This window comes from Photobacterium sp. J15 (assembly GCF_963870815.1).
Lineage (GTDB): Bacteria > Pseudomonadota > Gammaproteobacteria > Enterobacterales > Vibrionaceae > Photobacterium > Photobacterium marinum.
Window position 1 is genome coordinate 1 of record NZ_CAWMUI010000002.1, and the last position, 57,671, is coordinate 57,671.

The window sequence follows — 57,671 nt, forward strand, 5'->3', positions numbered from 1 at the left end:
TCATACAGATAATGAAAGCATGATCAAATGGGGCTCGGAAGGGTGATCATCAATAATCCGTAACTATGATCATCAACGCTGAGAAACGATGATCATGGTGTAAAAACAGGTTATCCACAGGCTTATTCAGTGCTGGCCAGTCGTTTACTGTTTTAATGGACTATTTTTGCGGTCTTTTCTACCGGAAAGATGATCATAGTCGCGGTATTTCAATTTCTGATCCGGCCTGTTCTCTTCCTTCTGCTCGTTATTTAAACAAAGTTGAAATGACACCCGCCGTAAATTTCAGATAGAAGTACATGTGTCCGGGAGCGGACGCATGATCAAGATGGCGTTGCTGTATTTCAATTTGATTTCAATTACAGTTGAAATCAGGCCTGAAGCTACGGATTCTGGCTTTATGTGGCTGACAAAGCCAATTGGAATCTGCAATCTCCGTAAGTTAGTCTGTTTTTTACATGCTTCCGGAAACGATCTGGTTTGCATGTTTTGTCGGATCTGTTTCTTGATCATTTTTCCGTATAACTCAGACAGATCATTTTATCTCTCTCTTACTATTTTACGGTGTGAATCCCCTTGATCATCGTTTCTGTTTTGCCGTTTTTCATCGGAACAATGATCAAGTGTTATTGGTTAAATGTTCTTCACTGCCTGAGCATGGCGTTTTTTTTTATGATTTCAGGCTGATCGTTGAGTTCGGTTTATTATTTCAGATTGAAATTGAATAAAGACCAGAAATGATAATGAAATTGCTTGAAGTTGAAATGACACCTACCGTAATTCAGTCAATATTTATACGCTTCCGGGGATTAGGCCAATTTACATTGTAAAGCAGTGACGCTGTAACACTTTTATTGGGTGTTTATATTAGGGTAATTACAGCGCTAATTTTGAATCATTGATGGTCCATCTTGGTTTGTTTTTTGGTCTTTTTTCTTATTTTCACCTGAGATGAATATCACACTGGTTTGTTCAGCTTTTTATTGTATGAGACTTTGTTTGCTGTACAATGTGGCAAAACACTAATGATGGCGAACAATTACAATGAATAGGGAACAGACGATTGAAAATTTGCTCAACATTGCTGAGCAAACGAAACAGGTTCAGGCTGACCGAATCGAAATCGTATTGGAAGAGCGTCGTGAAGAGCTTTTCCCGCCGATGTCGAAAGCCCTGATGGAAACACGATCGGGACTAACCCGTCGTAAACTGGATGATGCAATTTCTCGTATGGAAGCCGATGGTCATCAGTTTACGAAAAACAATGCCAACCACTACTCTATTACGCTAGAAGAAGCGCATGAGTTAATGGAAGCGGCAAAAAAGCCTGCTTTTTATGAGCGTGAAGGTGCCGGTCGTAAGCCGTGGGTAGTGAATGTCCAGAACCAGAAAGGTGGCACCGGTAAGTCGATGACGGCCGTTCATCTGGCTGCATGCCTTGCACTTGATTTGGATAAACGCTATCGCATTTGTCTGATAGACCTTGATCCACAGGGTTCGCTTCGTCTATTCCTTAACCCTCAGATTAGTGTCGGTGATCAGGACACTATCTATTCTGCTGTGGATGTAATGTTGGGTAACGTGCCTGAAGGCCAGGAAATGGATAAAGAGTTCATGATGAACAATGTTGTTCTTCCTACTCAGTATCCGAACCTTAAGACGATTGCAGCCTTCCCGGAAGATGCCATGTTCAATGCCGATGCATGGCAAGATTTGGCAGTTAATCAGGATCTTGATATTGTCCGTCTGCTTAAGGACAGGGTGATTGATCCGATTGCGGATGAGTTCGACATCATTATGATAGATACCGGTCCGCACATTGATCCACTGGTATGGAATGCGATGTACGCTTCAAATGCGCTGATCATTCCGTGTGCTGCCAAGCGTCTTGACTGGGCATCCACGGTTAACTTTTTCCAGCACTTGCCAACTGTCTATGAGATGTTTCCGGAACAGTGGCATGGCCTTGAGTTTATTCGTTTGATGCCAACCATGTTTGAAGATGACAATAAGAAGCAGGTCTCTGTTTTGACTGAGATGAACTATCTGCTTCGTGATCAGGTAATGATGGCTACGGTACCGCGAAGCCGTGCGTTTGAGACTTGTGCCGATACCTACAGTACCGTTTTTGATCTCACTGCGGCTGAATTTGAAGGTGGTAAGAAAACCTTGTCGACTGCTCAGGACGCTATTCAGCGCGTCAGCCTTGAGCTTGAGCGCGTGATGCACAGCCACTGGGCGAATTTGAATCAGGAGTAACATAACAGATGGCAATCAAAACCAAAGATCTCAATGCTCGTCTGTTCGGCAAAGCGGATAAACGCCGGGCAACTAATGCAACTGAGGCGCAAACTGCGGCTCGTGATAAAGCATCTGTGATTGAGCTGGCTGTTGCCGGTGAAGAAACTGTTGCTTTTGAACTGGTTAAGATCGCCGCTGGCGAAGTAGCAACGAAAACGCAGGTTTTTGCCGAAAATGCCCGTGAGCAGGCGTTTCTGAATGAGCATGCGCTGGCCGATATTCTTAGTACGCTGAAAGACCGGGGCCAGCAATATCCGGCAGTGGGTCGCTGGCTTGATGACGGTGGAATTGAAGTGCTTGACGGTAGCCGCCGTCGAATGTCCTGTATCCTGGCAAACAAAGATTTCCTAGTTTATGTTGCCAAGGGGATCAATGGTGAGCACGCTAAATTCCTGTCTGATGTCGCTAATGCACATAAGCCGTTATCTTTGTTCGAGCGCGGTAAAGAAATGCAGATGTTGTTGCAAACCGGCAAAGTGGCTGATCAGAAAGAGTTGGCGAAATACTGTCAATGTAGTGAAGCGCTGGTTAGCGGTGCATTGAAAGCGGCTAGCCTGCCGATGGAGCTGTTGATGGCTTATCCGAGTGTCGGTGAGCTGGGGCGCCCGACCATTGTTAAGTTGCACCGCCTATTTTTCGGTCTTGATAATGACCAGCAAAAGCAGCTGATCAATGATATTAGCGATGGCGAAACGGCAATGTGGAAGAAGATTGATGCCCAGGGCATTACCCGCATTACCCGTGAAGTGACCATGCTGCTTGAACAAATGGGTGAAGCGCTGAAACCAAAGGTTGAAGTTGAAAAACCTAAAGCTCAGGAGCTGATCAAAGGTAAAGTGACCTTTACCCGCGACGGTGACAAACTTCAGTTAAAGCTGAAGAAACTCACCGAGCGCCAGGCCGATGACATCCTTGCCTATCTATCGGACTATTTGAAATAAAGCAAATTTACCCGCACAGAACCACGCCATCAGGCGTGGTTTTTTTATGTCTAGATACATCGTTATCAATCAGGTTGTTTTGTCGTTTGGCTATCTCATCATGCTATGATCCCGGTGTAAGTAATAATTGAGTATTGAAATGTCTGAACTTATCGGTTTTTGCACTGCGCTTGCCGAGCGTGTTTCCAAGGCGAATGTTCGTTTTCTGGTAGTCGCCGAAGGACCGCTCAACTGGGGAATAAATATTGCCAGTCAGTTTGCATCGGTACATGGTCACACCCTTTGGGCCGGAGAAAGTGCGCCGTCAGAATTGACTTCCATTCCGCTGAAAAAGGCGAAAAAGTGGCTGGGTCAGGAGTGCAACTTCCTTGTTTACAATGCCCATCAAGGCGTCGATGTTGAAGCATTGGGCGCATTATCGGGAACAGTGACTGGAGGTGGCGGTATGCTATTACTACTTCCACCTTCGTGTCGGGAAGGTGACGAAAGTGCATTGCCTTCTGTCCGTCGTTTGATGTCGTTGTTATCAAGTCCGGAAGTGCTATGGCTTGAGCCTGACAAAGCGTTACCGTCATTGCCGGAGTTTGCGTCAACTTGCTCACTATACAGGGATACTGAATTTGGTTGCCTTAACGACGAACAGTATCAGGCTGTGTGTGCAATTCGCCGTGTAGTAACTGGACACCGCAAGCGCCCGTTAGTGCTTACAGCTGATCGGGGAAGGGGTAAATCATCGGCTCTTGGAATTGCTGCTGCAAGTCTGATGTCTGAACGTCGATTACGTATCGGGGTAACCGCGCCTTCTTATGCAAATGCTGATACTCTGTTTTTTCATACCTCACGGTGTCTGGGATTGGATTATCACCAGCAGAGAAAACTTGAACACGACAAGAGCCAAATTGAGTTTTTTGCCCCAGATTATTTACTGGCAAAAGATGTTTGTCTGGATTTCCTTATTGTTGATGAGGCGGCAGCCATTCCAGCTCCGATTCTCACTCGCTTGCTGAATCAATATAACCGGATCGCGTTTGCCAGTACTATTCATGGTTATGAAGGTACCGGGCGGGGATTTGCGATTAAGTTCCGTCAGCAACTGGATGTGATCGCGCCACAATGGCGACAACTGCAAATGAGCCAGCCAATACGCTGGGCAGAACAGGATCCGCTGGAGCTGTGGACTTTCAAAGCTTTGTTGCTGGATGCCGATTATCCTTCAGTTGATGCTGACAAGATAGCTAAGGAATCGATACGATATCTTTGCATTTCTACTGAAACTCTGTTGAGTGATGAGGTTTTACTTTCACAAGTTTTTGGGCTTTTGGTTAATGCTCATTACCAGACATCGCCGTCAGATCTTTCTCAGTTGCTTGATGATGAATTTGTCCAACTTGTTGTAGCAATGGCCGATGATGTGGTTGTTGGATGTTGTCTGTTAAGCATTGAAGGTGGCTTTTCATCGGAGTTAGCGCAGGAAATTACCCTCGGTAAGCGACGTATGCGTGGACATTTGCTACCGCAGTCTGTTGCTGCACATGTCGCTATTGCTGAAGCTGCGACGCAGCGTTGTGCCCGGATCATGCGAATAGCTGTTCATCCTGAGTTGCAACAACGAGGGATTGGTCTGGCGATACTGGATTACTGCCAGTGCTGGGCTGAAGAAAAACAATTGGATTACCTTGGAACCAGTTTTGGTTTAGTTCCTGAGTTGTTCGATTTTTGGAACCGAGCTGGCTACTGTCCGATTCGACTTGGAGTTACCAAAGATGCTGCCAGTGGGGCGCATTCCTTACTGACTGTGTTACCACTGTCAGCCGCGGCGTCAAATTGGTTGGATGCTGCAGAACATATTTTTAGTTTCAATTTTCAAGCTCAACGTGTTGAACAGTTTCGTGAGTTAGCTCCCGAGCTATTCATCAAGTTGTTTCAGCGAACGGTTAAATCCGAGCCTTCATCTAACGGCGCAGAGATGGAAATCATTTCCCGTCAATTAGAGGTCTACGCAGACGGCGGCCTGGGGTATGATCTGGTTATCGCTAGTATCCAATCCCGTTTAGAGGCCCTCTTAGCGCAGCACAGTGTTGAGGTTTCACCGTTGTTAAGTCTGGCGGTAGCAAAGGTATTGCAGCGCCAGAGCTGGGAAAAAGTTATTTCGGATTACGGTTTTGTCAGTCGAAAGATGGCCGAGAGAGCATTGCGTGACTGGGTCAGCTCTCAGCTTCTTGTCAGGTTAACCTGAAGATAGCCCGGCAGATACGATTGGATTGTTGATTTATTTTTTGTAAGGAGTTTAGTTTATGCAGTTTGTCATTGATACCCATACCCACACTATTTCAAGTGGCCATGCCTACAGTACCTTACTTGAAAATGCCCAGGCTGCTGCGCAAAAAGGATTGGCTCTATTCTGCACAACTGATCATGCTCCGACAATGCCGGGATCACCTCATTTTTGGCATTTTGCTAACCAGCGCATCCTGCCTCGCTTTCTTCATGGTGTCGGGATTCTTCGTGGTGTTGAAGCTAACATACTAAATCTGGTTGGTGATATAGATCTGGACCAAAGAATTACTGAGCAGCTTGACTGGGTGATTGCAAGTTTTCATGAACCTGTGTATCGACCTGCTGATTCCCGGGCCCATACTCAGACGTTGGTAAACGTGATTCGCAGTCAAAGGGTTCATGCTTTGGGACATCTCGGTAATCCTAATTTTGACTTTGATTTTGAAACGGTTATTTCCGAAGCGGCAAGACACAATGTGGTGATTGAGATAAATAACTCTTCATTGTCTGGTTCTCGCAAGGGGAGTGAGTCGCGCTGTGAAGAGATTGCGGCCTTTGCTAAAGAATGTGGTGCCAGGATCACTACTGGTTCAGATGCGCATTTTGCTTACGATGTGGGCAACTTTAATCAGGTCGGTCAACTATTAGAGAAAGTCGCTTTTCCACTTGATCAGGTTATTACCCATCACCCTCGTGTTTTCCTTAATTTTCTTGAAGATCGTGGTCAGCAGAAAATTACCGAGTTTTCGGCGTTGTAAACTCTGACGCTTTTGCTGTTATTTACACTGTAAATTTTAAATTTATGTTCATGATGATGAATGGTTTACAGTGTAAATTACCTTTTCTTTCTTCACCTGAATCTACCTTGCCCTTCTTAATTTTTAGCTTTAGATAAAAAGTACCGAGCTCTTCCTGACGTCACCTACAGCCATAATCTTGTGTTTTCTAACTTAGGCCTGTCTCTATGCCGAGATTATAGGGCGGCAAAAATTTGGTCTTCCTTCCATAAAATAGTCTAGAGTTAATAAGATAACGGGTGAAATTATTTGTCATAAGTTTCGCCGATAATAGTGATTTTATTTTTAGGGGAGAGGCCATGAGTTTAATTAAAGTTCAAAGCGAAGCCCTTAAGAAGATAATGATGCCATTTACGCCTGTTACCAATCCTGACTTAGAATATTCTCCGGGTAAGGATGGGATGGCTGCTCGTCTTCACAAATGTTCGCTTGAATGTGAGGGGTTTGATGTCGGTGAGAAGGTGTGTATCTCGCGCCTTAATAAGCGTTGTCTCTTCCTGAGAGCGGCTTCACCGCTAGAGTTAAAAGCGTCATATGAGCTGGTATTACAAGGCTTTTATGTGCTGGATGGTTACCTAACTCCCTCAGAGCGGGATAGCACTGAATATTGCTATCAATTTCATTCTGATACTTGGCTGACAGATGAACAGATAATGAAATTGGCGATTGACTTTTAACGGATAAAAAAATGCCCCGAAAGTTCGGGGCAAGCTTGGACTAAGACATTGCTGTTATATCGGGGGAACTAACAGCAACGTGTAATATGCAGTCCGAGGTTGGTAATAACATATAGCTATTCTTGTGCCAACTTTTAAAAATGACCGTAAAAACATTAACTTATTGAAAAATAAGGGTTAATTTTCATTTGCTGTTTTTTTTAATTCAGCGGTGGGTGGAATTGCACCCATTTGGTGAATTTGAGGTGTCATTTGCCACCCCTTTCTTTCTCTTTCCCATCTTTATTGTTACTTTTTTTACTCATATTTTGGATTGATGTATAGCAAGGAATTTGCTTTGCAGAAGCTTCTAATGGCTGTATGACGCTTCTGCTGAAAGTCAGATTCCGAATTACTGATGATTCTGTGACTTGGAAAATACTTGGTTTCTTCAAGGTTGCGGTAAGATGGAATCAGTAGAATCGCTTTAAATGACATTGGTTCTGATTTCTGAGTAGGAGTCCTCAATGACACAACGGCTTCTTAAGCTGTCTCAAGATGGTCAAACTATTTCATTACAGGTGGCCAATCTGCCTGCTGAGGCTGAATTGACTCGTGATGATATAGTGACTCAGCTCGCTGAGCTTGATGCACTGGACTTCTATTTGTATGAAAACGCAATCGATACTGTCCTGCAATCCCCTTTAAGCAAAAAAAATGAAACGAAACCGGATGATGATTCGGCTGATATTGTTATCGCAGAACGCCGCGATGCAACCCTGGTCGTTAAGACTGATCCGGATTTAATGGCTGCGTCGATTACCGTGATTGGAGCGTACGGTGGTTCGGTACCTAACGGAAATTTGTTGATTAATGCTTTAAAAGAAAATGGCATTGTTAAAGGGATCAGAAAAAGTCAGTTGCAGGAGTTGCTGCATCAAGCGGTTAATTTGACTCCCGGTCAAAAATTCACATTACCGGTTGCGTTTGGCCGTCAGCCTGAACATGGTAGAGATGCCGTATTCGAACCATTAGTAGAAGATGCCAGTCGTCGTATTCTTCGTCCGCAGGAAGGGAATGACGGCAAGGTAGATATGCGTGATCTCGGCGAGCTAATTACAGTCAGGGCCGGGCAGGCAATCATGCGTAAGCATTCTGCGACAGAAGGCGTCCCCGGTTTTAATGTCCTTGGCAAGGCCATGGCAGCCATTCCGGGTAATGATGCGAGTTACAATGTGGGTGAAGGAACTGAGCTCTGTGAGAACGATTATTCGCTGTTGATGGCAACGAAATCCGGTTTACCCGTTGTTGTACAAAATGGAATGACGGTTGACGATGCGCTGACGCTAAATGGGGTTAATGTTTCCACTGGTCACATCAACTTCGATGGCAGTATTTTGATTAATGGTGACGTATCTCCGGGAATGAAAGTGTTTGCGACCGGCAATATTACGGTTAATGGTTTTGTTGAATTGGCGGAGCTTCGTGCCGGTGGTGATATTGCAGTCGTGAAGGGAATCATTGGTCGTCAGCAAGAAGGCAATAAGCTGGGTTGTTACGTTCAGGCCTCTGGTAAAGTAACTAGTAAGTTCGCTCAGTTTGTTGAGATAGAGGCTGGAAAAGATGTTTGCTTCTCTCTTCATGCTCTCCACTGTGTGATCAAGACCCAGGGGGTGGTGCAAGTTATTGATGAGTTCAGTCGACACGGAACATTAAGCGGTGGATATATTGAAGCCGACTACGGTGTTAGAGCCTTAAACATTGGTGCATTGGCCGGTATACAGACAGAGATCATTGCTTTCAGTCATTACACAAGCTTGAGGGAGCAACTTAATGATGCTTACCGAGCCGTTGAACAGCAGCATGCTCAATTGCAAAAGATCAAAGAGGCGCAGCTGAAATTACTGAAAATTCCGACAGCAAAGCGCCCCCCGAATTAATAGAAAAAATTAAAACTACGACGGTAGCCAGTCAACAAAAAATGTTGACACTAAAAACGTCATATCTCACCTTGAAGCAAGAATATCAGGCGATGTTAGATCAGATTTCGATAACTGCGGTTAACCGCCTGTATTCAGGAGTTAGTTGTCAGATAGAAAGAGAGCGCCTGAACATTCAACAAGAGCATGGCCCGTCTACTTTGCTTTATAAAGAACGTGCATTACAGAGGTTGTCGCTGTAGCCATCATTTACACTGTAAATTTGTACCACGCTTTTGTATTTTCAACATAAGTCTTGGTGAGTTATGTGTTGTATGACATATCTCAAAAATACGAGATGGTCTATTGATCATCTCTTGGCGACATCTCGCCTCCTCATCCATTGTCCCCAGAGAGTAAACTCAGGAATATTTACACTGTAAATTGTTTTGCTGATTTCAGTGCAAACAAAAGCTAGATATAAGAAGCCGCTGCTTCTCGTTCCATACATTGCTGTTCGATAATAAAACCCTGGAACCCACTCACAAAAAGCTCAGACAGGCGGTCCAGTTGAGTTTGGGTTTCCACTCGTGTGGCGATTGTCATGATATTCAGGCTGTATGCGGTGCGGGAAATTGAGGAAAGCACACTGGCCCGTATCCGATCATTGAGTTGGTTTGTATAAGCAAAATCAATTTTGACGTAGTCGGGACGAAACTCTTTGAGGTAATCTAGCGATTTAAAATGACGACCATAGTTGTCGACGCCAAATCGGAATTTATAAAAACGGATTGCTGAGCAAAGCAGCCCGGTTGAATCTGGTGAACGAACAAAGCTCTCCTCGGGTAATTCAAAGAATAATCGATCGGCCAGTATCTGGTTTTTCTCCAGAATCTTACTTAGCCACCGAATGAAAGCAGGATCCTTAACACTGCTGTTGGTGATATTGATGGCCAGCGGTCCGAGTTGAGGATTGGCATTTAATCGATTGATAAGCTGGGCTATCACATGGCGGTCAAATAAACTGCCCACATCCAAATCTTCAATGGCGCCGAGAAACTCGCTGGCGGTATAAACCTGTTGTGCTTTTTTAATAGCGGTAAAGACTTCATATTGGTAAATCCCGTTGGTCATTAAGGAAACCGGTTGGAACTGATAGACAAAGTAGTCATTATCAATCGCTTCAAGCAGCAGTTGTTTCCACTGTTGTTTTCCAAGAATTGAGTGAGGGGCATGTTCATCAATTAGGGCAATAGGGTTTTGCGGATTCAGTGCTGCTTTTGTTAGCGCGTTATCCAGTTGTGTCAGCAAGGTACTGGCGTCAGATGGTGTTGTGTTGATCAGCAGACCCACCTGTACTGAGAGAATTGCTTCAGGAAGGAAAATTTCGTGAGCGGTTTCAACAACGGTCTTCATGCTCTCAGCGACTGATTGTAATTTATCTTCGGTGACAGTAGGAGCTAATAAAGCAAACTCATCAAAAGAAAGACGGGCGAGGGTGATATCACTCAGGATTATCGCTTCATTCAATCGCCCCGCAATCTCTTTCACAAGCTTGTCTCCTTCACCGAAACCCTGAAGTCGATAACAGTCATCAATTAATGATGTTTTCAGTATCGCCAGTCCTCCCCTAGCAGAGTTTGCCAGCCATGAATTGAGCTGACTTACATAGAAATTTCTGTTACCTAAGCCAGAGACCGGATCCCGGTAAGCCTCTTCTTTTAATTTTACTGCTTCTTTAGCCTGCACTTTGAAGTTTATTTCAAGCTGTGTTGTTAGGTGATTAATGACTTTAACTACGGTCTTTAGATCAGCTGTTGTCGGCAATGGGAAAGGGGGACCAAACTGATTGTTCATCAGCTGTTTTGACTGGCTGATGATTGTTGTCAGCGGTTTTAAAGGGCGTTGTATCAGGTAGCAGAAGCAACCAGTGGTTAAGAGAAAGAATGCCAGCATCAGAAATATAAATCGGGCCCATGAGTGCCATAGCTGTTGATAAGGGGCGACGGGCTCTATGACAACAGAGATTTCCATAGCTGGAAATAATTTGCTATTCAGGGGCCTGCTTATGCTGCGTTGTTCAAACAAGCCCAGTCTGACGAACCATGTTGGTACATTATTGAAATTAACAAGCTGTCGCTTTTCAGCCGTTTTTCCTGATGATAATTCGGTGATTACTACTCTACTCCATTGATGGGTGTTAAGCAGTTCGTCAGCAATCTCCGAGAGGGAGTCATTGTGACTGTGTTTAAGCTGGATGACGTATTGGGCACTTTTTAAATCTAGTGCTATTTGTTGGTTATATTGTCCGGCAATTAGGGAATGGATGGAAGTAAAGTGGACCGTAGCTACAGTCAACATTAGTAGCGTGAACATCACTAAGGACCATGAGATTAATTGTCGATATAAGGTCATAGATGTAACTCTGGCTAAAATCTGAATAATTCCGGATGCGTTGATTGCGTTCTTAGAAGAAGCCCGGCTGTTGTTATTTCTGAACCTACTGTGATGCAGCAGATGAAAAAAACACTTAGCTGTCAGCGATATTGAAATGGTCCGACAGGCTTGCATTGTTGACCGACAGCTTTCCGTATTGTCAGCTCAGACAATAAAAGCGTGTTCAGTGAACTAAGCTAATTTAGCAAAAGAAACTTTGTCCCCCCATTTTTGAATCAATACCGGATGACGCTTCCTGAAGATGGTTCGTATTTCAAATGAAAATCTGGGCTTTGTTACATTACTAACTTGAGCTGAAAATATGGGAATGTGAGCGAATTGAAATGGCGTTAGAAAAGAAGGGGGAGGGAGATCCGAGGCGACAGGTATATTTCCTAACGATATGCTAACCTGCCGCCAGATAGGCGTTATCCCGAAATTTTGAAGTCGTCTTTGTCTATATTGTGCTTCTTAAGTTTGTCGTAAAGGGTTTTGCGGGCCAATCCCAACTCTGTCTGCACTTCTTTCAGTCTCCCGTTATGACGCTTGAGGGCGTCACAGATCAGCGTAAACTCGAACTGATTCATGCGCTCTGTCAGTGTTGTTGTCAGAGGCTCTTCACTGAACTGGTTGGTGGTTTCCATTGTCGGTGTATCGCCCATCAGAACTAGCCTTTCTGCCAGATTACGAAGCTCTCGAACATTACCCGGCCAGTCATGCTCTAGCAGGTTCTGTAGCAGCTCAGGGTTGATCGTTGGCGGTTCAATCCCATAACGGGTGGATGCCGAGCGGGCGAAATTTTGAAATAGCATCGGGATGTCGTCTTTGCGTTCCCTTAGTGGCGGAATATCAACACTGACAACATTGAGGCGGTAATAGAGGTCCTGACGAAATTCACCCCGCTCGCTCATTTGTTTCAAGTCCACTTTCGTTGCCGCTACAATGCGGATGTCTAACGGCGTTGCTTTGTTTGTACCCAGCGGCTCGACTATGCGTTCTTCCAGCACCCTTAGCAGCTTTATTTGCAGTGACATTGGCATTGATTCGATTTCATCGAGAAACAGCGTACCGCCGTCGGCATAAGCAATCTTACCGACACGTTTCTTTTGTGCGCCGGTGAAGGCCCCGGGCTCATAACCGAATAGCTCACTTTCAATCATGGTTTCCGGTATGGCGCCACAGTTAATGGCGACGAAAGGGTGGTCTTGGCGGATACTGTGATCATGGAGAAAGCGAGCTACCAATTCTTTACCCGTACCGGTTTCACCGTGGATCATCACATCTGCCGGGGTATCTTTAATATGGGATAGGATCCGGCGCAGCTGTTTTATCTGTGGTGTATTACCAAGAATACGTGGCCCTGGTCCGCTTTGGGCTTCCAGCTCACGACGCAATTCACGGTTTTCCAGGACAAGCTCTCGCTTATCTGCTGCGCGCTTGACGACATCCAGCAGGTTATCGGTAGAGAAGGGTTTCTCCAGGAAGTCATAAGCGCCGAGACGCATCGCATCAACCGCGGTAGAGATATCGCCATGGCCGGTCAGCATTATGATTGCCAGCTCTGGATCGATAGCCAGAGCTTGTTTTAAAAACGAAATGCCATCAATTCCCGGCATATTGATATCGGAAATAATGACACCGGGAAAATGATTATCGAGCTTTTCCAACGCCGGTTTGGCAGAAGCGTAAAGCGTGACATCGTAATCCTCTAGCTCAAGTGTCTGCCCCAGTGCGTCGCGGATCGGTTTTTCATCATCGATAAAGATTACTTGTTTGTTCATTCTAATTCCTCTGTGCAGCGGGGAAGCGTGATAATAAATTCAGCACCACCACCAGTGTGGTCGGTGACAGTCAGAGAGCCGGAAAAGGAGTCGATGATCCGGCGGGAAATGGTCAGGCCAAGGCCCAATCCGTCACTTTTGGTGGTAAAGAATGGCGTGAAAATCCTTTTTTTCTGACCATCATCAAGTCCCGGGCCGTTATCCCAGATATGAATTTTGACTTGGCTATCGCCACTTTCCAGTTTGATACCTATCTGTGGTTGATGGGCGTTAGCCAATGCCTGGATTGCATTGCTGAGCAGATTAATGATGACCTGTTCGAATTGCACTGCGTCAGCATTTATCATGATGTCATTAGGCAGTTCATCCATTCGAAGGATCACGCCTTGCTTAATCAGCCGGTTTCTTAGCAGCCCAATTGCCGCCCGGATTGAATCTGCGGCGACAGTGCGTTCGCGGTTATCATTGGCTTTACGGGCAAATACCTTAAACCTTGCGATGATGTCTGCCACCATCTGGTTCAGTTTGATGATTTCTTCGATGTTACCTGCTACTGAATCATAGCGCTCTTTTTGTAACAGCTTGCGAGAGTTCTCTGCGTAGGTTCGCATTGCTGCAAGCGGTTGGTTTATTTCGTGGTTGATACTGGCTGATAGTTCGCCCAGCATGGCCAATTTGGCGGCTTGGACCAGTTCACTCTGGGTCTGTTTCAGCTCGGCCTGGCTACGTTCATATTGCTCTATGGTTTCCCGCAGTTGCTGGTTGGTTTCAAGCAGGTTTTTGGTTCGCTTGATGACCAGCTGTTCCAGTTGGTCATTCAGTTGTGCCAGGGCCTTTTGGGTATTGAGAGTTTGCCACCATGAGGTAAGTGCAAGGCAAAGCAGGGCATAGAAAACAGAGAACATCATTATTGCCTGCCCAACGTATTGATAGGCAGCTTGAATCGGGCTAAAGCCATAAATTGACCATCCCGCCTGTGCCATGTCATGACTAGCAACGACATAGGATGTTGCCTGCTCCTGCAACGGGCTTGTGATATCGCTTATTTCCTGGTTACTGAATTCAGCCAGATTGCGGTACTGAGTAAGCGGCAACAGTGCAGCTTGTCCATACTGACGTGAGCTGATGATTTGTGTTTTGAGTTCTTCATTGAGTGGGATAAGTGAGCGATACAGCCAGTTATCCTCGGAACTATAGAAAATAACACCGTTATGATCAGCGATTGCGTATTCAATTTCTTCATACTGCCAGATGTCTTCAACCAGCGACAAATCGACCTTGATCGTGATGACTCCGTTAATCTCTCCCTGATTGTATACTGGCGCTGAAAAGTAATATCCCCGCTTGTCTGAACTGGCACCCAATGCAAAATATTGCCCGAGCTGACCGTTTATCGCCTGCCTGAAATAAGGGCGAAACGCATAGTTCTGCCCGACGAAGCTGTTGGCCTGCTGCCAGTTACTGGCTGCTAGTGTGGTTCCGCTATGGTCGATAAGATAAATGGTGTCGGCCCCCAACGTCTTTGCCCATTGTTGAAGGAGTTGATTGGTGTCAGCTCGATTATGGTTTTCATTGGTGAGAGGTGCCAGCAAGCGAGGATCATTGGCAAGCACTTCTGGTAGCTTGCTGTAGCGGTTTAATTGAGCATCGAGTTTTTGTCCCAGCTGGTTTACGTCCAGGATCAGCTTTTCAGCCAGATGTTGTTTGACCTGCTGATAAGTGAGTTGACCGATCAGAATATTTAGCAGAATGCCGACAATAACGATGAGACCGAGACATTTAGTTTTTCGCACGAGGTTGTTCCGAAACTGATTGGGTTTAAGTATTGCCTGACTTATTAAAATTTATCACTGACAGAAAAATATTAGTGAGAAACTGTGCCAACAGGCAATAAGTGACGTTGTAATGTTTTTATTTCATTTATTTTATAGGTGGTTATTGCTCTGTTTATCCATCTCTATTATTTTGACTGTAATTTAGCCAATATGCTGAATACCTAGCGTCTGTATAACAAACTTCGGTGAGGGAAAAAACGAGCTGAGTAGCACTGATGAAATGTTATTGTTTCTGATGTATCAATTGGTTGCGAAATGAGCCCGTTGTTTTCTGTGGCGCTTGTTTTTCCTCAAAGCAAGGCGCACAATTTCCCCAGATAAACATTTATGCGGAGTTAACAATGGAATTGTCTGATATTCGTCGTGAGTACACGCGAGGTGGTTTACGTCGGAATGATTTGCCGGATGAGCCGCTCAGTCTGTTTGATAAATGGTTAAAACAGGCTATTGAGGCAAACCTTACCGATCCGACTGCTATGACGGTTGCAACCGTTGATGAAGACGGGCAGCCATACCAACGCATCGTTTTGCTTAAGCATTTTGATAAAGACGGGTTTGTTTTTTATACCAACCTTGGCAGTCGTAAGGCACTGCACTTAAGCAACAATGCTAAGATCAGCCTCCATTTTCCGTGGCACCCGATTGAACGCCAGGTTCATATTACAGGTCAGGCTGAAAAGCTGTCCAAACTTGAAGTGATGAAGTACTTTGCTTCACGTCCTAAGGAAAGTCAGATTGCTGCCTGGGCAAGTAAGCAAAGTAGTCGTCTTTCTGCTCGCGGGGTGCTAGAAGGCAAGTTTTTTGAGTTGAAACAAAAGTTTGCTAATGGTGAAGTACCGTTGCCGACATTTTGGGGCGGTTACCGGGTTCGGGTTAATTCGATCGAGTTCTGGCAGGGGGGCGAGAACCGTCTGCATGATCGATTCCTTTACAGCCTTGAGGATGAGAATTGGTCTGTAGAGCGACTGGCGCCTTAATGCCATAAGCTTTCAAATTGATAAAATAAAAAAGTGTAGCTTTGGCTACACTTTTTCTTGGATTTCATTTTTGGTGCAGCCAGAGCTGATTAGCGCTGGTTTGCTGTCACAATGCTGACACCTTCAGGATGGCGCAGGTTCAGTGCTTTTTCTGCCGACTGAATTGAATCTCGTTCATTTTCAGCCGTGATTTCGTATTTGAACGGAATGTTATAATGCGGGTGTACAACGTAAGTGATAGTAAATTGTTTCATACCAGTTTCCAGCTTTTAAATATAAAAATAATAATTAGGCTAAATTCAAAACTGGCGACATTGTAGGCGGCCTTTACTGATCAATAATTGATCTGGAAACGGTTTTTTTTTCCAAAAATTCAATCTTAGACTGCACAAACCACCCTCAAAATAGGGTGATTTCTTTATTCTTTAAGAATTACGGATAGTTGGCGCTTCAGCATACTTTCGGGAATATGCGAGCCGAAACCAAGATCCAGAGCAAGGTCCAGCAACTCACTCTTGGAGTTTGCGTTGAATTTTTCCCGTAATCGCAGGACATAGTTTTCTACCGTCTTGACCGAAACATTAAGTACCTTTGCTATGTATTGCGGTTTTTTGCCATAGAGCAGTAGGAACAGCACTTCAGATTCACGGGTGTTAAGTTTGACCGCCTGGTTGTGCAGGTCAAGGTTAAATGAAGCCTGCTCTTTACTATTCAAACCGGCTGCACGGCATATCCAGTGGCCTACTTCCAGAATGGCAGTATCTTTCAGCTCAACCCCTGAAAAAATAGTTCCGACGATGTCACCCTGCTCACTTTTCCATGGCGTCTTAGTGAATAAATGTGCACGCCAGCTACCATCGGAATATGGATGAATATCTAGAATTCGCATCCGGTTCCCGGATGTGATTACCTGATTATCCTGTTCACGGAAAGAATCAGCACACTCCACTGTTGGGCTTGGCATGTCAAAATCAGTACGACCGATACAGTCTAAATGGTGATTGACGCCAATAATATTGCCATATTCAGCGTTAGCGTAAACAAAAACGGAATCCTTGTCTTTGCATCCCCAACACCCTGGAAGCTGATTAAAAATATGGAGTAGCGATGGATCGACTTTTTCTTTCACTATTCGTGCCTGATTAACTGGGCTAGGTTAACTTAACTGTACAGAGTGTAATTGAAAGCAGAAATGTTACAACCGCCTGGTGACGGATTATTGGACATATTTGCGAATAAGCAAAAAAAAGCCGGTCTAAAGAGACCGGCAAAGACAAGAGTTTGACTCCGAAGAGCACAATCCTGTACGACGTGTAGAAGAGGTATCCAATTAAGTTCATCTCTTTAATATGAGGGTGTATATTAAAGAAAACTTCATTGGCATGTATCCAATGCTGGATACTGCAAACAGCGAACCGTGTAGTTGGCTCCCTGTCTACGAGAGAAACTATAACCGACAGGAACATGACAGATAAGGGGGGAAATCACCTATTGACTTTTATCTTGTTTTATGTGTTTGGTTGTTTGTTTTCTTTTTAGGAATTAATGATATGCAAATCAAAAGTGTGCATGCTGTTGATATAAAAAAGAAAAGGGGCTAAAGGCCCCTTTTGATTATATGCTTAGTCCTTGATTGTTTATTCAAACAGCCAGAAGTAGCTGTACGCTGCGATAAGTGCTGGCACAGTGGAATAGACAGTTGCCATCATCGCGGCTTTCGGTGCCAGAGCGATAGCTGGGAAAAGGGCATCACCATCATTACTAATGGCATTGCCTAGTTGTGCAGACAGTGGCACTGCGCCGCTGATATAGAGGCTGGTTACCAAAATTTGCGGACCACAGCCCGGAAGAAGACCAATCAATACACCCATTAGTGGCAGCAGTATCGCCCAATTAGAGAAAACAGCCTTTGGATCCAGTCCGGTCCAGAATATGGTCAGTTCAAATATAAGGAATGCACCAACAACCCAGCTGGTTACAAAGTTAGTATCTTGCGCGACACGTTGGAACAGGTTGGCAGTATTGGCTTTCGGATCTTCCGCTACTGCTGACTGGTAATCAGTAACATCTCGGCTTGTTGCCCATAGCAGCATGGCAATCATTGCTGCTGCAGCGCCTACGTAGCTAATGGTACCGGCACCTAAATGGAACACTTGATCGATATCGATTTGTAACGATCCCATTATCGCAATGACAGAGGCTGGAAGTAGTGCCCACTTCCAGAACACTCCCTGCATTCGAAGAACCGGTTCTTTACACTGCTCGTTTGTTTGCTCTGTCTGTTTTGTTTTGGTTTGCGTTGGCCGCATAAAGTCCTGACCATGAATTGCATCAACGATCCAGCCGGAGATGAGACCGATAACAAAACCGACAGCAATCATAGCTAATCCCGTTTCAGGCTCAGCAGCAAGAAGCAGGAAGGCGGCATCCCCCATAGTCGCGGTCAGCACTGCAACAACAGCACCAAAACTTAAGCGACCACTGACGTACTGGGTGATCACGACAATAGCACCGCCACAGCCGGGCAAAGCGCCCATAAAGGAAGCAAATACCACCTGATAGCGAGAACTGTTGGCCAGTAATTGGCTGAGGCGGTTGTTTTGGCTGAGCTTTGAAGCAATGTAGTGGTAAATAGCAAGGGTTGCGGCAACATAGCTGGCAACTTGCCAGAAGGCATCTGACAATACGGCAACAGTCAGTTCCATGGTTGCGGGTGTTGCCAGAAGAGCAATAAGGATGATAGGAAGAATCAGGCGCTTATTCGCAAGGCGCCATTGTTGGGCTTGTAGTTGCTGGTTAACGGCTTTTTGCAGTGATGCCATGATGGCCTCCGACAAATCTTTAAATCTAAGTGAGAATCATTATCAGTTAACAGGAATGATAATGATTCTCATATGATTTGTCGACGATTATTTTTTAATCGATTAGTGGATCAGGCCGGTTGCAGTCAAAAGTGTGAGACCGAAGCTACAAGTAAAGAGGGATCCCAATGTTGTCATCGCGATGACATTAGCTGCTAATCTCGCGTTACCTCCCATTGAGCGAGCCATTACATAGCTGGCTGCTGCAGTTGGCGCGGCGCTCATAAGGAAAATGATCCCGAGTTCAAGATCACGGAAACCAAGCCAGTAACCGGCGGAGGTGATCAATGCCGGAGCGATGATCAAGCGACCGCAGGTTGAATAATTGGCACTGGATGAATCTTGCTTTAATTGTTTCAGATCCAGGCTGGCACCAGTACATAGCAGCGCCAGTGGTAAGGTCATATCTGCAAAGTAGCTCCCCGATTGCAGGAGTACCTCCGGGATCTTAACTTCCAGCAGAGAGAACGGGATTGCGATGCAGGTACTGATGATCAGTGGGTTTTTGGCGATAGAGCGTAACAAATATCCCGTCCCTATGGCTTTTCTACCATTTGAAGAACGGGTCAGGGTTATTACAGCAAGGATATTATAAAGAATCGTCAGCACGGCAACGTAAATCGAACCTGCGGCCAATCCATTGTTACCAAAAGCATTTGAAACATAAGCCAGGCCGATGATTCCGGTATTGGCACGAAACGCCCCTTGGACGACGACGCCGATTTCACTTTTATTTTTAATTAGTTTCTGAGCCATTCCCTCAAAAAGAAGATAAGTCATAAAGTTGGCGATAACAGCAAACAGCAGGAGGTTCGGGTTCCCTACCTCTTGAAGATCTGACTTAACAATACTGAGAAATAGCAGTGCAGGGAGAGTTACGGTAAAGACCAGCTTTGAGCCGGTTTCTATAAATTTATCTTCCAGAATACCTTTGCGTCTGAGTACAACACCCAGCCCAAGCATGATGAAGATTGGGCCGGTGATTGAAAATGAATAATGAAGTTGATTAATAAATTCGTGCATGATCCTTATCCTAATTGTGCATTTCATTTGTAACACAAAAAGAACGTGATGGGAGGCTCGGCGGGTCTGAATGACGTAAATTTAATTAATTTTATGAATATAAAGAGAATTTGTTGCTCATCAGTGGCTTTTTATCGTGCAGAAGCTGTTCGGAACGATGATCAAGAATGGTGTTCTGACGGGGAGTGTCATTTCAATTGGAACGATGATCAAGAAAGATCCTTTTGTTGATCGTTTAAATTACGGAAAAATGATCAAGGGTCAGTAGAGCCATGATCATGCTTCTGTGCCAAGTTTTCATTGTTCCACGTTTTGCTCAGTGGCCGTAACTGCTGGTTGTTATATTCTATATTGCTGAATAAAAAGGATTTATATCATATTTATCGAATTATGCCTTTATGGTTTAGCTCCGGGGTAAAGTTAAACAGATTGGGTGAAAATCCTTATCTTTCCATATGATTATATGCCGCATGGAAATTGGAATGACAATCACCGTAAAATTATGGTTCTTGATCATTTTTCCGCTATGCGTAGGTTTGCACTGTTTGGCTTTTAATCCCTTTGTTTATAGTTACTCCAGTAGGATTTGACTCTGGTATTTCAATCAAGATACAAGCATCCCCTCCGAGCAAACATATGTGGTATCCTCCACCTATGATTGAGAACTATTTATATCTAACTTCGATACGGCATGAACGACAAGCTATATCATTCCATGTTTAAGCCTTCTGAAATCGTGAAGCTGCCCGAACAGATGGATCACCATAACCATGGTTATAACCAGGTGGTGATTGGACTGTCCGGTCAGACAGAATTTGATATTGAAGGCTACGGTAACCTGGTGGGACCCGGTCAGGGCTGCCTGGTTACTGCGGATTCAGAGCATGCTTTTTCCGGGCTCGGTAAAAACGAGATCCTGGTATTAAATGTGCCAGCCGATCAGGTTCAGTCATCATTTTCGCTTGAACGTTGCGATCAGCTGTTTGAGCAGTCGAGCTACTTTTATTTGGATAATCAGGCGCAGAATCTGATTCGTGCACTGACGACCGAGATGGCGGCTCACCCGAATGATCTGCTGCTCAGTAAAGCATGTACTGATACTTTGATGTGTGTACTTCAGCGCCATTTCAAGCCGCTGAGTGGTGAGCGACAGGCTTATCGCCTTGATATGGATATTATCGATCAGTACATAATTCAGCATCTTAATCGTAAAATTTCCGTAACACAGTTGGCCGGGTTGGTTTTTCTGGGTGAAAGTCAGTTCCATCATTTGTTTAAAGAACAGACAGGTATCACACCGCATCAGTATGTGTTGAAAAAACGTCTTGAGATGGCAAAACAGCTGATAGCAGACAGCCAGTTGAGCCTTGCTCAGGTTGCACAAAGTGCCGGCTTTGCCAGTCAGAGCAGCTTCACTCAAGCTTTCTCCCGCCTCTATGGTATGCCGCCGGCACAGTATCGGAAAAAATACGGTTACTCTATTTAAATATTAAATATCAATGGCTTGAATCTTTTTTTAGTATTTGGGCCATTACTCTTTTTCCTCCCTTTAACTGCTTTTCCTGCTTCATCTCTATTTATCTGATTTGTTTGATCTCCATGATCATCGTTCCGTCTTTCCAGTTGTTTTGAGCTGCGCCGCAAGCTGCAAATCAGTCAAAGTTCTGGTGTGTTTCGCTATGCAGAATCTTATTTATTGCTGTGTTTTTGTGTCGAATTTTGTTAAAAAACGGACTTTTTCTAAAAAATATCGGAGAATAGAACAAGACCGCCGTCGGTTAAGGCAATAAAATCCCCTTAATGGTAACACTGGTGTAACATTTAATCTGGGTGTTGAGGCTATCTGCAGATGGTCGTTATGCATTCGGATCCACTATTGAGGGAATAATGATGTTCAATGCGGCAGATGTACTTCAGCCTTCGTTTATTGAGCAATCGCTAGATGAGCTCTGGAAATTAATTTCACCGCTTTACGCGGTTGATGAATCACAGTTGCTTACGCAGCTGTTGCCTTTGGCCGAGCCTTCAGAGCAAGAACGGAAACGCACTACTGAACAGGCAGCATTGCTGATCGAGCGTGTTAGGGCAGATCAGAACGCTATCCAGATGATTGATGCGTTGTTGCTGGAATATAGCCTGGATACTAAAGAAGGCATTTTGCTGATGTGTCTGGCTGAAGCGCTGATGCGTATTCCGGATGCGGCAACTGCTGATGCGTTGATCCGCGACAAACTGAGTGTGGCGGACTGGAAATCGCATTTGAAAAGCTCCGACTCTCTGTTTGTGAATGCGTCGACTTGGGGGCTGATGTTGACCGGTAAGGTTGTCACGCTGGATGCCAAAGAAGATGGTACGCCGAGCCATGTGATTAACCGTTTGGTGAACAAGATGTCTGAGCCGGTGATCCGCCAGGCAATGAACCAGGCAATGAAGATCATGGGGCATCAGTTTGTGCTTGGTCGAAGTATTGGCGAGGCGATGAAAAACGGCAGGGAAAAGCGGGATCAGGGTTTTACCTACTCGTTTGACATGCTGGGTGAAGCCGCGCTGACATCGCAGGATGCCGAGAAGTACTTCAAAGATTACCTGATGGCGGTAGAGGCGGTCGGTCGTGACTCTTACACCAGTGAGAAAGGCAGTAACGCTAAATCGCCGGATCCGACAGTATCAATCAAGCTGTCTGCACTGCATCCGCGTTATGACGTTGCCAACGAGGCCCGTGTACTGGATGAAATGTACCGTTCAGTACTGGAATTGCTCAAGCGTGCCCGTGAGCTAAATGTCGGGATCACGATAGATGCCGAGGAAGCGGATCGCCTTGAGTTGTCACTTAAGCTCTTTGAAAAGCTGTATCGCTCTGACGAAGTAAAAGGCTGGGGCCGTTTCGGGCTGGTTGTTCAGGCTTACTCTAAGCGAGCCCTGCCAGTGTTAGCCTGGTTAGCTGCTTTGAGTAAAGAGCAAGGGGATGTGATTCCTCTGCGTCTGGTGAAAGGTGCTTATTGGGACAGTGAGCTGAAACTAGCCCAGCAGAGCGGGTACTCCGGTTATCCGGTATTTACCCGTAAAGAGGCGACTGATTGCTCGTACCTGGCTTGCGCCCGGTTCCTGCTTTCAGATCATCTGCACGGTCTGATTTATCCGCAGTTTGCCAGTCACAACGCCCATACAGTTTCGGCGATTGTGGCTATGGCAGGCTCGACCAGGGACTTTGAGTTCCAGCGCCTGCATGGCATGGGGGATGCCCTGTATAACCATGTGATGGAAATGCACGATACCAATGTTCGTATTTACGCGCCAGTTGGTAGCCATAAAGACTTGTTGCCGTATTTGGTTCGTCGCTTGCTGGAAAACGGGGCGAACAGCTCGTTTGTTCACCGTCTGGTTGATGCAAGCTGTCCGGTTGATTCATTGACCCGGCATCCGGTTGATGAGCTGTGTTCACGTCCGACGTTGCACAACAGCCTGATCCCGCTGCCTGCGCAGATTTTCGGGGAACAGCGCCGCAATTCAGCGGGCATCAATATTGAGATTGAATCCCAGTGGCGACCGTTTGTTAAGTCGGTTCAGGCCTTTGGTGAACACCAGTGGCAAGCAGGTCCGATTATAAACGGTGTGGTGCAGGGCGGCAGAACAGAAGCCATCACAGCACCGTATGATCGTCGTGAAGCGGTTGGCAGTGTGGATTTTGCCAGTGCCGACCAGGTTGAGCAGGCCATTACCGTTGCGGCAAAAGCGTATCCGGAGTGGTCAGAGCGTTCAGCCTCAGAACGTGCTGATTGTTTGCTGCGACTGGTAGATTTACTCGAAGCTAATACCGGTGAGCTGGTTGCCCTTTGCCACCGCGAAGCGGGTAAGACAATTCAGGACAGCATTGATGAAATCCGTGAAGCTGTCGATTTTTGTCGCTTTTATGCCAACCAGGCGGCTACTGAGCTGGCTGAGACAAAACAGGTGACTTCGTTTGACGGTACATCACGACTGCTGAGTTATCGCGGACGCGGCGTATTTGCCTGTATCAGCCCGTGGAACTTCCCGCTGGCAATTTTCCTAGGCCAGATCAGTGCTGCACTGGCTGCCGGGAATACGGTTGTTGCCAAGCCGGCTGAGCAGACATCGCTGATTGCCTTTCGGGCGATTGAGCTGATGCTTGAAGCGGGTATGCCGGCTGGTGTGATTCAGCTATTGCCGGGAACCGGTGCTGAGGTTGGCTCACCGCTGACGTCGGATCCGCGTATTGCCGGAGTGGCGTTTACCGGTTCAACGGAAACGGCGCAGTTGATCAACCGCTCCCTGGTGGCACGCGATTGCGAGTCGGTTCCGTTTATCGCCGAAACCGGTGGGCAGAACGCGATGATCGTCGACAGTACCGCGCTGCCTGAACAGGTTGTTCGGGATGTTGTCCGCTCAGCGTTTGCCTCTGCGGGACAGCGATGTTCGGCACTGCGGGTGTTGTTCATCCAGGAAGATATCGCTGAGCGGGTCATTGGCCTGATCAAAGGTGCGATGGCTGAGCTGTCGGTCGGGCGACCAGAGTTGCACAGCACGGATGTCGGGCCGGTGATTGATGCCGGGGCCAAGCAGAAACTGCTGACCCATATTCAGTCACTGAAAAATCAGGCCAAACTGGTGGCGCAGGCCAAGCTTGGTTCCGACTGCCAACATGGTGATTTTGTCGCACCGACCGCGTTTGAAATTGCTGGGATCGACATGCTGAAGAATGAAAACTTTGGCCCGATCCTTCATATCGTCCGCTTCAAAGCGAGTGAGCTTGAGCAGGTGATCGATCAGATTAACCAGACAGGTTTTGGTCTGACGATGGGGGTTCATAGCCGAAATGAGCGAACTTACCGCCATATCGAGCGCCGGGCCAGAGTCGGAAATTGCTATATCAACCGTGATCAGGTTGGTGCGGTTGTCGGGGTGCAGCCGTTCGGCGGGCAGGGACTGTCAGGAACAGGTCCGAAGGCCGGAGGTCCGCACTACCTGTACCGTTTCACCCAAGATGTGTTTAACGCTTAATGCGGCTGAGTTGAGAGGGATATAGCGATGACGACAACTATTCAGGCGACAATGCAGACAAAAATTCAGGACATGGTCGACACCAGCGCCGCATCCTGGGAAGGCTGGAACGGGCTGGGCTATGAGTCTCGCAGCCAGATTCTGGAGCGCTGGAGCGAAGAATTGGCTCCGGAGCTGAGTGCTATGGTCAGCTTTCAGTGCCGTAATGCTGCCGAGCATGTTGCTGAGACCATGTTGATGCCGGGGCCAACCGGTGAGACCAATGAGCTGTACTGCGCCGGCCGTGGCAGCTTTATCGTGACTGCTGATGCAGAAACACCTTTGGTCGCGATGATCGGACAGGTGGCGGCCGCGCTGGTTACCGGCAACACACTTTTTGTTTCTCTGCCTTCAGGTTTTTCCCTGTCGGCTGCTGAACTGGTGGCACAGCTTGAGAAAAGTGGCTGTGCCCGCGGTGTTATCACTGCAATAGATTGTGATCAGCTTGCTGATTTGGTTAGTCACCCGGCTGTCGCGGGTGTGGCTTACGCCGGAAAGCAAACGACATCACAGGCGCTGGCGCGCCAACTGGCTGCTCGTGACGGCATGCTGGCTCAGTTGATCAGTGAAACTGATTGTGAGTCGCTGCCAGTGATTGGTAGCCCGACATACTCTCTGCGTTTTGTGACCGAAAGGACACGAACAATAAATATTACGGCGGTCGGCGGAAACGCGACGCTGTTGGAGTTGGGAAGCGGAGAGTCACATTAAAGACAGGTTATGCCGGGTTTTGCGTGGTGGGGGAATCACTCGAACTGCGATGGGCATAACCCGGAAAAAGATACAGCTGAAGTTTTCGGCACCATAAACAAAAAGCCCCTGCAATGAACAGGGGCTCTTAATGAGGGAACTCAATAATGATAGAAAATAGCTTTGCTATTACGGCTACGTTTGTCGCCTACCTGATTGGTATGCTGGCAATTGGTTATATTGCCTATAAACGTACATCTAATTCATCCGACTATTTCCTTGGCGGGCGTTCGCTGGGACCGTGGCCGGCCGCTTTATCCGCTGGTGCTTCAGATATGAGTGGCTGGTTGTTGCTGGGTCTGCCGGGTTACGCTTTTGCTGCTGGTATCGAGTCTTTCTGGCTGGCAGGTGGTCTGATGCTGGGTACTTGGCTGAACTGGCTGATCTGTGCCAAGCGTCTGCGTACCTACAGTATCACGGCAGATAATGCCCTGACGCTGCCCGAGTTCCTGTCTCGTCGCTTTGATGACAAATCAAAACTGATCCAAACCATTTCAGCATTCTTTATTTTGCTGTTCTTCCTTTTCTATACCAGTTCTGGTTTGGTTGCTGGCGGTAAACTATTCGAAACCGTTTTTGGCTTAGATTATGTGATTGCGGTAGTTGTCGGTACTGTGTGTGTGGTTTCTTACACTCTGTTTGGTGGCTTCCTGGCGGTATCCTGGACTGACCTGGTTCAGGGGCTTCTGATGGCTGCTGCACTGATGATTGTGCCGATTGCTGCAATGAACGGTAACGTTGTTGAGCTGGCTACTGCACTTGAAGCCAAGAACCCGGAACTGATGACTCTGTTCAATGATGTGAAGGGTGAGCCGCTGTCTGCGATTGCAATTATCTCTCTGATGGCGTGGGGTCTGGGTTACTTTGGTCAGCCACACATTCTGGCTCGCTTTAAGGCAACTCGCTCAAATGCTGATATTACTACGGCACGTCGTATTGCAGTTGGCTGGACGGCGCTGTCGATGGCCGGTGCGATTCTGGTTGGTCTGGTGGGTATCCTGTATGTAGATAACCAGTTGGCCGGTGAACTGGCTGACGGTGAGAAGATCTTCATGCTGTTGGTTAACTCTATGTTCCATCCGGTTGTTGCCGGTATCCTGCTGGCTGCGATTCTTGCCGCTATCATGAGTACTGCTGACTCTCAGCTGCTGGTATCGTCTTCTGCTCTGGCTGAGGATTTCTACAAGCAGGTATTCCGTCCTCAAGCCTCTACTCAGGAAATCGTACTGGTTGGCCGTGTGGCTGTGATCGTATTGTCAGTTATTGCTCTGCTGCTGGCGATGAACCCTGACAGTACTGTACTGGGTCTGGTTTCTTACGCTTGGGCTGGTTTTGGTGCAGCATTTGGTCCTGCATTGCTGCTGAGCCTGTTCTGGAAAGGTATGAACCGTCACGGTGCATTGGCAGGTATTATTGTTGGTGCGATGACTGTTGTTATCTGGAAGCAGCTGACCGGTGGTATCTTTGACTTGTACGAAATCGTACCTGGCTTTGTGTTCGCGACAATCGCGGTTATTGGTGTGAGTGTGATGACTGGTGGTGCGTCAAAAGAGGTTGAAGCGCAGTTTGATACTTATGCTAAAAACCTGGTTGAGTTTGATTAAAAGCTCCGCTTATTTCGGATAACTAAAATGAACCAGCCGCGATTTTTCGCGGCTGGTTTTTTTGTGTCTTCTTTTCGTGTTTGCTCTTTGATGGCTTTGTTTTTCTATTTAAGGAAAAAGCCTATGGAGCGAGATCGTACGGATCAATGATCAAGGAATAGGTAGTTCTGCCAGCTCTTCATTCTGATCAGTACTTTGCGCATAACTGACACATGTTCGAAGCTGTCTGAGTAAACCGCAATTTCGACATTGGTGCCCTGAGGGAGTTTATAAGAGCTGAGATCGTCGGTGATTTTGAATTTCACTAGTGGTCTTCCCTGCCTGGTTAATAATTCCGTGCCGTAGAGTACACCGCTGGCCTGAATCTGGCTCTCACCTATCGCAGGCATTACTTCAATCACTTCTCCTTTGAACGTTTTTCCGGGTAAGGCGCGGAAGATGAAATCGGCCTTGAAACCGGGCTCCAGGCGCAGCAGGGAATTTTGCCTGAAAGCGCCGATGTAGATTTGTTCTTCCTCGTGAACAAAAGTCATCACCGGTTTGAGTGGCAGCGGTACAGCCATCATTCCAGGGCGAAGTATTACCTGAGTAACATAACCGTCAGTCGGGGCATGAGCGACGGTCTCTTTGAGATTAAATTCTGCCTGCACCAGCTGAGCTCTGACTTTGGCGACAGTGGTGTTCTCGCCCATTACCTCAGATTCATAAGCCAGTTTTGCCCGGTTTTCTTCTGCTCTGGCGGCCGACAGTGCCGCTTCCGCGCTGAGATAGAACTGACGACGGTTGTCGACTTCGGCTTTGGTGAAGGCTCCGCGCTTATAGCCTTTTTCGTAGCGGTTGTATTGCTGCCGTGTGCGATCCCGCTCAGCAACGGCTTTGGCCGTTACTGACTGAGCGGATTTATAGGTCGCTTCCAGTCCGAGGACATACTGTTTGGCTTCTGCCAAGGCAGCCTGTTGTAGTTGTACTTCGGCCTCATAAGGTGTCGGGTCAATTTTAAAAAGGATATCGCCCTTTTTGAGTGGCTGGTTTGGCTCTACCGGAACTTCAAGTACTTTCCCCCTGACGCCGGGGACAATCGGGGTTGTGACATAGAACTGGCTGCCGAGGTTGGTATGCGGGTGGTTGTAATTCATCAGCAGGATCAAGGTGCCGATCAGGATAATGCCGCCTAGAACTGCTGTCGGGACCGTCCATTTGTTCAGCGGGATATTGAAGATTTTAAATATGGCAATACAAAGTGCGGCATAGGTCAAAACAAGCAGCAAATCCATCAGCTATCCTCCTTCTGTTCAGCGGCAGGAGGCGCAGGAGGTGTTGTTGTTTGCATGGCCAAACCGGCTTCCAGCGATGCGACTTTTTCGGTTAGTTTTTCAACCTGTTTTGTCAGTTCGAAAACTTCGTGATGAAGCTCATGCTGCTCGTTCTGTATTTTAGTAAATCCCCAGCCTCGGTCTTCACGCCATAAGGTGGCCCATATCCATAAGAACGGCCATATCGCATGAAGGGTGAACAGACTGACCCAGCCGGCATAATGAATAGCATCCTGGTGGGGATGGTTGCGTTTTTTAGAGATTTCGTAAGGGATGTCATGAATGGCAATAATCCCGTAAAACAGGAAGATGGCGACAAAAAATAAGACACCCAGGGCGAAATAGTCGAGAAACATCCAAGCTCCTTAAGAATTCTGTTCATTAAGATTAGTTGCTGGTGTTTGCTGGCTTATGGCACCTTTTAGTGTGAGGCTGAAAGCCGAATGAGCTTTCTTTCGGCCGGTGCCTTTATAAAAAATAGCATTGAATTTATGTTGTACATTTTTTAGATGGGTGGCTTTGTTTAGTATTTATCGTCATAGATGGCTAAAATACCGGACTTTCTTTTGCTGGATGGCTACAGAAATACAGCAGAGTGCCGCTATATAAAGTGTTATTGATCGTTTCATGAGGGGTTATGTCAAACCTGGTAATAGGCTTAAGCCTGACTGGAATATTGCTGGGCTGGGTGCTGATCCGCTATTTCTCTGCATCAAAGCAACAGGACCAGATGGTCGCTGAGCAACGCATTAAAGATGCAAAATATCAGCGGGTTTTGGAAAGCGCCAAAGCCGCAGAGCGGGAAGAGAAAATTTTTAAGGCTCAGACTGGGCATGTCGCCAGTCAGCTTTCGTTGGCTAAAGAGTATGAGCTGACTAACATCCAGAAGGCGATCGAATGGTACGCTCAGGCTGCAGAGCAGGATAACGATCTTGCCCAGAATGCGCTGGCGCGGCTGTGCCGTCTGAATCAGGATGATCCTGACGGGGCCGCTAAATCGAAGTACTGGGAGCTGGTAGTAAGGGCAAAAAGCAAACAACCGGAAGCATTGTTCGAATTAGGCCGCTATCAGGTTCGTGGTTTTGGCTGTGGTGTGGATATTGAAGCCGGAATTGAAAACATCACCGCAGCAGCTGAAAAAGATCATATCGCAGCTCAGCAGTTTCTCGGTGACTGGTATGTTGCCGAAATGAACCCGAAAAAAGTGCCGTTTATGGCATTTTGCTGGCGTCTACGTTCGGCTATCAATGAGGATGCGGCCGGTTGTATTAAAACAGCATTTTGTTATCAGACCGGGCTGGGTGTAGAAAAAGACAGAATCTGCGCTATTTACTGGCTGGAACGGGCGGCAGAGTTGGGTAGCAGTGAAGCGCAGTATCTGGCTGGTAAAATGCACTTGGGCCATGGTGCGACGGATTCAGCCATTGCTTACACCTGGTTTTCTATTGCTAATGCGTCTGGTCATAAGCAGGCCAAAATTGAGCGTGATGAAGTAGTTCAGTACATCAGTATTGAATCTATCCTTAATGTTCAGAATGTTGCTAACTCAATCTTTAAGTTGTTAAAGAAGCAGCCGATCCCTGCTCATAAAGTGATTGAGTTGCTTGACCGAGTGTATGGACGAGACGGTTATCGCCCGCCGGAAGAAATGCTGGAAGCTGCAAGCGTGGGGCAGTTAGATGAAGGCCTTTATTTGCAGTTGCTTGAGGAAAGCAATGTTGAGGAGGCGTTTGATAGCAGCCTGACTTATGAAGTATCGGCTGAAGCTGATAAGCCTTCCGATGAAATAACGAATGTAGCAGCGCCAGATGACGCTCAAACTGATGAGCAGCAAAATACCAATAATGAAACTGCGGCGAAGGAATATCAGCAGCAGAATTGGGCGACATCCTGGGATAATTTCTCGGTGGAAATGGACAAGTCGTAGCCAGAGCTGAGAGCAACAGTTAGTAGGATTAAAACAGGCCCATACATAATGGGCCTGTTTTTGTATGGACATTGTTATTTAAATAGTCGTGTTACTCAATATATTCCAGCAGCTCCGGCATAGAAGAAATGGTTTTAACGCAGGGATGGTCAATTTTCTCTGCGCCTGGGCGGGTGGCGAAGTGAAAGGTGCGCACATCGGCATTAATCCCTGCTTCGACTCCTTTGATTGTGTCATCGACAAAAACACATTCATCCAGTTTTATTCCCATATTCATGGCAGCAAAATGCAGGATGTCGGGTTCCGGCTTCCAGCTGTTAGCTTCAAACCCACTGAACATTTTCCCCTCAAAATAAGGCAGTAAGCCGGTTAGGTTGAGCGTATGCTCAATTTTGCTGATTGGGGCGTTAGAGGCAATACACATTTCACAACCTATTTCCCCAAGGCTTTTCAGTAGTTCAGGGACGCCGGGGATCGGGTGTAGCCCCTGTTCGAACAGTTTCCGGCACTCTTCTCTATAAATGGGTTCCAGCACGTCGATCGGGACATTAATGCCGGCTCTTTCTCGGGTTTGCACCAGAATATCGGCCAGCTTTCCCCCTTGGAAAAATTTCAGACAGTCGTCTAGTTGCAAAGAGGCACCAAAACGATTGAACACGTTTACGAGTGCTTGATTACAAAGGGTTTCGTTATCAACCAGAGTGCCGTCGCAATCAAAAATGACACAGCGGGTATGTGTGGTTGTTTCTGGTGCTTCGGTACTGAATCTCTTCATAAATGCACTCCCCATGTCAGCATGATCCCCAAGACCATTGTTAATACACACTACCTGTATCGACAATTAACACCCTGGGGATTTGTTAGCTTTATCGCGCTTGTCAGGCTGGTTTCAGTGAGATCTGAGACTTGAGACAGGCAAATCGCTGTATGCTGGATAGAAAGTGTGCGGGTTTATGGATTGTCGTAGCTGGCAATGAACTTATTGAGGATCGCAACGCTGTCGGCATCACCCTGTTGTTCCGCTTTAAGGAAAGCGAGGATTGCATCTTCATGCTCTTGGACGAGGCTGAACAGTGCTTTGTGTTCACTGGCTTGAAGAGCTTGCTTACGGTATTTCAGGGCGTAGGGTTCGACCCATGGTGCCATGGTATTGATAAGTTCTGGCCATTCCAGGTGGAGCCACTTATCGGCATCGTGAAGGCCTTTCAGCTCCATCTCCGGATGGTGCACAGGGCAGGTTTGACCTAATGGTTCCAAGCCAGCTTTAAGGCGTTGGGCGGTAATTTGTTCTATTTGGATGAGTTTTTGCCATTTGTTGATATGACTGTTATCACTGTACTTTTCAGCAAAAGTTGTGAAGAAGGCAATACCGTAGAGTTCGCCAAGGTATGCAGAGTAAAGTTGTTCTATTTGCATTTATCAACACTCGAAAAAGTGAAAATGTTGGAAGTGGCATTCTACTCTGTTTTTTCGTTGTGGGTAGGCGGTAAGGAATAATTAAAAAGGGGTGGCTATGTCATCATCCATCTTTCCATCGTGGCTTGGCGGCTACGAAGTTCGGGAATATGTAAAAAATCCGAACATTTCAGTAGGGGAACACACCTATTACTCGGGCTATTACCACGATAAGCATTTTGAGGATCAGTGCGTTCATTATTTGTTGGGGGATCATTCTACTCGCGCCGTATGGGAATCGGGAATTTTTGGTGAGGTTGACCAGCTGATCATTGGTAAATTTTGTTCGATTGCATCTGGTGCCACCTTTATGTTGGCGGGTAACCAGGGACATCGCCATGACTGGGTGTCATCATTTCCATTTGATGTCAGCCGTTTTGGTGACAAGGTTAAATCGGGTTTTGAGCGAGCCGGAGATACAGTGATCGGTAATGATGTCTGGATTGGTTCAGAGTGTGTGATTATGCCCGGCGTGAAAATTGGTGATGGTGCCGTGATTGGCGCTCGTGCCGTCGTGACTAAAGACGTTGAGCCGTACACATTGGTGGTTGGTAACCCGGGACAGGCGATCAAGAAGCGTTTCACTGAAGCTCAGATTGAGATGTTACTTGAAATGAAGTGGTGGGACTGGCCGATTGAAACTCTTCAGGAAAACATGGATTTAATGTGCAGCACTGACATTGAAGCTTTGTTTGAACGTTTTCGCTATTTTGAAAAGTAATCGCTCAGCCTGTCCCTGGGGGAATCGGACGACTAATTGAGTCGGGATAAGTTACGCCAGTTTTGTTGGAGTGCCAGCTCTAGCGGTGTGTGTACCATGCCTGTTTTTGTGTTTAACCGGTTAGAACAGGCAGGCGGTTTACTGCCTTGTTGCCACAGGGTCCGCATTCGTAGGAAGCGACGAAACAGAGGGGAGAACAGGGCGATGCACTCCAGTATGGTCCAGCGCAGAGGTCTCACTGAGACCTGCTTGCCACTGCTGAGCTCAAGGCAGCGGGCAATATCATTGATGCTGGCCTGATGTCCGGGGTAAAAAGCCACATTCAGCCCCGGCCTGTCAGCACACTCATTTTCACCCAGATAACGAACCAAGTTGTTAGCCAGATCCGGTAAATAGGTCCAGTAGTGCGGCAGGCTGTCTGGCCCCGGAGATTGAACTATCACTTTGCTTGGTGTCTCTTTTATCAGCATGCCGAGGTAGCCGTTATCCAGGGTGCAACTCAGGCTGTGTCCGCAGCATAACACTAAGATGCTGGCACCGTTTCTCTCCGCCTGCTGTAACCGTTGTTTAAGCTTTTTGGGTAGGTAAATGGTTATCGGGTTATTTCTCCTGCGGATAGACATAGGTGTCATCAGGCTTTGTTTAATTTCGTATTTGTTGGTGGTGAGTACCAGCTGGGTCCGACATTTTTCTGCCAGAGCAATAATCTGACTCACTGAGAAGATAAAATCACGGTTGGCAGCTTCAGGTAGGTGGACAAAAATACTGTCGACATCGGCGGTGATTTCGTAGAGAAAATCCAGATCTTCAGGTCCCATTTCTACCAGTGTCAGATTACTAAGTACCGGCGCTTCGGTATTGCTATCACGAACGATTCCGAGTACTTCCCAGCCATGCTTAATGAGAGAGTGGCATAGATGACAGCCCATCTCCTGACTGATTCCGAATACTAAGGCTTTTCTCATGGGTTACCTTCTATCCTGCGATTCATATCATTAACACCGTTATGCAGTTTGTGGATTATTATCGGTATAGTAAACAGATAAAAATACATAGCGGGTATACGAAAATGAATAAAATGGAGTGGGACAGCATTCGTGTATTTTTGTCTGTTGCGGAAGAGGGAAGTATGTCGGCCGCAGCTCACGTTCTTGGTGTGTCTCAGCCAACGGTCAGTCGCTATATCTATGCTCTGGAGGAAAAATGCGGCCAGAACCTGTTCGATCGTTCATATAATGGGCTGACGGTTACCTCGGCCGGTGCCAGCCTGCTGGCGTCTGCCAGGGAGACGGCAAGGGGAGCAGAGAGTTTCGCTCGTCAGGTCGAAGCTGGCTCTGAATTGGTAGAAGGGCATGTCCGGCTGGCAGTTAGAGAACTGGCGGCCTATTATTTTATTCCTGAAGCGATAGCGGCCTTTAAGCGCGAGTTTCCCTTAATAGATGTTGAAATTTTAGTGTCAGAGCAGGATGTTAATCTCAATAAGCGGGATGCAGACTTACACCTTGCTAAGGTAAAACCGTATCAGCCTGATTTTGTTGTTAGTCATCTGTATGAAATGCCTGTTGGCTTTTATGCTCACCGGGATTATCTCGCGGACAAAGGGGAACCGAAAACGTTAGATGAACTTCATTCCGGAGTTCATCAGCTCATCGGTTTTGACTTTGACAGTAAATACATTGATGAAGCAGAGCGCAAAGGCAAGACATTAGAAAAATCGAATTTCAGCTTCCGGACAGACAGTCAGAAAATGCAGGTTGATTTAATCCGTGCCGGAGCCGGAGTTGGCGTGACGATACAGGCTGTTGCTAAACAATATTCGGGTTTAGTTCAACTATTGCCGGAAGTTGATTTGTCACCGGTTAACTGGTGGTTGATCTGTCATCGGGACATTCATGTTAACCCGCGTATACGCAGTCTGATGACATTTTTGTGTCGCTGGTTCCAGCAGCAACGTTGGTCTGAGTTGCCGCATTCATCAACAAAATCCTGCGCATAATAAGGCAATACCCAAATCCGGTGTTCGGGTATTGCGTCGGCTTTCGTTCTTTAGTTTGCGCTGCTGATAGTTTCTGCGCCTGAGCGGGTTATGGCTTCAGGCTTTCCATAAAGGTCATACTGATATCCTGCCCGTAATCAATGCTGTCAAAGCCGAACCCGTTGAGTTTCAGGAAATCTTCCTGATAGCCGTCAAAATCACCGAGTTGCTTGAAATTCTCAGGGGTGATTTCCGCCATCAATTCCGTCACGGCCAGTTGGACATCATCACGTAGTTCCCAGTCGTCGAGTCTGATCAGGCGGTTTTCATCAGTAACCGTTTCATCGGCAGCGGTATAAAGCTTACTGTTAAACAGACGCTGTGCCTGTTCAATACAGCCCTCATGCAGCCCCATTATTTTCATGACCTTAAACAGTGCCAGAAGGTAAGGTGAAAAGCCCGGAATGAATACACTGGCTTTGGTAACTAGGGCTTTACACACTGCAACATGGGCCTCGCCTTTGATGTCCTGCAGCTGCTGGTGGATAAGATCAGCCTTGTTGTGAAGATCCAATTTTGCCTGACCCAGTGTGCCTAGATGATAAATCGGGTAGGTTGATTTGGGGCCTATATAGGAATAAGCGATGGTTTTGCAGCCATCGGCCAGTACACCTTCTTTGATTAACAGGGTTATCCATTCTTCCCAGTCTTCTCCTCCCATGACTTTTACCGTATCGTGAATTTCCTGATCTGAAGCTGGTGACAGGCTGGTTTCAGCCAATTCTTCGTGTTCAAGATCTAAAGTCAGGCCGTTGATGGAATGACCAATGGGTTTGATCGCTGAACGCCAGAATTCACCGGTTTGCGGATCAGGGCGAACACCGGACGCAAGGCTGTAAATAACCAGATCGATTTGGCCGTCAAATTCTTCCCTGATAGTACGGATCACTTGTTCTCGTGTTTGTGGTGAAAACGCATCACCAATCAGGTTAATAGATTTTACTCCCGCCTTTTCAGCCTCTTGTCTGAAATAGATGTTGTTATACCAGCCTGCACTGCCAACTCCTTTTTCCGACGGACCACGTTCGAAAGAAATGCCTAAGGTTTCAGTGCGGCTTCCGCCAAAGCTCAGACTTATCCGCGAAGCAAGGCCAAAACCTGAAGATGCTCCAAGAATTAATGCTCGTTTAGGTCCATCATGAACCTGTGGCGCTGACTGGCAATAAGCGATTTGTTGTTTTACTGCTTCACGGCAACCTAGCGGATGAGCAGAACGGGCAACGACACCTTTGATGACGGGGCTGATTATCATGGTTATGTATCCTTTTTGAATCCCAATTTGAATTGGTTAACAACCATCCGATTCAGATTAGCACTCATGAAATATGAATAAACTTGCAACACTCAAAAAATTTTTAAAAAAATGCACGTTTTTTATACCAAGGAAAACGTTTTCGTTGCCCTAAACTTGATCTGGGCCAGCGAATTCTCAATTTTTTTGCAATTATTAGAAACAAAAGTTGAGTTATTCAAAAAAAATTGAATAATGTAATCAAAACATACAATGCTGAATAAATGATGCTCCACACATGTTTATCGGCAGTCTAGATAAAGACGTGTAACGGGACAACATGTTGTCCTTAAGCCCTAAATAATCTGAGAGATAACCATGAGCAATTCTCTAGTTCTTGTAATCAACTCTGGTAGTTCTTCACTTAAGTTCGCGTTGATCGACACTGTTACCGGCGAAGCAACTCTGAGTGGCCTGGGTGAGTGTTTCAACCTTCCTGAAGCTAACGTTAGCTGGAAAATCAACGGCGAAAAACACGAATACAAACTGGATGATTCTGGTAATCACCACCAGCAGGCAGTAGACCGCATTGTTGCTCTGCTTGAAGAGCTTGGTATCAAACAAGACATCGTGGCTGTAGGTCACCGTGTTGTACACGGCGGTGAGAAATTCACTAAGACCGTGAAGATCGATGAGCAGATTATGCAGGAAATTGAAGACCTGAAAGATCTGGCTCCTCTTCACAACCCGGCACACGTTATCGGTATGCGTGCAGCAGTTAAGGCATTCCCTTCACTGGCACAATACGCAGTATTCGACACTGCTTTCCACCAGTCTATGCCAGAAAAAGCGTACACTTACGCAATTTCTAAGGAACTGTACAAAGAATACGGCATCCGTCGTTACGGTTTCCACGGTACAAGCCACTACTACGTTAGCCGTGAAGCAGCGAAGATGGTTAACAAGCCAGCTGAAGAAAGCAGCTTCATTACTGTTCACCTGGGTAACGGTGCATCTGTATGTGCAGTTAAGAATGGTAAGAGTGTTGACACCAGCATGGGCTTCACCCCGCTTGCTGGCCTGATGATGGGTACTCGTTGTGGTGACCTTGACCCAAGTATCCTTGAGTTCCTGTTGAAGAAAGGCTGGACTGAAGAGCGTCTGCACAAAGAGCTTGTTGGTAACTCTGGCTTCCTGGGTGTTTCTGGCCTTACTAGCGATTGCCGCGGTATCATTGAAGCAATGGAAAACGGCGACGAAGCTGCGAAGCTGGCATTCGATATGTTTAACTACCGCGTAGCGAAGTACATCGCTTCTTACATGGTTTCTCTGGACGAGCTGGACGGCATCGTATTCACTGGCGGTATCGGTGAGAACTCAATGCCTGTACGTAGCGAAGTGCTGAAAGCTCTGAAGATCTTCGGCTACCGTGAAGATGAAGCTGCAAACGCAGATGCACGTTTTGGCAACAAGGGTGTTATCACTCAGCCTAACACACCAGTAGCTATGGTTATCCCAACTAACGAAGAGTGGGTAATCGCTAAAGAATCTATGGCGCTTCTACACGCTTAATAGACTGTAACCCTTCGGGTTACCACTGAATTCGAAACGGCCCCGGGCAGATGCTCGGGGCCGTTTTTTATTGCCATTAAAAAACGTCACTTGTGCCGAGCTTAGCAAAATTAGTTGTATCAAGAATTGCTTCGCGCATATTCCCTTTCAAGGCTGTCAAATAGACTATTAGCTGTCGCTGCTACCGATAATCTGTGTGTGCTGTCAGAGCCAAGAATCTTCTATGGACTCTTTGACAAGCACGAGAGAGGCCACGTTAAGACGAATGTCCTAAAGCTTCTGACTTAAGTTTTTTGGAAAAACTTTTAGGGAGTGGATGTTTTTAGTTATTACAAAATAATTGAATAAGAGCCTATCGTCCATTCAAAAAAAGTTGAATGGATTTGTTTGGTCAAACAGAAAATGTTGTTGGCCTTTTCAGAAAGGAAAAACAATTTTTGTATAAATAACAGGCTGCTTTAGTTTGTTTTTCAAAGAGAAGAACAACAGCACACACTCAAAATATCTCACAGTTTAAGGTGTCAAGGTATTCATAATCAGTGGTTTATCGTCATTGCTTGATTGTTTTTAGTTATTATCTGATCACATTTTTTACTAATTGATCTTAATTTAGCTACCTATGCGATCGGTTGAATTGGGTTTTGTAAAGTGTTGTCTGAACAGTTATTCAACAAAGTGCAATTCTAATGAGTGAAATCAAAAATAGCGGTAATGATTCAAATAATTTTTGCATTACTAAAAATTTGTGATAAATTGTCCCCAGATTTGAGCGAATCAAATTTTGATCAAATTTGCTGCTTCCCTTGTTACGGGGGGGAGCTGGCATAAAGGTCTCAAGACGTTAAACGTTGTACAGATCTTGCTGGTTATATCCAGCTTATCCTGCTTGGAACACAGGATAATTACGGAACGGTAAGAACGGCCCCGGGCGTATGCTCGGGGCCGTTTTTTATTGTCTGCTGAACGTTCTTTATCGCCGTTGCGGGTTTAATTCTTTGTGAGTTTTAGTGGCTTACTGATCAAGCGATCCAACATTTTCTTAATCGCTACCATTTGCGGTGCTTCTTTACTGTAGTAGTTGTACGGAGGAAGGTTGTTTGTGCTGTAGCCCCAGAAGTCCCAGCATCCTTTCGGATTCATTGGGCTGACTGATGATTTTTTTACCTGAGGGAAAAGTACGATGGTGCTGTTACTGTCGGCAGCTTCCAAATAGCCGGTTTCTTTTACATAGGTGGTTCCTATGACTGATATGCCTTGCTCACAGCCATGCAGGGCGATATGGACCTTGCATTGTTCAGTGCGGCAGTTTTGGGGTACATAAACGTAAGCGGTGTCATCCATGCTGGTAAGCGGATCGTCAAAGAAAGCACTTTGATCAAATGCGATGAGTTCGCCACTGAGTGATTTTGCTGCTGGCTGTTGCTGACCATAAATATGCTTGAGAATTTGTTGTGCTTGCGGGATGTCGCAGTCATTGATGTAAGGCGCTTTGGTGATACTGCATTTTGTATCGTCAGGATCGGTTGTGATGAAAGCATGGCCAGCGTTGATTTGGTTGAGATAACGAATGTGATCATCACTCAGTCCGAGTTTGTGGTAAAAGTCGACTGTGGTATCGACAACCCCAGTGACAACGGTCTCATCGCTGCTGCCGGAAAAGATATAGACGTTGTCGTCTTTGAGATTTTCAACAGCATCAATCAGCCCGGCGTTGGCTGTTTGTTTGGCCAGTTCGGCTAAGTAACCACTATTGGGATACATAATACTTGAACAGCCGAAGAGGCTGTTCTTACATGGATTCATACAAGTTGTGGTCGCACTCAGTATCGGTGTCACATAAGGATTATTTCCTGCACAATTCCACGGGCCTCCAGCGACAATACCCGCTCCCACCAGATCTTTGGAATAAGCGACATGGAACTGAGCTGCCATAAATGCACCGGATGAAAGGCCGGATATCGAGCTTTCATCAGGCAGCGCATTCAAAGCCGGTAGCTCTGTTGTTGCGGAGAGTGCTGTAGTACTGAAAGAGATTACGAATACTGAGAGTATGGTTCGTAGTTTATTTATCTGATGTTGATTAAGCATGGTGCCTCCTGGCAATGAGCCGTATTAACAGTAACTTATTGACAAACAACGTCAGAACCTGAACGTTCAGGCAATAATCCGTGTTACTACTTGTATGGATTACTGGGGGGCTGTTGAGGAAAGTCGTAGCCTATGCAAAACATAGGGTATATAAGTGCAATTGCATAATGATTCATCTGGATGAATATTATCAATAAGGGATAACAGTTTGTTTTTCCGTGAAAAGAAATTTTTTAATAATAAAACGGTCACGTCAGAAACACCGTGACCGCTCTGGTTCTTTAATTATTAGTCGCTGAATACAAACGTCAGAAATTAAACTGTTTGTTGGTTTCGTCAGTCAGTTTTTGAAGTGCAGGCGAAATCCTTAGTTCAAACTCTTCTTTGCGTGTCAGGTGAGCCAGATCCGCTGGTAATGTCTGAAGCTGTTCTTTCACCCGGTGACGGATAATATCTAGTGACTCCGGTACTTTCAGTCGCTGGCCGTTCTGCATAATAGTTTCAAGCAGTGGTTGGCCGCTTTCCGGTTCCTCACTGGCGATACAAAGTTCGTCATAAGCAATCTTGCCGTCCTTATCATAATGGCGGAATACCTGCTTGCTGCCGGGCCAGGTGGCTTTACCGTGAGAGCGTTTACGGCGTGCAACCCCGGCATACTCTTCAAGTTTATAGGCACAGTTCAGGTACGGTGCATCTTCTGAGGTAGTCAGGTGTGTTCCGATGCCATAGCCGGTAATGGGGGACTGCTCATAGTGCATTTGCATCAGCAGGTATTCATCTACGCTGCTGCTGGCAAAAATACCGATTTCCTGGTGACCGTGTTGATCGAGTAGTTCTCTGACTCTGACGGCTTCATCACCCAGATCCCCGCTGTCGAGTCGCAGGGCTTTGATGGTAACACCTTCTGCTTTGAGCGCTTCGGCCAGTTCAATAGCCCGCTCTGTGCCCCGAAAGGTGTCGTAGGTATCGACCAGTAATACCAGGTTGTCTGGCTGGCTGGCTGCAAAGTGGCGAAAGGCTTGGGTTTCTGATTCATGGGCCTGAACATAAGAGTGAGCCATGGTGCCATAAACAGGAATGCCGTAGTGCTGTCCGGCTAATACGTTAGATGTACCATCAAAGGTGGCAAGATAGCTGGCTCTGGCTGCAAGCATCCCGGCCTCCGAACCGTGAGCGCGGCGCAGACCGAAATCGACCAGTAATTTATCTTTGGCGGCAAGACGGCAGCGTGCGGCTTTGGTTGCTACCAAAGTTGGCAGCTGGAGCAGGTTGATTAGCCGAGTCTCGATTAACTGTGCCTCAGGCAGCGGAGCGGTGATACGTACGATAGGTTCGTTAGCAAAAAACAATGTGCCTTCCGGCATGGCATCGACTTGTCCGGTAAAACGGAATTTGCTCAGATAATCGATCAGGTTGTCACGAAAAAATCCGCTGTTGGCAAGATAATCCAGCTCTTTCTGACTGAATTTAGTTTGAGTGAGAAAATCCAGAAGTTGTTCCAGCCCGGCAGCCATCAGGAAATTGCGCTTATCCGGCAGAGAGCGCACAAAAAACTCGAAGACGGCCTGATCTTGCATGTCGTGATCAAGATAACTCTGCACCATTGTCAGCTGATAGAGATCGGTTAATTGCGGGCTCTCAGAGAATGCCATTGTTGCTACCTCCGCTCTGGCTATTGAAAAGCGATAAAACGGTGTAATGCATGGCGTTGTAGTACACCAGTTTCAAGCTATTAACCTAAAGGCTAGCTTATTTTAGCTGTATCAATGCAACAAACTTGAGTCAGATGTCAGCAGGCTGTACTGAGAATTTACCTCAGTGCTGTGTTTGTTTATTGAGTGTCTCTTTTGGCAGGTACAGGCTGATGTAATGAGCTCCGACCCAAATCACCAGTCCGGTTGCAACGATTAATTCAAATTTACCCAGAGACTCCAGCCAGGCCCAGTGTGGGTAGTCGGTAACTACCCACCGGGTAAGCCTTTCAATGGCTACGGCACTGATTACTGATGGAAAGGTTACCGCTGCCAGTGACGGCTGGAACGGCTGTTGAAGCAGTTTTATGTAAATCAGGTTAACGAGGATTGCCATCGTAATTCCGACTCCGGCCAGAGCGCCAGTCAGAATTGGGTCCGGCTGGGCAACGTTGAGCAGGTAGGCGGTAAGCGACAGATTCACCGGGGCCGCCATAATTGTCAGTGTCGGGCGGGCGGTGCGCGGTAGTCTTCCGGCAAAGCAGACGCGATAAAGCACAATCGGCAGCATGACAAAATAGACGGCGATACAGATATTGGTCATCGCAATTGCAAACTCGGTATGCCCGAGCCCAGAGCCAGCAAGGGTGCCGCTGATTGCACCGACAGGGTAAAGGAACCAGCTGGGATAGAGGTTAACCAGCCGGAATTTTCTGAATTGGGCGATAAGAAAATAACTCATCATAGCGAAGTGAAACACCATGGACGGATACCATAACAGCCTTGCACTTTCGATATGGATAGATGTCAGGTAGTCAGCCAGCACCAGCAGAGTCATGGTCATCGGTGCCATCAGGCTGCCGTAGAGCGGATGACGAAGATCGCGTAGGAAGTGCCTTGGGTTAAGAGTGAATTTGAGAAGGACCGGGATTAGCAAACATGCTCCCATAGCGGCACAGACACTGCGAATGATGTTTCCGTTTCCGGGCAGGAATAGTGACCAGGCTAACCCTAAACCAGTGGTTGCCAGCGCGAGTGCTGCCTGGGCCGTGGGTACATGAAGCAGTTTTTTCCCAATTGCCGACATGTGATAGATATTCCCTTCTTAACCATTTGATTTATCTTCTAAAGATTAATTTTATAGTAGAACGTGCTTTAAAAATGTTAGCTGTGTTGAAGAGAAATAGTGCAATGAATCACGTTTTCGCAGTCTTTTATTTAATTCGGGTTTGCTAAAAGTAGGATTCGATACCATATTTATAAGGAAACCTGTGGTGAGCGTGTTTTGCTTAGCTTCTGGAGGATTAAGCTGCATTCATATGACTCAAGGGTGCAGGTTTCAGTTGGCGAAAGCCAGCGGTAACACAGTCTAGAGTGTCATGCTTGATGGCTGAGTTATTTTACAATTTGGAAAGCGACAAACTGAAATTTATACTTCTTCGCCAAATAACAGTGATGTCCGATTTAAAGAAGTGACTGCATCGGGCTCGGCATACTCAACGTAATGAGTGGCGAAGCCTCAAGTAAGCATCTTTTGTGTGCTGAGTAAGTAGACTAAGGTGTAAAGATTAATAATACCAAGCCGCACTGCAATGGTGCGGCTTTTTATTTGTCTTCATTCCTTAAATTACTTGCCTGTTTCGATAGATTGATAATGTCAGTCCACCAAGTCCGAACAGGATCACTGCAAGGTAAATCAGGCTGCCAATAAACGGAATTAACTGAAGTAGTCCGACTGCAATTACAGCAAGAACAAATGCGAGGATACGCAGCCCTTTTCCTGCCTTTTCACGTTTCCCTGTCAGCTGCAGCCCCATAAGACCTAGGGAGAAAAGAGCACAGAGTACTCCTAAAAGGATCATGACCAGATAGCTTGCCAGCAGAGCAAAGGCCAGTAATGAACCTATAGCTGTGACAAACAAAACAGCAATCACTACTGGCGTGATAAGAAGTACGCCCAATCCTGCAGACAGAGATAACCAGGGGCTTTGCTGCAGGCTTCTTGATGTCTGCAGAGGAAGGGCAGGAAATAGTAGGTAGATTACGATACCGCTGAATATCAGACTGAGCGTGATGAAGGCAAGCCCGGCAAAAGGAGAACCTCCGTTATGCTCAGTGTGCTCCCATGGTTTTTCGATTAGCTGACCATTAATTTGCCCGCCACTTTCAATTGTTGGTTGATGTTCGCTGTGCCAGATCAGATTGCCATGAATTCGGGCGCTATCCAGAATATCGATTTGTTCGGCAAACAGCTCTACATCACCATTGATTTCGCCACTGATAATAACTCGGCGTGCTGCTGCTTTTAGTTCTTGGTCGATATAGCCGGAGATGCGAACTGTATCTCCGGCAAGCCATGCCCAGCTTCCTATCCGGCTGTCCTGCTCTAAAGTTACCGTTTCACCGGCAGCGACAATATGATCGGCAATGTGATTACTGATGATAACTTGTCGTCCGGCTACTCGTACATCATCCGACACTTCTGCTTGTAGGTTGATGGTTTCTGCAGCGGCAATAATATCTCCATCAACAATACTGTTAATGCTGATCATCTGGCCGCCCGCGACAAGGTCTCCTGCTATTTCACTTTGTATTTCTATATGGCGACCTGCGGTATAGAGATCATGAGGAACTGGGGAGACGATCAGGACATTCTCATCAAAGGTTTGAGCCCAGAGCGATGAAGTCCATAGCAGCACTACCATGGTGGTAAAAATTATGAAGGGTGTTGTCGGTTGGTTCATCGCATTCTCATCCTCTGAATTATGCAATTACCCCGTAAATTATCGGGCTTCCACCATGAGGCTAGAGCAAAAAGCATGGCTTACCGCACTTTAATAACCAAAGTATGAGCAAGAACAAGTTAAGACTGCTTTTAAGATAAAGGGGGCAGAAAGCTGTACTGTGTCACGCACTCTATAATCAATTTATACCTCGTCTTTAAGGTTTAATTTGAGTATCAGAAGAGCTGATTTTTAAGTTCTGGCGGTGAGGAAAGGCAAATGTACAAAGCCATTTTCTTTGATATTAGCGGCGTGCTTTATGACGGTAAACAGAGTATTCCCGGAGCTATTGAGGCGATTGCAGCCACGAAAGCGAGTGGGGTGGAGACGCGGTTTGTCACTAATACTTCGCGAAAAACCTGCGTTCAGATTTACCAGGATTTGGATTCAATGGGCTTTGCTATCGAACCGTCTCAAATCTTCACGGCACCGGCTGCGGTAAAAGCCTTACTTCATCAGCGACACTGGCGGCCGTATTGTCTGATACATAGGAACATTGAGTCAGAGTTTGAAGATATTGAACAGTCGGATCCCAATGCGGTGTTTATTGCCGATGCGGAAGAGAGGTTGTGCTATGAATCTTTGGATCGTGCGTTCCGGTTATGTCAGGCCGGGGCGCCCCTTATCGCTGTTGGGATGAACCGTTATTTTAAACAGGATGGGAGGTTGCATCTGGATGCGGGACCCTTTATTCGGGCGATTGAGTATGCTGCTGATACCAAAGCAATTATTGTCGGCAAGCCTTCTGTAGATTTTTTCGCTCAGGTTGTTGCTTCAACTCAATTTGAAGCGGAATCTGTTCTGATGATCGGGGATGACGTTTTCGGTGATGTGGAAGGGGCTCTCAATGCCGGGCTGGATGCCTGTTTGGTGAGAACAGGTAAGTACCAACCCGGAGATGAAAACAGAATCGACCGCGATTTCTGTTGCGTCGATTCTGTAGCTGAAGCTGTGGCTTTGGTTATGAAAGCGCAGCATTAAGTGATGTGGTCAAATCTGTTGAAAAACCGTTTTTTGAGCCCATACATTTTCTATTGATGCACTAACTTTCTGTTTTTAACTCTTTGTTATCATAGATTAAATTGCAATAGTCCCAGGATGAGATAAATTGCGCGCAGTCTGCTGCTTGTTTATCTTCAAGCGGGGAGTGAATCGTTAATTCATAAGGCTCAACATTGATGCATCGACGGCGTTGATTAACAGAATCGATGTAATCCTGTCGCATAGGGCTAATGCCGATTCGCCTTTTCCTGATATCTTCTGCAGTATCATTCAAATAATCATACTCTTCGGGAAATAAAGTCTGGTGCAAGTTTTGGATATTGTGAGGAAATGTATATTGATTTTTGATTTGGGTCAGAAGGCATTCAATCGCCTCGTTATCTGTATTTTTCTTTAGTACTTCACACGCAATCATATCTGGTAGATTCTTAAGTAAACCCTTTTGATTATTATTCTCATCTGATTGTTTGCTTGTATTCTGTGGGTCAGTGAGAGTGTTATTTTTGTCTTTATTATAGTGACCTTTATTACTCCGCAACAAGGTGCGTAAAAATGGAAAAAACCTGTCTTTTTCAGGCATGTTCAGTGTGTATTGGCCTTTTAATAGGATGAAGCTATTGATCATTGGTGAGGGGGGAATCTTTATATCATCCATAATTAGATACTTGTCCGTGCTTTTATTCTGACTATCTTCGTTTTTTTAGTTGTTTGTCTTTGTGAGCTATATTTCTTTGGAAACAATACATTTGTTTTATTAGTGAATAATCTCATATATAGAACGCTATTCTATAATATGTATTGTACCAAGAATAAATGATCAAGATGAAAACCTTAAATAACAACATTTTATACAGGTATAAACTAAGCAACCAATTCCATACTCGAGAGTTTAAATCGTATTCGTATATTCTTTAATCGTATTTTATTAATGGATTATTAATAATAAAGTGGGTTGGTTTATTTGATTATGAACTTGTTTGCTTTTGTATCTCTAATAATTGTGACTTCAATCAATCTTCATGTAATTGCCATAAAATAGTTAGTTATCTTTTTTTATTTTTGCCGATAAAGTATAAAAATATTAATAACCATGAACAGGGAAGTTACATGAGATTAAAACAACAATTAATGTGTGGCTTTGGTATATTGCTTGCGTTGCTGCTTGTTATGTCCGTCACTTCATTTTTCCGCTTCAACAGTACATCGGAAGGGTTTGTTGAATACCGTGGCTTTGCCAGGAGTAGCGTAGCCTCTGGTAGGATACAGGCCAATGTCATAGAAGCGCGCCTTGCTGTTAATAAATACATTAAAAATCAATCTGATGAATTGAAACTTACTATTGAAAGCCGAATTAATTCAGCTGTGTCTCTAATCGAAGAGGTATTGGAGAAAGAGTCTAACCCTGAATTAATTCAGAAGTTTCAAGAAATAGAAAAAGGAATGATTATTTATCGCGATGGCTTTATTGAAGTCGATAAGCTTATTCATCTACGTCATAAAGCCGTTGGTGACAAATTAGACCCAAATGGCTTGTTGATGAGAAAGTCGCTGACTGATATTTCGCGTTCTGCATATATAGATGGTGATTCTGATGCAGCTTATTATTCGGGGCAGTTACAGGAAAGCATCTTACTTGCCCGACTTTATGTCTCTAAGTTTTTGATCAGCAACGAGGTTAGTGATAAGCAAAGGGCGATTCAAGAGTTTGCCAATGTCAAAAAGAAGTCTTCTGAACTGCGTGAACAAATTCAGAACCCTGAACGGGTTCAGTTATTCAATAATTTCGAAAAAGCATTTGAAACTTACCAGCAGGCATTTGATGAAGTTACGGTAGCGATTGAAAAGCGAAACAAGCTGATTACTGAAACTCTGGATGTGGTTGGGCATGAATCCGCATCAACGATTGAAGCCATTGAGCTTGAAGCGAAGAAAAATCAGGATCGAATTGGTCCGATGTTGCAGACAGATATTGCTAATGCCAAAACGTTGCTGGCTGTCTTGTCGTTGATCTCAATTTTGATCGGCTTGTTTGCTGCTTATTACATTTATCGCGGCGTGATGCGTGTAGTCGGTGGTGAGCCGACTGATATTGCTGAAATGGTAAAGAAGGTTGCGGAAGGAGATTTGACCGAACAGTTTCAGCCGACAGGTAAGGAATCGGGCATTTATGCCAACACCATAGCAATGCACCGAGAGCTGAAACGTATTATTGAGGGCTTCCACGGTATATCCGATAACGTGTCATCTGCATCTGTTGAACTGGCTGCTGTGATGACACAATCGGAAGCTAATGCTCAGCAGGAACTGGCACAGGTTGAGCAGGTGGCAACAGCGATTAATGAACTGTCTAGCACGGCAGCGGAAGTCAGCACTAATGCTGCCAGTGCCGAGGATGCTGCCGGTGTGGCTATTCAGAATGTCGCAGACGGCCAGCAGGCATTGCAGCGTTCTGATGACATATCGGCCCAGATTGACAGCTCGGTAAAAGAATCAACCGAGATTGTGAATCAGCTGAGGGAATACTCGAATGAAATCGGCACTGTGGTGGATGTGATTACGGGAATTTCAGAGCAGACCAACCTGCTGGCTTTGAATGCGGCTATTGAAGCGGCACGTGCTGGTGAGCAGGGGCGTGGTTTTGCCGTGGTTGCTGACGAAGTTCGTTCGTTGGCGGCGAAAACCCAACAGTCGACGGTTGATATTCAGGAGTTGATTTCACGTCTGCAGGAGCAGGCGCAGCAAGCTGACAACTTTATGAAGTCTAACTCTGAGCTGATCAATGAGTCGCTGGATATTACTCGTCAGGTTGGTGAAGCATTCACAACGATTTCTGATTCGGTAGCACAAATTTCTGAGCTGAACACTCTAGTGGCGACAGCATCTGAAGAGCAGTCTGGTGTAACAAAGGATATTTCTCAGAACGTCACCATCACGTCGGATATCGTTAACCAGAATGTGGCTGGTATAGCCCAGAGTTCGCAGGCCAGTGAAGAGCTGTCACGCCTTGCGGATGAACAAAAATCCTTGCTGTCTTACTTCAGGGTTTCGTAGCTTATTCAGGGCTTCATCGTTTAATAAGTAATAGACCATTCAAACGGCATATCTTCAGATATGCCGTTTTATTATTTTTGATTTGGACTTGTCGGGTTGGTTGTTATTTGCTCGCTTACAGTCGATTTTGCTGGCTTTATGCTTATAGGTGGGTTGTTTTATATTTTCGTGTGTTATGGTGCGTTTTTTTGCTCTTAGATGAAACATCATGAAACGAATCTTACTATCCTCTGTGTTAATGGCTTCACTATCGGCTTGTTCCACCATTGTTAGTGAAAGCAGTTATCCTGTATCCATTATAAGTTCGCCTTCTGAAGCGAATTTTACAATTACGAATGAAGACGGTGAGGTTGTTCATCAGGGCATTACGCCAAGTACTGTTACACTGCCGAGTTCAAATGGCTTTTTTGATGGTGCAGACTACACGATTACCTACGAAAAAGATGACTATACAACGGTTACTTATACTGTAACCAGCAGCGTTGATGGTTGGTACTTTGGTAATATTCTGATCGGTGGTTTGCTTGGTATGCTGATCATCGATCCGGCAACAGGTGCGATGTGGAAGTTGCCTGAGTCGGCATCAATGTCGCTGACTAAGAAGATGGCAGAAGATGAACTTACTGGTCTGACTGTAATGACACTGTCGAACCTGCCAAATGAATATAAAGATCAGTTAGAAAAGATCTGATTGAACTATAGAATGCCTCTGGGCGTACAAAGTCGTTGTACGCCTTTTTCACCCTTCTTCGCCCCTGATTCCAACAAAACTCTCATTTTGTTTCTTTTATTACGAAAATCTTTGTGAGCTCATTAGCAATTTTGTTAATTGGCCTGTTGGGTCAGTTCTCATTTTGCGTTGATTCTCAGCCTTTTCTACTCTTTTTGACCCATTCAAAATTCGACTCAGCTCAAATATCCGGGACATACCTCATCGTCTTGTTTCAAAATGGAACGATTTTCTTGGGTGTGGTGTTTCAATATGAAACAAATGGGGCTAATTAGCACCATCTTCACCTGATGGCATAACATTTGGCCCGGCTTGACGGACAGGTTTATCGCATTCCAACACATAAGCAGCGATCAGCACCAGGCCCAAACACAATTACCTTGCGCAGAAAATAAGGACAGAACGATGAAAAAAATGATTAACCAGGTCGACAATGTAGTAAGGGAACAGCTTGAAGGTATTGCTAAGGCACACCCGGAGCTGGAAGTTAACCTGGATCCTATGTATATCGCGCGCCGTGATCTTAAAAGCGGCAAAGTTGCATTGGTATCTGGTGGCGGTAGTGGCCACGAGCCGATGCACGGTGGTTATGTTGGTATGGGTATGCTGGATGGTGCCTGTCCTGGCGAAATGTTTACTTCGCCAACGCCGGATCAGATGTATGAATGTGGTCAAAAAGTTGATGCCGGTGAAGGTGTCCTGTTTTTGATTAAGAACTACACCGGTGACGTGCTGAATTTTGAAACAGCGGTCGAGCTGCTGCATGGTGACGGCATTAAAGTACAGGCGACACTGGTTGACGATGACGTTGCAGTTAAAGATAGCCTTTACACTGCCGGCCGTCGCGGGGTGGCGACCACTGTACTGGCCGAAAAAATTCTCGGTGCAGCGGCAGAAGAAGGTTACGACCTTGAGAAAATGAGTGAGTTGGCAAAACGCATTGCCAACCGTGGCCGCTCTATTGGTGTCGCGCTTTCTGCCTGTACGGTTCCAGCTGCGGGCAAACCAAGTTTTGAGTTGGCTGATAATGAAATTGAGTTTGGTATCGGTATTCATGGTGAGCCGGGCATTGAACGCCGTGCTTTCACTGACGGCGATACGATTACAACTGACATGATGAATGCGATTCTGGAAGATCAGCCATATGAGCGTGTGGTTCGCCGCTGGAATAACGGTGCCGGTGACTGGCAGGATGAAACTTGGACCACTGAAACATTAAAAGGTGGTGATCGTGTGATTGTACTGGTAAACAACCTGGGTGCGACACCACTGTCTGAGCTTTATATGGTTTACCGCAAGGTTGCGGAAATGCTTGAGCAGCACGACATCAAAATTGAGCGCAACATGATTGGTAGTTACTGCACATCGCTGGATATGCAGGGGGTTTCAATTACTTTGCTGAAAGTGGATGACGAGATGCTGTCACTGTACGACATGCCTGTGAACACACCTGCATTGCGCTGGGGTTGCTAAGCGTTAAGGAGAACAAGATGACTATTACCAAACAGCAGATCCTTCAATGGCTTGAACTGTCAGCAGAGGTTTTTCAGGCAGAGCAGGATTTTCTGACTGACCTGGATAGGGAAATCGGCGATGCTGATCACGGCCTGAACATGAACCGCGGTTTCCAGAAAGTGAAAGACAAACTGCCAAGTCTTGCAGATAAGGATATTGGTACGATTCTGAAAACCACAGGCATGACTTTGCTTTCCAGCATTGGTGGCGCCAGCGGTCCGCTTTACGGCACTTTCTTTATCCGTAGTGCATCCAGTGTGATGGCAAAAGAAGAACTGAGCCTGGCTGAGCTGACTCAGATGCTGCAAGACGGTGTTGATGGCATCGTTCAGCGCGGTAAAGCTGAAGTTGGCGATAAGACGATGGTCGATACCTGGGACGGTATTCTTGCTTGCCTGAAAGAAAAGCAGGGAACGGTTATGGCTGATGCGCTCGACTGTGCAGTAGCCGAAGCCGAAAGAGCCATGAAAGGCACTATTCCTATGCAGGCGAAAAAAGGGCGAGCCAGCTACCTGGGTGAACGCTCTATCGGTCACCAGGATCCGGGGGCTACGTCTACTTACATGATGTTCTCCGCTCTACGTAACGCTTCTGTGCAATAAGCATTACTTTCTGTTGTTTGAGGTGGCTTCGTGTCACCTCAGCTAAGGTTTAATTATGGTCAGTATTGTAATTGTTTCCCACAGCCCGAATCTTGCTAAAGGCGTTCATGAACTGGCTAGTCAGATGAGCCAGGGAAAAGTTCAGATCGCGGTGGCTGCCGGTGTCGATGATCCGGAGAACCCGATTGGCACGGATGCGGTTGCCGTGATGATGGCGATTGAAGAAGTGTACTCCCCGGAAGGTGTGCTGGTGCTGGTGGATATGGGGAGTGCAATTTTAAGCACGGATACCGCTCTGGATTTACTCGGCAGCGAGATTGCGGCCAATGTTCACGTCTGCGCCGCACCATTAATTGAAGGCACTATGTCGGCCTGTGTTGCCGCCGCTGCCGGAATGTCACTGATTCAGGTGGCAGATGAAGCGCACAACGCCCTTTGCGCTAAGTATGAACTGCTGGAGCAGAGTGCCAAGCTGCCGGGAGCCGGTTCCATCGGAATCGATCTTGAGCACGAAGTCAGCGGCGATGAACTTGAGTTTGAGTGGCAGGTGAAAAACCCGCACGGACTTCATGCCCGCCCTGCATCCGCGATTGTCGCCGCGGTCAGCTCTTTTGATGCTGAAGTCTGGCTGAGCTGCAATGACAAGCGAGTCAGTGCCCGAAGCCTTAACGGGATTGCCCTGCTTGGGGTAAGAAAAGGTGACAAACTGAATTTTATTGCCAGTGGTAATGAAGCATTGCCTGCACTGGAAGCGTTTATTGCACTGGCTAAAAAGCATTTTAACGAATCGGTAGAAGAGGGAACGGCTGAACCCCCTCGGCCAACTCGCCGGGTAACGACCCACCAAGACGGTCGGCTCTGTGCAGTTGGAGCATCCGAGGGGATCGCCATTGCGCCGTTGTGGCACTACCGGCCATCCATGCCGAAAGCACCTGAACGTGACTTCCTTGGCTATGAAGAAGAGTGGTCCCGTTTTTCCCGAGCCTGCGATACGGCGCAGCGCGATTTGGCGGATCTGGTGGTCAGAACAGCCAATGCCGGTTCGAAATCAGAAAGTGAAATTTTCATCGCCCATGGTCAGATGCTGTCTGATCCTGAACTGGGCGAGCAGGTTAGACAACGCCTGAAAGAAGCGGTTACGATTGAAAAAGCCTGGGAGCAGGTTATTGAGCAAACTGCGCAGGCTTATGAGGCGTCGGCCAGCGAGTATATGCAGGCCCGTGCCAACGATGTGTACGATATCGGTCGCCGGGTGATGGCGCTGATGACAGGTGAAACCGGGCAGCAGATTGTATTGGATGAGCCGGTCATACTGGTTGCGGTTGATCTGACGCCCTCCGATACTGCTCAGTTGGATCCTGAAATGGTGCGCGGCATCATTTTGGAGCACGGTGGTACGACATCTCACTCCGCCATTTTGGCCCGATCACTGGGGATCCCTGCTGTAGTTGGCTTAAGCGGAATTATGTCGCAGAGTCCGGAAGGGGAAATGGCCATTATGGATGGCTCTAGCGGTGATGTGTGGTTGGCGCCACATGCTGAGCAATTGGACAACGCCCGCCGTCAGGCCGAGGAACTGACTCGCAAGCGTGAACAGGCTCAGGCCATGGCAATGGAAAAGGCCGTAACCAAAGATGGTTTGGCGTTAGATGTGTTTGCCAATCTGGCTAATCTGGAAGATGCTGAAAAAGCTATTCACTGCGGGGCTGAAGGTGTCGGTCTGGTTCGCACTGAATTTTTGTTTACTGACAGCGAACAGGTGCCGTCTGAGCAAAGCCAGTACGAGTTTTATTGCAAGATTGCCGCTGCATTCGGAGATAAATCAGTAATTATCCGCACCCTGGACATAGGTGGTGATAAGCCGCTGGCTTACATGCCTCAGGAGCAAGAAGAGAACCCGTTCCTGGGTTGCCGTGGTCTTCGATTGTGTTTACAGCATGTTGATGTGTTCAAGTTGCAGCTCAATGCCCTGTTGCGTGCAAGAGTCGAGCATCCGAACCTGAAAGTGATGTTCCCTATGGTAGCAACACTGGAAGAGCTGAATCAGGCTAAGTACCTGCTAAACAGCTGCTATGAAACTCTGCAGCACAATGGTATCGCGGCTGCGATGCCTGAAGTCGGCATTATGGTTGAAGTACCTGCGGCAGTTGCCAATGCCGGGTTGCTGGCAAAAGAAGTGAGCTTCTTCAGTGTCGGTACCAATGATCTGACGCAGTATGTAATGGCGGCGGATCGGGGTAATGATACGGTTTCGTACCTGGTGTCTGCGGCTCAGCCTGCAGTTTTACGTATGATTAAACAGGCTGCCGATGCGGCTCATGAAGCCGGGATCTCTATTGGGATTTGTGGCGAGATGGCTGGTGATCCTAAGCTGACTTCAACCCTGATTGGTATGGGGATTGATGAACTCAGCATGAGTCCGATTCGAATTGCTGAGGTGAAGCAGGCTGTGCGTGAAACCGACAGTATAAAGGCTGTCGATACTGCTGAGGCGGTACTTAATGCTTCGACGCTAAAACAGGTGATGTCGTTGCTTTAGTGGTCATTTGCTTATGACTGACAGAAAATACAAACCGCCCAATCGGGCGGTTTTTTTATGTTTATGGGAACCTCGGTTTTAGGTTCACTTCGACTATTTATAATCGCTGATATTGATTTGGTAGCTTTTTAGTTTACGCCATAAGGTCGTGCGGCTTACTTGGAGATCACTGCACATCTTGCTGGTTACACCTCGGCAGTAACGAGCTGAGCGGATAATAGTATTCTTTTCAGCTTCAGCCAGGCAATTTGACGATGGTGTCTGATAACCAGGGGTTACCTGTTCGGATGTACACAGAATATTTTCCGGTAAATCTTTGACCTCGATAAGTTTGCCTTGAGCGAAATTTGCTGCGCGCTCAATGACATTGCGCAGCTCCCTGTGGTTACCGGGCCAGCGGTAGCGCATCAGATATGTCATGGCATCCCGGCTTACCGCAAGCGGTGTCTTCTTTTCTGTTTCGAGATGGGTGAGTTTACGATCAACCAGAGCTGGTACATCTTCAAGTCGCTCTCGCAGTGGCGGAATGTGAATATCGAAGGTTTGCAGTTCCAGCAGCAGCTGGCTTCGGAAGTGTTTCTCGGCCACAAACTGATCCAGGTCGACATTCGAAGTGGCAATGATCCTGACATCAACCGACACAATATTCCCGTTCATCCGGTTCAGCAGGCCGGTTTTCAGCAGATGAAGCAGGGCTGCCTGAACTTCTGACGACAGGCATTCCACCTGATCCAGAAACAGGGTTCCGCCATGAGCCAATTCGAATTTGGAAGCCGGGCTGTTATCACCGTCCAGTACCGAACCCAGAAATTCTGCAGCCATCAGCTCTTTTGGAATCGCCTGGCAGTTTATAGCAATAAACGGTTGTCCCCGGCGATCACCCGCATTATGAATGGCCTGAGCCAAGTGGCTTTTGCCCAGTCCGTCTTCGCCGTGAAGTAAAACAGGGCCACGACCTTTAGCGGCATGACGGGCCTGACGAATCACCCGTTGCATTACATCGGAACGGCCGACAATATCATCGAAAGTCAGTCTTGCCCGGTTACCGGCATGCTGGTGGACCAGATCCCGGATTTGTTTTAGCGGATAAAGCAGCGCGATATAGCAGTGGGTATCGTTACTGGCGGTTTTGACGATTTTCAGTGACATCACTGTTGAGATCAGTTTGCTCCTGCCAGGTTCACACTTACTCTCAATCGTGGTTTCGACCATATCCAGTCCATTCCCTTGTTTGATCGCTTCGCGGACAAGTTGGGGAAGGTTAAGCACTGTCTGGATATTGCTGCCGAGTACACTGCGACTCAGGCCCAGCAAATCACTGCCTTTCTGATTCAGGTAATGGATTTTTCCGCATGGGTACCAGGCCAGAACGCCTTCTTCGACGCCTTCAAGCAAGACATGAACTTCGGATAAATGCTGGTTGGACTCGGTCAGGATGTTTTCCGTCTGGATCTGGCTGGCGATATCCCGTGTGGCTGAATGGATCAGACCGAGTGCAGAGAGACAGGATTTTTCCGCCGGGAGAACCAGAGCAATGCAGCCTTGTGCTGAACCGTTGCCGTCAATAATGGGTGCGGCATAAACGGCAAAAGGGTGTAGTGCCTGCTTGAAGTGTTCGTAACCTGTTGTTCGGGTTGGTTTGGCCAGATGCATTGCGCTGGAAATTGCATTATTGCCAATAATGCCTTCACGCCAGTAAACGCCTTCGCGAATACTGAGCGCTTCCAGCTTTGCCAGCATGTCTATATCACCACACAGATGAAGCGTACAACCTGTTTCATCACAGACCACAAAGGCACAACCTGTGTTTTCCAGGTACTCGTAAATATCTTCGACGGCTGGAATCGCCAGGTTTAAAAACGGTGCCTTGGTTTTTTTGATCGATTTGAATGTCACCCCTTTGGCGCGATGGGGAACAGGCCAGTGATCATGACGTTGCTGGCGGCGGCAACGCTGCCATACCTGTTGCAGGTGTGGATCGATATCCGGTACTTCGGCTTCAACCGACGGCTGGGAAACAAAGCTCAGCCAAAGCTCTTTATTAACAGGAAGACGGGATTGCATAAAAAAACGTAACGCGTATTTTGGTGATCTGCCATTGTAGCGCCATCATAAGTTAAAGAATGTTGTCTGGATTAAATTTTGGTTGATTCGCTGTACAGATAGTGATCTGACAAATCATTACAGTACGAATAACAAAATTGCTGTAACATCGCGGATTTGCTGTTTTCTTTATGGGTAAATCAATGATTTCAAAGCGAGTATTATTAATCCTGATGCTTTTCTCGGGTTCTGCTTTTGCTGGTAAGTGCACTCTTCATAATGTGCAGTTGGTTAACATAGCTCCAGCAGAGCATGAGGTGGTTACTAATAATGGTGACAATATAATCGCAATGAAGAAAAAGTCGGATCAACGCTGCGCCAGCGTTGTTTTTTCAATTTCCGGAAGTGGTACTCGTTTGGAATCGACTATTCAGGATGCTTTTAAAGCTGAGCTTTTCGATGGTGAAGAAGTTTATGCTCAAAGCCTGAGAATGAAGAATAGCGAAATCGGTGGTGTATCGCTTGGGAAGCGTCATAAACACGAAGCTTTAGTTTGTTTCGGGGAGCATAAGCTGCCAATTGCGGAAGTACAGTGTGAGCTTTGAACTTGATTTGTGACTACTGTTATCGATAAAACAGATAGTATCTAATTACTTCTATCGTTTTTTAATTGATATAAACCTGAATAAGCAACAGCAAAGTTGTGTTTGCTGTTGAGTAACAGAAAGGCAAGAGTTAAAACATTATTCGGGTGATTTATGTTGAAAGAAAAGGCGATATCAAAAGCAGAGAAAGAACGGCTGGAACTAATGGAAAGGTTGGCAAAAGCCAGAGGGACACTAGCATCATCTGCCAATGAAGAGACAGATTCAGCGAAGATTCTTTCAATAGCGATCAATAGCACTGCAACGTTTGAGAGCTGTGATTCAAAAAGGAAATAATTACAGATTTAGCATTAATTTCGTCCTCATCGCTGTTAAAGCGGCGAGGGCGAGATCAGTTCTATTTATTGATATTTTCTATTAAGTACTGACGAGGCGGTTTGCCCAGTTCCTTTTTGAACATAGTGATGAAGGCGCTGACTGAGTCGTAGCCAAGTTCGTCAGAAATAGCCTGAATACTCCAATGCTCAGACAGTCGCTGCAAGGCTACGATGATATGAAGTTGTCGACGCCAGTCGCGGAAACTCATTCCTGTCTGACTTTTTACCAGTCGGGTAAATGTCCTGACACTCATGGCGTTATCACAGGCCCACTCTTCTGCTGTTCGTCGATCTGATGGGGTTGTTATTAGCGCATCCGCTATTTTTTTCAGGCGCTTTTCTGATGGAAGTGGAAAGCTGAGCTTTTCTGCCGGCATTTGCACGAGCTGGAAAAATGCCACATCAATTAATTTCTCCAGGTTTTCATCTGGTTTGATTTCAGGCGGTAGTTCGGAAAGATAAATCAGCATCTCCCTGAGCATCGGACTAATGGATAGAGTCCGGCAGCTGTGCGGCATTTCCTGACGTGAATCATCAATATAGACGAAACAAAACTCAGCACCTTTTGACGGGGTGTTAGTATGAGGAATATGTGCCGGGATCCAGACCGCATGATGCTTGGGAACCAGCCAGATGGCATCACTGACGCGGCATGTCATCATCCCGTTTATAGGCATAACCAGTTGCCCCTGTTTATGGGTATGCATCGGCGCTTTATTATCATCAGGCTGGGAACCGGCACAAAGACGAAAGGCAGAAATTTTCCGCCCGTAACTGTCCAGATGATCTATTTTCCTAAGAAAGCTGCTCATCAATTAAAGCTATTTATCGATTGAAACAGTGATTCGTTCTTGTTTGGCTCTGGAAACACAGGGTGTCATAAATATCTCTTTTTCCTTTGTTGTTAAGATTGTGTCCCGGTGATCAGCTTTGCCTTCATATTTTACCTTGCACTTTCCGCAGCAGCCGGTTTCACAGGATGAATCGATAGGAATGCCGTTCTTTCTGAGAGCATTCAACATACTCTCGTTTTGTTCAACCTCAATACTCTGCTCAGTATCTTTAATGATGACCTTAAAAGCAGTATTTTCCGTCAGCTTTTTCTCCGGTGGAGTTAAGTGTTCAAAATGCACATGCTCATCACTCCAATGTTTGGCTGATTTTCGTACCAGATC

45 protein-coding genes (1 of these 45 running past the window's edge) are annotated in these 57,671 nt (G+C 46.4%); 24 read left to right on the top strand and 21 right to left on the bottom strand.

Annotated features, from left to right (window positions below):
* The first annotated feature begins 1,044 nt into the window (after nt 1-1,044).
* The 7 genes from AACQ93_RS16915 (at nt 1,045) to AACQ93_RS16945 (ending at nt 9,154) form a co-directional block, all read left to right on the top strand.
* Entirely contained in the window at nt 1,045-2,259 is a 1,215-nt protein-coding gene (locus AACQ93_RS16915) for an AAA family ATPase (RefSeq protein WP_064606792.1), read from the top strand.
* A gap of 8 nt (nt 2,260-2,267) precedes the next feature.
* Nucleotides 2,268-3,242 carry a ParB/RepB/Spo0J family partition protein gene (locus tag AACQ93_RS16920; RefSeq protein WP_007463272.1) on the top strand — a complete coding sequence of 325 codons (975 nt, stop codon included), beginning with the start codon at nt 2,268-2,270 and terminating at the stop codon, nt 3,240-3,242.
* 139 nt (nt 3,243-3,381) lie between these two features.
* Complete coding sequence (locus tag AACQ93_RS16925; RefSeq protein ID WP_064606795.1) at nt 3,382-5,478, top strand: tRNA(Met) cytidine acetyltransferase TmcA; 2,097 nt, start codon at nt 3,382-3,384, stop codon at nt 5,476-5,478.
* A gap of 58 nt (nt 5,479-5,536) precedes the next feature.
* Nucleotides 5,537-6,277: a phosphatase gene (locus tag AACQ93_RS16930; protein WP_064606798.1), complete on the top strand. Its 741-nt coding sequence runs from the start codon at nt 5,537-5,539 to the stop codon at nt 6,275-6,277.
* Nucleotides 6,278-6,615: 338 nt separating this feature from the next.
* Nucleotides 6,616-6,993: a hypothetical protein gene (locus AACQ93_RS16935; RefSeq protein ID WP_157097596.1), complete on the top strand. Its 378-nt coding sequence runs from the start codon at nt 6,616-6,618 to the stop codon at nt 6,991-6,993.
* Between the two features lie 506 nt (nt 6,994-7,499).
* The gene (locus AACQ93_RS16940; protein ID WP_232323346.1) at nt 7,500-8,912 is read left to right on the top strand and encodes a DUF342 domain-containing protein; all 1,413 of its coding nucleotides are present in this window, start codon (nt 7,500-7,502) and stop codon (nt 8,910-8,912) included.
* A gap of 92 nt (nt 8,913-9,004) precedes the next feature.
* A complete protein-coding gene (locus AACQ93_RS16945) occupies nt 9,005-9,154 on the top strand; it encodes a hypothetical protein (RefSeq protein ID WP_232323347.1) in 150 nt (49 codons plus the stop codon).
* Nucleotides 9,155-9,365: 211 nt separating this feature from the next.
* Here the strand turns inward: AACQ93_RS16945 and AACQ93_RS16950 are convergent, their stop codons facing one another.
* The 3 genes from AACQ93_RS16950 to AACQ93_RS16960 all read right to left on the bottom strand — a co-directional run bounded on the left by AACQ93_RS16950 (nt 9,366) and on the right by AACQ93_RS16960 (nt 14,901).
* Nucleotides 9,366-11,267: a bifunctional diguanylate cyclase/phosphodiesterase gene (locus AACQ93_RS16950; RefSeq protein WP_084419274.1), complete on the bottom strand. Its 1,902-nt coding sequence runs from the start codon at nt 11,265-11,267 to the stop codon at nt 9,366-9,368.
* A gap of 488 nt (nt 11,268-11,755) precedes the next feature.
* Nucleotides 11,756-13,108, bottom strand: coding sequence for a sigma-54-dependent transcriptional regulator (locus tag AACQ93_RS16955; RefSeq protein ID WP_064606807.1), 1,353 nt, complete (start codon nt 13,106-13,108; stop codon nt 11,756-11,758).
* Nucleotides 13,105-14,901, bottom strand: coding sequence for a sensor histidine kinase (locus AACQ93_RS16960; RefSeq protein ID WP_064606810.1), 1,797 nt, complete (start codon nt 14,899-14,901; stop codon nt 13,105-13,107). Before AACQ93_RS16960 ends, AACQ93_RS16955 begins: the two co-directional genes overlap by 4 nt.
* A gap of 383 nt (nt 14,902-15,284) precedes the next feature.
* Between AACQ93_RS16960 and pdxH the strand changes: the two genes are divergently transcribed.
* Complete coding sequence (gene pdxH, locus AACQ93_RS16965) at nt 15,285-15,920, top strand: pyridoxamine 5'-phosphate oxidase (RefSeq protein WP_064606813.1); 636 nt, start codon at nt 15,285-15,287, stop codon at nt 15,918-15,920.
* Nucleotides 15,921-16,009: 89 nt separating this feature from the next.
* Here pdxH and AACQ93_RS16970 read toward each other — a convergent pair whose 3' ends face one another.
* The 4 genes from AACQ93_RS16970 to AACQ93_RS16985 form a co-directional block, all read right to left on the bottom strand.
* On the bottom strand, nt 16,010-16,174 hold the full coding sequence (locus AACQ93_RS16970) for a hypothetical protein (protein ID WP_007463251.1): 165 nt from the start codon (nt 16,172-16,174) through the stop codon (nt 16,010-16,012).
* A gap of 164 nt (nt 16,175-16,338) precedes the next feature.
* The gene (locus AACQ93_RS16975; RefSeq protein ID WP_064606816.1) at nt 16,339-17,049 is read right to left on the bottom strand and encodes a helix-turn-helix transcriptional regulator; all 711 of its coding nucleotides are present in this window, start codon (nt 17,047-17,049) and stop codon (nt 16,339-16,341) included.
* A gap of 508 nt (nt 17,050-17,557) precedes the next feature.
* A complete protein-coding gene (locus AACQ93_RS16980) occupies nt 17,558-18,742 on the bottom strand; it encodes a putative manganese transporter (protein ID WP_064606819.1) in 1,185 nt (394 codons plus the stop codon).
* A gap of 102 nt (nt 18,743-18,844) precedes the next feature.
* On the bottom strand, nt 18,845-19,804 hold the full coding sequence (locus AACQ93_RS16985; RefSeq protein ID WP_007463245.1) for an AEC family transporter: 960 nt from the start codon (nt 19,802-19,804) through the stop codon (nt 18,845-18,847).
* A 715-nt stretch (nt 19,805-20,519) separates the two neighbouring features.
* Here AACQ93_RS16985 and AACQ93_RS16990 point away from each other — a divergent pair.
* The 4 genes from AACQ93_RS16990 to putP all read left to right on the top strand — a co-directional run bounded on the left by AACQ93_RS16990 (nt 20,520) and on the right by putP (nt 27,216).
* Nucleotides 20,520-21,290 (top strand): AraC family transcriptional regulator, encoded by a 771-nt coding sequence (locus tag AACQ93_RS16990; RefSeq protein WP_051035728.1) that lies wholly within the window; start codon nt 20,520-20,522, stop codon nt 21,288-21,290.
* Nucleotides 21,291-21,694: 404 nt separating this feature from the next.
* Entirely contained in the window at nt 21,695-24,823 is a 3,129-nt protein-coding gene (putA, locus tag AACQ93_RS16995) for a bifunctional proline dehydrogenase/L-glutamate gamma-semialdehyde dehydrogenase PutA (protein WP_064606822.1), read from the top strand.
* A 27-nt stretch (nt 24,824-24,850) separates the two neighbouring features.
* A complete protein-coding gene (locus AACQ93_RS17000; RefSeq protein WP_232323348.1) occupies nt 24,851-25,573 on the top strand; it encodes an aldehyde dehydrogenase family protein in 723 nt (240 codons plus the stop codon).
* A gap of 146 nt (nt 25,574-25,719) precedes the next feature.
* Complete coding sequence (gene putP, locus AACQ93_RS17005) at nt 25,720-27,216, top strand: sodium/proline symporter PutP (protein WP_064606825.1); 1,497 nt, start codon at nt 25,720-25,722, stop codon at nt 27,214-27,216.
* Nucleotides 27,217-27,359: 143 nt separating this feature from the next.
* Here the strand turns inward: putP and AACQ93_RS17010 are convergent, their stop codons facing one another.
* Both AACQ93_RS17010 and AACQ93_RS17015 read right to left on the bottom strand, forming a co-directional pair.
* Nucleotides 27,360-28,490: an HlyD family secretion protein gene (locus AACQ93_RS17010; RefSeq protein ID WP_064606828.1), complete on the bottom strand. Its 1,131-nt coding sequence runs from the start codon at nt 28,488-28,490 to the stop codon at nt 27,360-27,362.
* On the bottom strand, nt 28,490-28,885 hold the full coding sequence (locus AACQ93_RS17015; RefSeq protein WP_064606831.1) for a DUF3302 domain-containing protein: 396 nt from the start codon (nt 28,883-28,885) through the stop codon (nt 28,490-28,492). The genes AACQ93_RS17010 and AACQ93_RS17015 overlap by 1 nt, the downstream gene beginning before the upstream one ends.
* A 281-nt stretch (nt 28,886-29,166) precedes the next feature.
* Here AACQ93_RS17015 and AACQ93_RS17020 point away from each other — a divergent pair, with 281 nt between their 5' ends.
* The gene (locus tag AACQ93_RS17020; RefSeq protein WP_064606833.1) at nt 29,167-30,456 is read left to right on the top strand and encodes a tetratricopeptide repeat protein; all 1,290 of its coding nucleotides are present in this window, start codon (nt 29,167-29,169) and stop codon (nt 30,454-30,456) included.
* A gap of 91 nt (nt 30,457-30,547) precedes the next feature.
* Here the strand turns inward: AACQ93_RS17020 and AACQ93_RS17025 are convergent, their stop codons facing one another.
* The gene (locus tag AACQ93_RS17025; RefSeq protein ID WP_064606836.1) at nt 30,548-31,231 is read right to left on the bottom strand and encodes an HAD-IA family hydrolase; all 684 of its coding nucleotides are present in this window, start codon (nt 31,229-31,231) and stop codon (nt 30,548-30,550) included.
* Nucleotides 31,232-31,407: 176 nt separating this feature from the next.
* Nucleotides 31,408-31,872 carry a hypothetical protein gene (locus tag AACQ93_RS17030; RefSeq protein ID WP_064606839.1) on the bottom strand — a complete coding sequence of 155 codons (465 nt, stop codon included), beginning with the start codon at nt 31,870-31,872 and terminating at the stop codon, nt 31,408-31,410.
* Nucleotides 31,873-31,969: 97 nt separating this feature from the next.
* Here AACQ93_RS17030 and AACQ93_RS17035 point away from each other — a divergent pair, with 97 nt between their 5' ends.
* Complete coding sequence (locus AACQ93_RS17035; protein WP_064606842.1) at nt 31,970-32,632, top strand: CatB-related O-acetyltransferase; 663 nt, start codon at nt 31,970-31,972, stop codon at nt 32,630-32,632.
* 32 nt (nt 32,633-32,664) lie between these two features.
* Here AACQ93_RS17035 and AACQ93_RS17040 read toward each other — a convergent pair whose 3' ends face one another.
* Nucleotides 32,665-33,597 carry a hypothetical protein gene (locus AACQ93_RS17040; RefSeq protein ID WP_064606845.1) on the bottom strand — a complete coding sequence of 311 codons (933 nt, stop codon included), beginning with the start codon at nt 33,595-33,597 and terminating at the stop codon, nt 32,665-32,667.
* 104 nt (nt 33,598-33,701) lie between these two features.
* Between AACQ93_RS17040 and AACQ93_RS17045 the strand changes: the two genes are divergently transcribed.
* A complete protein-coding gene (locus tag AACQ93_RS17045; protein ID WP_064606855.1) occupies nt 33,702-34,628 on the top strand; it encodes a LysR family transcriptional regulator in 927 nt (308 codons plus the stop codon).
* A gap of 88 nt (nt 34,629-34,716) precedes the next feature.
* Here AACQ93_RS17045 and fabV read toward each other — a convergent pair whose 3' ends face one another.
* Complete coding sequence (gene fabV / locus AACQ93_RS17050) at nt 34,717-35,919, bottom strand: enoyl-ACP reductase FabV (protein ID WP_064606859.1); 1,203 nt, start codon at nt 35,917-35,919, stop codon at nt 34,717-34,719.
* Between the two features lie 357 nt (nt 35,920-36,276).
* On the opposite strand from fabV, the gene AACQ93_RS17055 reads away from it, so the two are divergent.
* On the top strand, nt 36,277-37,470 hold the full coding sequence (locus tag AACQ93_RS17055; protein WP_064606862.1) for an acetate/propionate family kinase: 1,194 nt from the start codon (nt 36,277-36,279) through the stop codon (nt 37,468-37,470).
* Nucleotides 37,471-38,457: 987 nt separating this feature from the next.
* On the opposite strand, the gene AACQ93_RS17060 is transcribed toward AACQ93_RS17055, so the two are convergent.
* The 4 genes from AACQ93_RS17060 to AACQ93_RS17075 form a co-directional block, all read right to left on the bottom strand.
* Nucleotides 38,458-39,558 carry an extracellular catalytic domain type 2 short-chain-length polyhydroxyalkanoate depolymerase gene (locus AACQ93_RS17060; RefSeq protein ID WP_084419276.1) on the bottom strand — a complete coding sequence of 367 codons (1,101 nt, stop codon included), beginning with the start codon at nt 39,556-39,558 and terminating at the stop codon, nt 38,458-38,460.
* A gap of 308 nt (nt 39,559-39,866) precedes the next feature.
* A complete protein-coding gene (locus tag AACQ93_RS17065) occupies nt 39,867-41,210 on the bottom strand; it encodes a nicotinate phosphoribosyltransferase (RefSeq protein ID WP_064606865.1) in 1,344 nt (447 codons plus the stop codon).
* 163 nt (nt 41,211-41,373) lie between these two features.
* Nucleotides 41,374-42,336, bottom strand: a complete 963-nt coding sequence (locus AACQ93_RS17070) for a TDT family transporter (protein ID WP_064606867.1) — start codon at nt 42,334-42,336, stop codon at nt 41,374-41,376.
* A gap of 535 nt (nt 42,337-42,871) precedes the next feature.
* Entirely contained in the window at nt 42,872-43,993 is a 1,122-nt protein-coding gene (locus AACQ93_RS17075; RefSeq protein WP_064606871.1) for a polymer-forming cytoskeletal protein, read from the bottom strand.
* 258 nt (nt 43,994-44,251) lie between these two features.
* Between AACQ93_RS17075 and AACQ93_RS17080 the strand changes: the two genes are divergently transcribed.
* The gene (locus AACQ93_RS17080; RefSeq protein ID WP_064606872.1) at nt 44,252-45,013 is read left to right on the top strand and encodes a TIGR01458 family HAD-type hydrolase; all 762 of its coding nucleotides are present in this window, start codon (nt 44,252-44,254) and stop codon (nt 45,011-45,013) included.
* 61 nt (nt 45,014-45,074) lie between these two features.
* Here AACQ93_RS17080 and AACQ93_RS17085 read toward each other — a convergent pair whose 3' ends face one another.
* The gene (locus tag AACQ93_RS17085) at nt 45,075-45,689 is read right to left on the bottom strand and encodes a hypothetical protein (protein WP_064606875.1); all 615 of its coding nucleotides are present in this window, start codon (nt 45,687-45,689) and stop codon (nt 45,075-45,077) included.
* 452 nt (nt 45,690-46,141) lie between these two features.
* On the opposite strand from AACQ93_RS17085, the gene AACQ93_RS17090 reads away from it, so the two are divergent.
* From AACQ93_RS17090 to ptsP, 5 genes are all read left to right on the top strand, one after another.
* Nucleotides 46,142-48,085, top strand: coding sequence for a methyl-accepting chemotaxis protein (locus AACQ93_RS17090; RefSeq protein ID WP_064606878.1), 1,944 nt, complete (start codon nt 46,142-46,144; stop codon nt 48,083-48,085).
* Nucleotides 48,086-48,293: 208 nt separating this feature from the next.
* Entirely contained in the window at nt 48,294-48,776 is a 483-nt protein-coding gene (locus AACQ93_RS17095) for a hypothetical protein (protein ID WP_064606881.1), read from the top strand.
* 444 nt (nt 48,777-49,220) lie between these two features.
* Nucleotides 49,221-50,288, top strand: a complete 1,068-nt coding sequence (gene dhaK / locus AACQ93_RS17100) for a dihydroxyacetone kinase subunit DhaK (protein WP_064606884.1) — start codon at nt 49,221-49,223, stop codon at nt 50,286-50,288.
* A gap of 17 nt (nt 50,289-50,305) precedes the next feature.
* On the top strand, nt 50,306-50,932 hold the full coding sequence (gene dhaL / locus AACQ93_RS17105; protein ID WP_064606886.1) for a dihydroxyacetone kinase subunit DhaL: 627 nt from the start codon (nt 50,306-50,308) through the stop codon (nt 50,930-50,932).
* Nucleotides 50,933-50,987: 55 nt separating this feature from the next.
* Nucleotides 50,988-53,471 (top strand): phosphoenolpyruvate--protein phosphotransferase, encoded by a 2,484-nt coding sequence (gene ptsP / locus AACQ93_RS17110; RefSeq protein ID WP_064606890.1) that lies wholly within the window; start codon nt 50,988-50,990, stop codon nt 53,469-53,471.
* 93 nt (nt 53,472-53,564) lie between these two features.
* Here the strand turns inward: ptsP and dhaR are convergent, their stop codons facing one another.
* Nucleotides 53,565-55,535 (bottom strand): dihydroxyacetone kinase operon transcriptional regulator DhaR, encoded by a 1,971-nt coding sequence (gene dhaR / locus AACQ93_RS17115; RefSeq protein ID WP_064606893.1) that lies wholly within the window; start codon nt 55,533-55,535, stop codon nt 53,565-53,567.
* Nucleotides 55,536-55,705: 170 nt separating this feature from the next.
* Between dhaR and AACQ93_RS17120 the strand changes: the two genes are divergently transcribed.
* Both AACQ93_RS17120 and AACQ93_RS17125 read left to right on the top strand, forming a co-directional pair.
* On the top strand, nt 55,706-56,119 hold the full coding sequence (locus AACQ93_RS17120; protein WP_064606896.1) for a hypothetical protein: 414 nt from the start codon (nt 55,706-55,708) through the stop codon (nt 56,117-56,119).
* 153 nt (nt 56,120-56,272) lie between these two features.
* Complete coding sequence (locus AACQ93_RS17125; RefSeq protein WP_064606899.1) at nt 56,273-56,455, top strand: hypothetical protein; 183 nt, start codon at nt 56,273-56,275, stop codon at nt 56,453-56,455.
* A gap of 61 nt (nt 56,456-56,516) precedes the next feature.
* On the opposite strand, the gene AACQ93_RS17130 is transcribed toward AACQ93_RS17125, so the two are convergent.
* On the bottom strand, nt 56,517-57,308 hold the full coding sequence (locus AACQ93_RS17130; RefSeq protein ID WP_064606902.1) for an AraC family transcriptional regulator: 792 nt from the start codon (nt 57,306-57,308) through the stop codon (nt 56,517-56,519).
* 9 nt (nt 57,309-57,317) lie between these two features.
* On the bottom strand, nt 57,318-57,671 hold the 3' end of the coding sequence (locus AACQ93_RS17135) for an MOSC domain-containing protein (protein ID WP_232323349.1). The gene runs 1,203 nt beyond the window's last position; only the last 354 of its 1,557 coding nucleotides appear in the window; the start codon falls outside the window, past its right edge — the gene reads right to left on this strand; its stop codon occupies nt 57,318-57,320.

Excerpts from the sequence above, each read along its gene's own strand:
- AACQ93_RS16915 (WP_064606792.1), top strand. The coding sequence starts at position 1,045 with ATGAATAGGGAACAGACGATTGAAAATTTGCTCAACATTGCTGAGCAA.
- AACQ93_RS16920 (WP_007463272.1), top strand. The coding sequence starts at position 2,268 with ATGGCAATCAAAACCAAAGATCTCAATGCTCGTCTGTTCGGCAAAGCG.
- AACQ93_RS16925 (WP_064606795.1), top strand. The coding sequence starts at position 3,382 with ATGTCTGAACTTATCGGTTTTTGCACTGCGCTTGCCGAGCGTGTTTCC.
- AACQ93_RS16930 (WP_064606798.1), top strand. The coding sequence starts at position 5,537 with ATGCAGTTTGTCATTGATACCCATACCCACACTATTTCAAGTGGCCAT.
- AACQ93_RS16935 (WP_157097596.1), top strand. The coding sequence starts at position 6,616 with ATGAGTTTAATTAAAGTTCAAAGCGAAGCCCTTAAGAAGATAATGATG.
- AACQ93_RS16940 (WP_232323346.1), top strand. The coding sequence starts at position 7,500 with ATGACACAACGGCTTCTTAAGCTGTCTCAAGATGGTCAAACTATTTCA.
- AACQ93_RS16945 (WP_232323347.1), top strand. The coding sequence starts at position 9,005 with ATGTTAGATCAGATTTCGATAACTGCGGTTAACCGCCTGTATTCAGGA.
- AACQ93_RS16950 (WP_084419274.1), bottom strand. The coding sequence starts at position 11,267 with ATGTTCACGCTACTAATGTTGACTGTAGCTACGGTCCACTTTACTTCC.
- AACQ93_RS16955 (WP_064606807.1), bottom strand. The coding sequence starts at position 13,108 with ATGAACAAACAAGTAATCTTTATCGATGATGAAAAACCGATCCGCGAC.
- pdxH (WP_064606813.1), top strand. The coding sequence starts at position 15,285 with ATGGAATTGTCTGATATTCGTCGTGAGTACACGCGAGGTGGTTTACGT.
- AACQ93_RS16970 (WP_007463251.1), bottom strand. The coding sequence starts at position 16,174 with ATGAAACAATTTACTATCACTTACGTTGTACACCCGCATTATAACATT.
- AACQ93_RS16980 (WP_064606819.1), bottom strand. The coding sequence starts at position 18,742 with ATGGCATCACTGCAAAAAGCCGTTAACCAGCAACTACAAGCCCAACAA.
- AACQ93_RS16985 (WP_007463245.1), bottom strand. The coding sequence starts at position 19,804 with ATGCACGAATTTATTAATCAACTTCATTATTCATTTTCAATCACCGGC.
- AACQ93_RS16990 (WP_051035728.1), top strand. The coding sequence starts at position 20,520 with ATGTTTAAGCCTTCTGAAATCGTGAAGCTGCCCGAACAGATGGATCAC.
- putA (WP_064606822.1), top strand. The coding sequence starts at position 21,695 with ATGTTCAATGCGGCAGATGTACTTCAGCCTTCGTTTATTGAGCAATCG.
- AACQ93_RS17000 (WP_232323348.1), top strand. The coding sequence starts at position 24,851 with ATGACGACAACTATTCAGGCGACAATGCAGACAAAAATTCAGGACATG.
- putP (WP_064606825.1), top strand. The coding sequence starts at position 25,720 with ATGATAGAAAATAGCTTTGCTATTACGGCTACGTTTGTCGCCTACCTG.
- AACQ93_RS17010 (WP_064606828.1), bottom strand. The coding sequence starts at position 28,490 with ATGGATTTGCTGCTTGTTTTGACCTATGCCGCACTTTGTATTGCCATA.
- AACQ93_RS17015 (WP_064606831.1), bottom strand. The coding sequence starts at position 28,885 with ATGTTTCTCGACTATTTCGCCCTGGGTGTCTTATTTTTTGTCGCCATC.
- AACQ93_RS17020 (WP_064606833.1), top strand. The coding sequence starts at position 29,167 with ATGTCAAACCTGGTAATAGGCTTAAGCCTGACTGGAATATTGCTGGGC.
- AACQ93_RS17025 (WP_064606836.1), bottom strand. The coding sequence starts at position 31,231 with ATGAAGAGATTCAGTACCGAAGCACCAGAAACAACCACACATACCCGC.
- AACQ93_RS17030 (WP_064606839.1), bottom strand. The coding sequence starts at position 31,872 with ATGCAAATAGAACAACTTTACTCTGCATACCTTGGCGAACTCTACGGT.
- AACQ93_RS17035 (WP_064606842.1), top strand. The coding sequence starts at position 31,970 with ATGTCATCATCCATCTTTCCATCGTGGCTTGGCGGCTACGAAGTTCGG.
- AACQ93_RS17040 (WP_064606845.1), bottom strand. The coding sequence starts at position 33,597 with ATGAGAAAAGCCTTAGTATTCGGAATCAGTCAGGAGATGGGCTGTCAT.
- AACQ93_RS17045 (WP_064606855.1), top strand. The coding sequence starts at position 33,702 with ATGAATAAAATGGAGTGGGACAGCATTCGTGTATTTTTGTCTGTTGCG.
- fabV (WP_064606859.1), bottom strand. The coding sequence starts at position 35,919 with ATGATAATCAGCCCCGTCATCAAAGGTGTCGTTGCCCGTTCTGCTCAT.
- AACQ93_RS17055 (WP_064606862.1), top strand. The coding sequence starts at position 36,277 with ATGAGCAATTCTCTAGTTCTTGTAATCAACTCTGGTAGTTCTTCACTT.
- AACQ93_RS17060 (WP_084419276.1), bottom strand. The coding sequence starts at position 39,558 with ATGCTTAATCAACATCAGATAAATAAACTACGAACCATACTCTCAGTA.
- AACQ93_RS17065 (WP_064606865.1), bottom strand. The coding sequence starts at position 41,210 with ATGGCATTCTCTGAGAGCCCGCAATTAACCGATCTCTATCAGCTGACA.
- AACQ93_RS17070 (WP_064606867.1), bottom strand. The coding sequence starts at position 42,336 with ATGTCGGCAATTGGGAAAAAACTGCTTCATGTACCCACGGCCCAGGCA.
- AACQ93_RS17075 (WP_064606871.1), bottom strand. The coding sequence starts at position 43,993 with ATGAACCAACCGACAACACCCTTCATAATTTTTACCACCATGGTAGTG.
- AACQ93_RS17080 (WP_064606872.1), top strand. The coding sequence starts at position 44,252 with ATGTACAAAGCCATTTTCTTTGATATTAGCGGCGTGCTTTATGACGGT.
- AACQ93_RS17085 (WP_064606875.1), bottom strand. The coding sequence starts at position 45,689 with ATGGATGATATAAAGATTCCCCCCTCACCAATGATCAATAGCTTCATC.
- AACQ93_RS17090 (WP_064606878.1), top strand. The coding sequence starts at position 46,142 with ATGAGATTAAAACAACAATTAATGTGTGGCTTTGGTATATTGCTTGCG.
- AACQ93_RS17095 (WP_064606881.1), top strand. The coding sequence starts at position 48,294 with ATGAAACGAATCTTACTATCCTCTGTGTTAATGGCTTCACTATCGGCT.
- dhaK (WP_064606884.1), top strand. The coding sequence starts at position 49,221 with ATGAAAAAAATGATTAACCAGGTCGACAATGTAGTAAGGGAACAGCTT.
- dhaL (WP_064606886.1), top strand. The coding sequence starts at position 50,306 with ATGACTATTACCAAACAGCAGATCCTTCAATGGCTTGAACTGTCAGCA.
- ptsP (WP_064606890.1), top strand. The coding sequence starts at position 50,988 with ATGGTCAGTATTGTAATTGTTTCCCACAGCCCGAATCTTGCTAAAGGC.
- dhaR (WP_064606893.1), bottom strand. The coding sequence starts at position 55,535 with ATGCAATCCCGTCTTCCTGTTAATAAAGAGCTTTGGCTGAGCTTTGTT.
- AACQ93_RS17120 (WP_064606896.1), top strand. The coding sequence starts at position 55,706 with ATGGGTAAATCAATGATTTCAAAGCGAGTATTATTAATCCTGATGCTT.
- AACQ93_RS17125 (WP_064606899.1), top strand. The coding sequence starts at position 56,273 with ATGTTGAAAGAAAAGGCGATATCAAAAGCAGAGAAAGAACGGCTGGAA.
- AACQ93_RS17130 (WP_064606902.1), bottom strand. The coding sequence starts at position 57,308 with ATGAGCAGCTTTCTTAGGAAAATAGATCATCTGGACAGTTACGGGCGG.